The sequence below is a fragment of the Paraplanobispora siamensis genome, assembly GCF_016863175.1.
Taxonomy (GTDB): Bacteria; Actinomycetota; Actinomycetes; order Streptosporangiales; family Streptosporangiaceae; genus Planobispora; species Planobispora siamensis.
On record NZ_BOOJ01000050.1, the window covers coordinates 1 to 46905 of the forward strand.

The following is a 46905-nucleotide window of genomic DNA, read 5'->3' on the forward strand; positions in this document are numbered from 1 at the left end:
GAGCGACTGCAGCTCCTCGTAGGCGTGCTCCAGTTCCCGGTTCGCCTGCTCCAGCTCGTCGCGGAGCCTGCTGTAGCGCGTCACGTCGTTGAAGTTGATGCCGATGCCGAGCATCTCCCCGCCGGGAGCCAGGAGCGGGACGACGGAGATGTCGAAGGCGCTGGTCTCGGCGGAGTTGGGGCGACGCCAGGTGATGTCCTGCAGCTCGGCGGTGCGCAGCTCGGTCTCCACCTGCTCGATCACCGAGCGGAGCTCGACCGGCCGGTAGGAGACCTCCAGGTCCTGGAAGGGGCGCCCGATGTCGCGCGGGTTGAGGCTGAAGAGCATCTCGGCCCGGGAGTTCATCATGGCGAGGCTGCCCGACCGGTCGAGCACGATCTGGGCGACCGGTCCCGAGACCAGCGCGGCGCTCTGCAGCCCGGCGTCGCCGACGTACGGCTCGCTGGTGGGGTTGCCCGTCGGCAGAGGAGCGCGCATGCCGGCCGTGGAGGAGCCGATCTTCCTGAACAGCCGCATGCGCAGGTCCACGGGTTCGAACTTGTCGCCGTGGTTGAGCAGCATCTCGGCCTTGCCCAGGAACAGGTAGCCGGGGTCGGCGAGGGCGAAGTGGAACCTGCGGACGATGTTGAGCTGCGTCTCGGTGTTGAAGTACATCAACGTGTTGCGGGCCAGCAGCAGGTCCACCCGGGAGATGGGGGCGTCGCGGGTGAGGTCGTTGCGACCGAAGATCAGTTGCCGGCGCAGGTCGCGCCGGAAGGCGAAGCCGCCCTCCACCGGCTCGAAGTAGCGTTCCCTCAGCTCGGCCGGCATCTCCGCCAGGTGGCGCTCGGTGTAGACGGCGGTGCGCGCGACCTGCAGGGCCTTCTCGTCCAGGTCGGTGGCGTAGATCTTCACCCGCTCGCGGAACTCGTTCAGGCCGAGCTCCTCGGCCAGCGCGATCGCCAGGCTGTAGGCCTCCTCGCCGGTGGCGCAGCCCGCGCTCCAGACCCGGATCGGCTTGCCCGGCCCCTTGGCGGCCACCAGGGCGGGAAGGATCGTCTCACGGAGAGTCTGCCAGGCCGCGGTGTCCCGGAAGAAGCTGGTGACGTTGATCAGCAGGCTGTCGAACAGCAGGCCGAACTCCTCCGACTCCAGCTCCAGGTAGTCGCGGTACTCTCCGTAGTCGCGCAGCTTGAGCGCCTCCAGCCGGCGGCTGATGCGGCGCATGAGGGTCGTGCGCTTGTATCCCGTGAAGTCAAAACCGCGAGTCTCCTTCAGCATGAGAAGAAGATCGTTGAATTCACGTTCCTCACCAGGTGTCACGGCTCCCAAGGATATTCCGATCCCGGCACCTCATGAAGAAAGACGGTCGTCGCTGTCGCGGCCGATGCGCGATTGCAGCATCCGCATCGTCTCCAGCGCCTCACCGATCTGTTTGGCCTGCTCCCGGAAGTGGCGCTCCGAGTGGTGCTGCTTGCGCCGCTGCGCCCCCTCGATCATGCGGTTCAGCACGCGCAGCCGTTCCTCCAGCCGCAGGATCGCCACCCACAACGCCCGCTCCACGGCCTCGGCCTGGCCGTCGGCCATGCTCTGGGCCGACCACGCGTGTCCGACCACGCACTCGTAGCGCGGAGTCGACCCGTTCTCCGTCTCGTACAGCGGGCCGTTGCACTCCGGGCAGGTGAAGCCGCTCAGGTCCCCGGCCGGGGGACCGGGGCGGGCGGTCCGCAGGAAGAGGGAGACCTCGCGTTCGAGTTGGGGATCCGCCACCTGCTCGCCTCCGTTCACCGGGGTACGGGTCTGCCGGACGATCCACCCGGCGATCTCCCTGACCGGCAGCACCTGCGGATCCTCGGTCGTGCCGATCGCCGCGTTGGGCATCCCGGCGAACATGCTCTCCGTCGGATCCTGGATGGCGACGGTGCCCCCGTGGTTCTCCACGATGGCGGCTCCCGCGGCGCCGTCGTCGAGCATGCCGCTCAGCACCACCGCGATCGTGCGGGGCCCGCCCTCCAGGGCGGCGCTCAGGAACAGCGGGTCGGCCGCGGGACGGTGCCCGTTGTGCCGGGGCCCCCGGGACAGCCTGACCGACGCGTCGTGCACGAGCAGATGGTGATCGGGAGGCGCCACGTAGACCCGCCCGTGCCGCAGGGGCTCGCCGTCGACGGCGGGCGCCGCCTTCAGCGGTCCCGCCCGGTCGAGGATCCCCGCCAGGGCGCTTCCTCCGGTGGGAGGCAGATGCAGGACGACCAGGACGGACGCCGCCAGACCGTCGGGAAACTCCGACAACAGGGCGCGGAGGGCTTCGACGCCTCCCGCGGAGGCGGCGACGACAACGAGATCCCGTCCGGCGAAGCCGTTCACATAACCGTCCTAACCAGATCCGGCCGATTCATGCGGACGATCGCCCGGCATTCGGTAAACGCTGGCACGAATCTCTGTGATGGGGTATGGGATGGGTATGGAGTTGACAGCACGCGTGGTTCACCGCGACATCGCGACGTCCACCGCCGTCGTGATCGTGGCCGGCGAGATGGACGCTTTGAACTGCGGGCACGTGGAATCCATATTGAGGTCCCTGCTCGCCGAGGACATCCTGCACATCCTGGTGGACGCCGGCGGGGTGCGGTTCTGCGACATCAACGCGATGCGGATGCTGAGCCGTGTGCACCGGGACCTGCGCAACCTGGGCGGGGAGATCGTGATCACCGCCCCCGAGGCCGTGCACAAGCTGGCGGAGCTGATGTGGCCGGGCTCCTCGCCGGACCGTCCCGCGGTCTTCCGCTCCCAGGACCGGTGCGAACCGGAGGCCGCCCCCGTGCCGCCTCCGCCGCGCCGACACGTGCCGTCCATGCGGAACCTGCGCCAGTCGTCGCGCGCGCGCAGGGAGTACATACCTGTCACCTCCCCGCGCGACAACCGCCAGATCCTGGAGAGGGCGGCGCGCCTGAAGTTCGAACTGGAGGCGGCGCGGGAGAGGATGCTGGCCCAGGCGCGCACGACCTGCGCCAGCCTGGCCGAGGTGCACGAGCGGCTGGCCGCCCTGCACGCCACTCTGGGTGAGCGCCCGGACCGGACCGGCGCCTTCGCCCTGCTCTGTGACGACCACTCCCACCACGAGACGGCGGACCGGATGCGCGACCGCATCACCGCGTTCGGCGGCCGGACCCGCTGACCTGTCCGACACCGGCCAGCGCCCGATGCCGGTCGGGACGCGCCGTCGCCCTGAGGTACGGTTCAGCCATGGCTGAGATCGTGTATCCCCCCGTCATCGGGGCGGCGCTGACCATGTTCCGCGTCCTGGACATGAAGATCCGCATCGAGGGCGCGGAGAACATCCCCAGGACCGGCGGAGCGGTGCTGGTCAGCAACCACATCAGCTATCTCGACTTCATCTTCGCCGGCCTGGCCGCCCGCCCGGCCGGGCGCCTGGTGCGGTTCATGGCCAAGAAGGAGGTCTTCGACCACAAGATCTCCGGCCCCCTCATGCGCGGCATGCACCACATCCCGGTCGACCGGGCCGCGGGCGCCTCGGCGTTCGGCGCCGCGCTGAAGTCGCTCAAGGCCGGTGAGGTCGTCGGCGTCTTCGCCGAGGCCACGATCAGCCGGTCCTTCACCATCAAGGACATCAAGAACGGCGCCGTCCGGATGGCCGTCGCCGCCGGCGTGCCGATGATCCCGATCGCGCTGTGGGGCACCCAGCGCCTGTGGACCAAGGGCCGCCCGAGGAAGCTGACCCAGCGCCACGTGCCGATCACCATCCTGGTGGGCGAGCCCATGAACCCCAAGCGCGGCGACGACTACGACGCGGCCACCGTCGAGCTCCGGACGCGGATGGCGGAGCTGCTGGACAAGGCCCAGCGCGGCTACCCGCAGATCCCGCAGGGCGTGTGGTGGCAGCCCCGCCACCTGGGCGGCACCGCGCCGACCCCGGAGGAGGCGGCGGAGATGGACGCCGCCGAGGCCGCGGCCCGGCGCAGCTCGTAGTCCATGCGGGCCCGGCGCGGGCCCGCGGCGAGTCGCGTCGGCTCCGGCGCAGGTCACGGACGGCGCGGGCCTGCGGGCCCGGCGCAAGCCGGTGTCAGGTGAGTCGCAAGCGACATAGTGCACCATATGTCCATGAGTGACTCATTCACCGATATCGCGGACGTCTTCCAGCCCGGGGTGAAGCCCCAGCCCGGCCGCCTGCCGGGGCCCTTCGCCCGGGTCGTCCTGGTCCTGTGCTGGCTCGCGGTCTGCCTGATGCCGATCCTCTTCGCGGTGGGCGACCTCCGGCTGGCGGCGGGCCAGGTCGGCACGCCCGGCACCCTGACGGTCGTCTCGTGCGAGGACCTCGGCAAGGGCCGCTACGACTGCAAGGGCAGCTTCGCCCCCGACGGCGGCGGCGCGGCGGTCGCGGTGGCGGCCTCCCCGGACTCCGAGGCTGGCGACGTCACCCGCGCCCAGCTCACCCCCGAGGGCGACCGCGCGGTGAAGGCCGGCACGGCGGGCGTGATCGCCGCTCTCACCCTGCCCTTCCTCGGGATCGGCATGCTGGGCTTCCTGCCGTACGTGATCCTGTACTTCCTCGGCGTACGACGCGGCCGCCGCACCTCCGTGATCGCCGGGATCCTGATCACCGTCGCGGGCCTGGCGGGGACGGTCGTCGGCATGGTCGCCGCCTACTCGTGAGGGCCGGGACCCCGGGGCGGCCGCTCAGGCGCAGCCCTCGAACTGGGGGACGGTGAAGGTGAGCGCCAGCCCCGAGGCGGCGAACCACTTCTTCAGCAGCTTCTCGGCGGTGCCGTCCTGGTACATGGCGGTGAGCGCCCGGTTGACGGCCTCGCAGCCGTCCAGGTCGCCCTTGCGCATGCCGATGCCCAGCCGCTCGTCGGTGAAGGGCGCGTTGACGATCCTGAGCGCGGAGCCGGCCTTCGCCGAGAAACCCGCCAGGATCAGGTCGTCGGTGGAGACGGCGTCCACGGCGCCCTCGCGCAGCTTGGTCAGGCACTCGCCGTAGGACGCCGCGGGGACCAGCTCGACGGCGATCTGCCGCTCCTCCTTGACCCTGCGCCAGGAGTTCGACCCGGCGGCCTGGCACAGTTTCCTGCCCTTCAGGTCGCGCACGTTCTTGATGTCCCGGTCCGAGGCGCGCACGAGGGTGTCCTGGTGGGCGACGTAGTACGGCCCGGCGAAAGTGATCTTCGACCGGTTCACCGGAGTGATCGAGTAGGTCGCCACGACCATGTCGACCTGCCCGTTCTGGATGAACTGCTGGCGGTTGGAGGACAGGACGGTGACGAACCTGACGTCCTCGATCCCGAGCCGGCGCGCCACCTCGGTGGCGATGTCGACGTCGAAGCCCTCGTAGCGGTCCTCGCCGATCCGCATGCCCAGCCCCGGCTGGTCGGGCTTGACGCCGACCACCAGGGTCTCGCGGTCCAGGATCGACGGAGGCCCGGCGGTCCCGCACGCCGGGGCGGCCAGGAGGGCCGCTCCCGCCGCGACGGCGAGCGCCGCTCTGGTCACAGGTCGCATGACCCTCCCCTCAACGGTATTCCGAAAGCCGGGGCCAGACCCCGGCGACGATCAGCACGGCGGTGGAGACCACGGCCAGCGGCAGCAGGAACCACAGCTCCTCGACCTGCTCCTCGCCGCTGCGCACCGCCCGGTCGAACGCGGTGCGGTGCAGCCCGGCGAGCTCGACCAGCGCCGCGTCGTAGTTCCCGAAGCGCTGCTCCAGGGTGTCCACGCGCAGCTCGACGGCCTGGCGGGGACCCAGCCCGCGCATCGTGCGGTCCGCGCGCTGGAACTCCTCATAGCGCCGCAGCACCTCGATGACCGCGGCCTCGTGGCCGGGCAGGCCCGAACGGGCCGACTCCTGGCCGATGAGACCGAGGAAGGGCTGCCGGCCGGGATAGTCGTCGGCCCCCGCGGCCACCGCCTTGTAGTACGCGCCCAGGTTGCCGCTCGGCGCGAAGAGCACCGCCTGGGACTTGTCGAGATAGGTCTGCTCGTAGGTGTCGGCCCGCTCGGGGTCGAGCAGGTAGCGGCTCTGGTCGCCGTGCATGCTGTTGCCGACGGCGCGGGCCCGGGCGAGGGTGAGCACGGAGTCGAAGCCGTCCCGTTTGGCCTCCAGCAGGATGCCGGTCTCGTTGCCCAGGACCGTGAAGCCGGTCAGCGTGTACATCCCGGCGATCACCGTGGCCACCACCAGGGCCGGGTTGAACACCCGGCGGAACCGGCGGGCCAGGAAGACCTGCAGCCACAGCAGGCCGCCGAGCGCCAGGAGCCCCGTCCCGGCCACGAGCACCTGTCCGGTCCGCACGTCCGAGCTCTGCTCCTCGTGGGCGCGGCGGACGACGGTCCCGCTCTCCAGGGTGAGGTTGTAGGCCATGGGCAGCAGTTCCAGCCGCATCAGGTCGGTCGCCTGCCGGTAGACCTCCAGGACCCGCTGCGGCGGCGGGCCCGCCCTGTGGCCCGCCTGCTCGTCCAGGAGCATCGCCCGGGCGGCCAGCCGCTCGTAGCGGCCCAGGCCGTCCAGCACCGCCTGAACGGTCCGCCGCTCGGCGGGGTCGGCGCCGGCCAGCGCCGAGGCCTGCAGCACCGCCCGCCCGGCGTCGCTCCTGCGCTGCTCGTAGACGTCGAGCGCGCGCTGCCGCCCCTTGCCGAGCCCGTGCTCGTCGCCGATCAGCAGGACGTTGGCGACCTGGGTGTCCATGTCGCTGAGCGCGAAGTACAGATCGGCGGTCGCCACGACCTGCGGGCCGGCGTCGTGGCCGATGACGTCCAGGCCGTCCCTGACGCTCTGGAAGGACGACGACAGGGCGCCGAACAGCAGGGCCAGCGCCACGACGGCGGCGGTGGTGATGACCAGGACCCGGCCCGGCACGCTCTGCAGGCGCGAGGAGAGCCGGCCGGTCCGGGGCGGGGGCGCCGGGGGAGCGGCGGGCGAGGCCGCCGGGACGGGGACGCCGCCCGGCGCGGCCGGGGGCGGCGAGGCGGTGACGGCCGGGTCGGGGGCCTGGGCCGCTGCCGCCTGGTGTGTCGGGACGGGTGTCACGTTTCCCTCCTGCGCCGCAGGGTGATGAGGGTCCACGCGCCGAGGTGGATGCGGTCGCCGTCCCCCACCGGCACGGGTTCGTTGACCGCGATCTGCCGGCCGTTGACCACGGTGCCGTTGGCGGATCCGGGGTCGATCAGCGTCCACCCGCCGCCGGGCGCGGGCAGCAGGACCGCGTGCAGGTGCGAGACGCCCGGGTCCTCGGGCGGGCCGCTCAGGTCGATCTCCGGCACCAGGTTCCTCGACCGGCTGACCCGGCCGATCCGGGCCTCCGCACCGGTCAGCGGGACGTCGCGCCGCGGGCAGTACGGCGGGAACAGCACCCGCTCCGCGTCCGGCCCGCCCTGCGCGATCATCCGGTCGTAGTGGGCGCGGTCGGCCTGGATCGTCACCTCCCACTCCCAGGCGGGAACGGCCCCCGAACCCGGCTGCGCCGGCCCGCCGGCGTGCGCCGGTCCGGTGCCGTACGGCGGTCCGCTTCCATGCCCGGACCCGCTCGCGTGTCCGGCTCCGGTGCCGTACGGTGACCCGCTCGCGTGTCCGGCTCCGGTGCCGTACGGCGGCCCGGTCCCATACGCCGGTCCGCTCGCGTGCGCCGGTCCGCTCCCGATCGGGGCCCATCCCGTGGGGCCGGACGCGCCCGGCGAGCCCCGGCCCGCCGGACCAGCCGGACCCGGACCGGCGGTCCGGTCGGGGACGGGCGCCGTCTGGTCGTGGCCGCAGTCCTCGCAGAAGCGCCCGCTGATCGGGGCACCGCAGGCGGCGCACTCCGCGGGGGACGCCGCGGCCCCGGAGGCGGCCGGGTCTCCGGCGGGATGCGCGGAGACGGCCGACGGCGCGGACGCCGCCGCGGCGCCGTTCCCGCCGCCCGCGTGGGCGGAACCGGCGGGCGGGGGCGCCGCCGTCCCGGCCGCGCCGGTCAGGCGGCTGCCGCAGACGTCGCAGTACCCGTCGGCGAGTCCGGCCTCGCCGGGGTCGTGCCCCTGAGGGCAGGTGGCCATCGCGTTCCTCCTCTCAGCCCGCGGCGCTCCGGCCGTCGGAGGAGCCGGGTTCGCCCGGGTCCCTCCGCATGCGCGCCGTACGCACCGATCCGGTGTCCAGCGCGATCTCGTCGGCCTTGTCGACGCTCCGGCGCAACCGGGCGGTGCCGGTTCCCGGGTCGATCTCCACGACCTTGGCCAGCAGCTTGGCGGTGTCGTCGTTGCCGGACTCCTCGGCCAGCTGCCTGGCCCGGCCCAGGCGGGCGGTCGCGGTGTCCAGGTCGCCCGCCGCCCGGGCGCCCAGGCCCTCCTGGATGAGGTCGAACAGCTCGGCCTGCCCGGTGTAGTGGGCCACCCCGGGACTGACGCGGGTGGACAGGGCCAGGTCGTCGGTCCACTGCGCCAGGACGTTGCCGCGGGCGAGGATCTCGCCGGTGTCGGGGCGCACCAGCCGTACCCACGCGCCGCGGACCTCCTGGCCGACCGCGCCGGCGGGGATCTCGACGCACAGGTGGTAGACCCGCGTCTCCGCGCCCCACGCCCCGGTCGGGTAGTCGCCGGTCAGCGGGTCGGCCGCGGCGCGCATGCCCGTCAGGTCCGACAGGGTCGGCGAGACCTGCTTGAGGTACTTCACCTTGCCGTGCTGCGGCGTCCAGACCCGCAGCGCGACCTCGGCGACCGCCTTGCCCATCATGCTCTCGATCATCATCCGGAAGTTGTCCGTCAGGTCCCTGGCGTCGCGGATGAAGCCGGAGGTGCCCAGCAGCGCGTCGGCGACCTTGCGCAGCTCGGCCGGGGCCCAGTCGGTGCCCACGCCCCGGCTGTCGCAGACGAACGTGCCCGCGCAGTGCGCCAGGGCGGCGTCGAACACCTCCGCGCTCTCGTTGTTCTGGCCGTCGGTGAGCAGGATGGCGTGGCGGACCGCCCGGGGATGGTCGGCCAGCAGCTCGGCGGCCAGCCTGAGCCACTTGCCGATCGCGGTGCCGCCGTCGGCGCGCAGCCCGCGCAGGGCCTGGGCGGCCTCCTTGCGCGTGCGCCCGTCGGCCCGGACCAGCCCGGCCCGGTGGGGGTAGACCTTGGTCGCCTCGTGGGTCCCGGCGACGACGGCGAAGTACGTGCCGTCGCGCAGGGTCTCCACCGCGGCCTGGGCGGCCTGGCGAGCCTCGACGATCTTCGAGCCGCCCATCGAGCCGGACGCGTCGACGATGATCACTTCGGCGGCCTCGACGTCCGCGGCCGCCCGTTCCGCCGGGCCGCTGGCCTCGACGGTGAGGATGGCGTGGATCTCCCGGCCGCCCGTGGGCAGGTACTTGTTCTGGTCGATGTCCAGCGTGAACAGGGGCTGGTCGCTCACGCGTTCCTCCTCTGTCGGCGGGTGCCGGTCTACACCGGCGGCGGATGAAACGGGATCACCAGGACGGTGACGTTGTCGCGGCCCCCGGCCGCGAGCGCGTGCCGTACCAGCGCGCGGGCCGCCTCCAGCGGCGTGTCCCGCGCGGTGAAGGGGGCCAGGTCCGCGGCCTCCTCCAGATAGCCCCACAGCCCGTCGCTGCAGACCAGGACCACCCCGGGACCCTCGGGCGCGAACTCGCCGACGTGGGCCGTGATCCGGCCCGCGTCGGCTCCGAGCCAGGCCGACAGCAGGCCGGGCGAGACGACGTCGTCCTCGGTGAGCAACGCGGGACCGCGCAGGGGCGCCGGACCGGCGCCGGAGACGGGGGAGAGCATGGGGCCGGTGTCGGTGTCGGATATGGGAGACGGCATCGGGCCGGTGTCGGAATCGGTGCCGGTGCCGGGCGGCGGCGTGGCGGCGGCGCCGAGCCAGTAGGCGCGGCTGTCACCGGCCCAGCCGATCGTGACGCGGTCCGGTCCCACGACGGCGGAGACGTAGGTGCAGGCGGGCGCGTCGTCCACCGAGGAGCCCAGCGCGGCCACCGCGGTCGCGGCCCCCGCCAGCGCCGTACGGGTGGCCGTCACCGGGTCGGCGCCCGAGCGGAGCGCCTCCAGGAGCGAGGTGGCGCCCGTCCGCGCGGCGGCCGAGGAGGCGGTCTCCGGGCGTGGCGAGGAGGACACCCCGTCGCAGACCACGCCGATGGTCACGCCGTCCGCGGCCACCAGCGCCATCGCGTCCTCGTTGCGGCTGTGCCGCAGCCCGCGGTCGCTCACCCCCGCGGCGCCGCCCGCCTCGGTCTCGGTGTGGTCGCTCTCGGACGGCTGCCGCAGGCCGCACAGCTCGCAGTAGCCCTCCGGATCCACCGGAGCCGGCCCGCACCGCACACAGCCGGCCCCGTCCAGCGGCTGCCCGCAGCCCTCACAGAAGAACTCACCCGGGTGCACGCTCGAACCACACCGGGGACACGCGCCGCCCGCGCCCGCCTCCACACCCGAGGCGCCCGCCGCGTCCGTTGTGTCCGCCGCGTCCGAGGTGTTCTCGGCGCCCGCCGCGTCCGTTGTGCTCGTTGTATCCGCCGTGGTCCCGGCGCCCGCCGGGCTCTCCCCGGCCTCCGGCGCCCCGGTGGTGTTCCCCGGGTCCGAGGCGTCCCCGGTGGCCGTCGTGTCCTCCGCACCCGCCGGGTTTCCCGCCTTCGCCGGGCTTCCCGCACCCGTCGGGCTTCCCGCGTGCGCGGTGTCGCCGGGATCAGCCGGGCTCTTTCCGGTCTCGGGCGTTCCGGCCGGGCGGCGCGCGGCGACCGGGAGCGTCACCGCGTCGTCCGGCTCGCCCACGCCCGCCTCCGGGGTCGCCACGGCGTCGTCGGGGGCCGTCACAGCAGCGTCCTGGGGCGGGCGGCGTTGGCACGGTCGATGAGCGCGTGCCGTTCGGCGACGGTGGCCGCGGAGCGCGCGAGCCCGCGGTAGAGGCGCTCCAGCTCCCGGCGGAGATCGCGCTCGCTGAACGGCGTCCCGAGCAGGGAACCGCTGCCCGAGGTCGCGCCGGAGGCGGAGTCGAGCCATTCGAGGGCCCGCTCCAGGATCTCGGCGGCCATCTGCGCCCGCCGCCGGGGATCGAGGTCGCCGAGATCGTCGAGCCGCTCTCCGGCCGCGCTCAGCGTGGCGGCGTTCAGCGACACGGGGGCGCGTTCCCGTACGGCCGCCGCCACGGCGGCCAGCCGCGCCGCCACGAAGTTGCTGGAGCTCGTGGGCACCTCGTCGAGGACCTCGAGCGCCGCGTCCCGGTGGTTCTGGGCCAGCAGGACCCGGGCCAGGCCGAACGCCGCGCTCACGTAGGACCGGTCGGTGTTCCACACCGACCGGTAGCGCCACTCGGCCATCGCCTGGTCGCCGGCGGCCTCCAGGCTGAAGGCCAGTGCCAGCCGGGAGGCGCACTCCCCGGGCATCAGGTCGTAGCAGCGGTCGAAGATCCGCGCGGCCTCCGCCGGATCGCCGGAGACCAGCTGGTGCACGCCCCGGCACCACAGGACCCGCCAGTCGCCGGCCAGCCTCCCGGCCGCCCTGGCGAGCAGGGCCTCGGTCTCCGGCATGCCGTTCTCGGCGCTGATCCTGAGCCGGGCGAGCAGGGTCTCGGGCGTGTCCGGCGCCGACTCCAGCATGGTGACGAGCTCGCCGGGGGTGCGCGCGGTGAGGCCGGACAGGAACGCGGTGGCCGGATCGGCGGGGTCGGCCAGCGGCACGGGCAGGGCGGCCGCGGCGGCGGCGCGGTCGAGCGGCTCCAGGATCCGCCCGCTGCCCCGTCCCGCCAGGGAGGTCCCGGCGGCGATCCGCTCGGGACCGAACAGCGGGGAGGGCGCGGGGTAGGGGATGCCGTCCTCCACCGCGCGCACCTCCCGCAGCACGCCCAGGAGCTGGTCGGCCATCTCCTCCGCGCCGGCGAACCTGGCGGCCGGGACCGCGGCGGTCGCCCGGCGCAGGAAACGGTGGAAGGACTCGTACCTGGCCTCCGGCGGCAGGTCGTCGAAGTCGGGGAGCGGGGCCTCGGCGTTGTCGCGGACCGGGCTGAACGGGAAGCTCAGCACCGCCAGCGTGCGCCCCACCGTGTAGAGGTCGGAGGCGACCGAGGGCCCCTCGGAGGCGATCTCCGGCGCCTGGTAGCCGACCGTGCCGTAGATGGCGCTGTCCTGGTCGGCGGCCATCCGGACCGCGCCCAGGTCGATGAGCTTCAGCTCGCGGCCGACCTGGATCACGTTGGCGGGCTTGAGGTCGCAGTACAGCATGCCCCGGTCGTGCAGGTATCCCAGGGCGCGCAGGATCTCCAGCGCGTACGGGATCGACTGGCGCAGCGGGAGCGCCCGCGCGCCGCCGCTCTCCCGCAGCTTGCGGCGGAGCTGGTCGTGCAGGGACTCGCCCCCGACGTACTCCATGACGAGGTAGCCGGCCATGTGCCCCGGCTCGCCCCCCGGCTCCCGGTGCCGGACGAAGTTGAAGATCTTGACGATGTTGGCGTGGTCCACGCCCGTCAGGAACCGGCGCTCGGCCTCGGCCACGGCCAGCGCCTCGGCGTCGGCGGTGTTCAGCAGCCCCTTGAGCACCACCCAGCGGCCGTCGAGGTTGCGGTCGGCGGCCAGGTAGATCCAGCCGAGCCCGCCGTGCGCCAGGCAGCCCTTGACCTCGTACTGCCCGGCGACGAGGTCGCCCTCGCGCAGCTTGGGGGTGAAGGAGAAGCGAGTGCCGTCGTGCGGGCAGAACCCCTCGGTACGGCCCGGCCGCCCGTCCCTGCTGCGGCCCACCGGACGGCCGCAGCCCGGCTTGGCGCAGACCCGCTTGTCCTCCGGCACCTGCGGGTCCTTCAGCACCACCTCGACCGGGTCCCGGTAGACCACCGGCGGCACCTCGGCCAGTCCCGAGCCCAGCATCCCGGGACGGCTGCCGCCGGTGCCCCGGGTCCCCCTGCTCGGCGTGGAGCCGCTCCCGCGGGCGCCGGAGGGGATCGTGACGGGAACGGAGAAGGACGTGAAGCCGGGACCAGGTCGGGAGGCCCCGGAGGAGACGGCCCCGGGAGAGGAGACCGGCCCGTGGGAGGCGGGTCCGGGAGAAGAAGGGGCGGGCCCGTAGGAGGCGATCCCGGCAGAGGAGGAGGCGGGCGCGGACGGGGCGGCGCCCGGCGGCCGGGCGGCGTGGCCGCACAGGTCGCAGTAGCCGTCCTCGATGGTCCCGGTGCAGTCGGGCTGGGCGCAGGCGGTCATCCGGCGGCTCCCTCGGTCGCACGTTGGTATCCGGTGACGGCCACCGTGGCCCGGCGCAGGTCGCAGGGGGCCGTCCAGAGCAGGTCGTGTGCCCGGCGGTACAGGGAGACGAGCCCGGCGTCCTCGGCCAGGCCGAGCCGGACCGCCTTGGCCCGCAGGGCCTCCAGTCTGCCGCGCAGCTCGTCGCGGCGCGCGATCAGCTCGCGCAGGGCCGTCCCGGCCCGCTCGGCCTGCCGCAGGGCGTCCTCGGTGGCGCGTTCCAGACCGGCGAGCAGTTCTTCACGTTCCAGCCACCGCCCGTCGTCCGGCGCACCCGTGACCCCGCCGCCCGCCGTCTCCCGGCCGGGCGCAGGCAGGGCCCTGGCGGGAGGGAAGGGATCCAGCGCGGCCAGCCGTCGGCCCAGAAGAGGGGCGCGGTCCGCGAGCGCGGGCAGCGCCGGTGAGGCGATCTTCGCCAGCACCAGGTCGCGGACCCTGCGGGCCTCCTCCTCGGCGGCGGCCACCCGGCCGACGCGCCGGGCCAGGGTCTCACGCCGCTCGCCGTAGGCCCGCCGCAACTCGGCGGCCCGCCGTACCCTCTCGCTCAGGTGTGCGGCCTCGGCGACCACCCGGTCCAGGTCCTCGTCGCCCCCGCCGCCGGATCCCAGAGGATCGTGGCGCAGTTCCTCGCGGATGCGCTCGATCTCCCGCCCGCACGCCTCCAGGCCGGGGTCGGGATCGCCGAGTTCGCGCAGCGTCTCACGGGCGGCGGCGATCGCGGCCGAGGCGGTGTCGAGCCGGGGCAGCGCCGCGTTCCAGACCGCGTCGACGTCGGTGATCACGTCGATGACGTCGCGGAAGGCCTGGTCCATCGTGGCCACCGCCTCGTCGAGGGTGAAGCGCTGCTCCCCGCTGTGCAGCAGCGAGCGCCGCTCCAGCGGCCCGGCGTCGGGCACCAGCCGTACGGCGGGCCCGGTGAGCAGCTCGGTCAGCTCGGCGAGCTCGGCGGGCCCGAGCCGGCGGTTGTCGGCCCGGATCCGGTCGGCCCGGGTGAGCGTGCCGCGGTAGGCGTCCAGCAGGGCCCACAGCAGTGCCGCGCGGGCTTCGGCCGTCGCCCACCGGCGCGCGGTCTCCCCGCGCAGCGGCGAGCTGCGCAGCAGCCGGAAGATGGTGTGGGCGTCCAGATCCAGGACGTCGTCGGAGATGCGGTCCCGCTCCTCGTGGCGGGCCCGGAGGGCGTGCTCGACGCCCTCGGCGCTCATCGGCGGCCCCGCCGCCCCTGTGCTCCCCGTCAACGATCCCCGCGCCTCCCCGTACTCCGCCCCCGTGGAAGTGTGGTCTTTATTCTCGCTTTACCTTTTGACGAAGGGCCGGGAAGGAAAGTTTCCGCCGGATCGATGGGATTCGGTTCCCGGTGGAAACGGGGCGATCCGGTCTTCGCCCGATCGAGGCGTACAGCGTCGACTTCGCTCAAAGTGCTGATTCAGTCACTGAGAGTCGATGTCTCCGCCATCATGTGCCCATGCCAAAGAGTCGTGTGAGAAAGAGCGTCGCCGTCAGGGCCCGGACCGACCGGCGGGTGCGGCGGGCGGGCAGGCCGGCCCACGGGTTCGCGGAGGCGCCCTGGCGCGTGTGGAAGGCGGCCCGTGACGAGTTCGGCGAGGGTGACGTGGCCTGCCGGATCGTCGAGGAGATGCCGTACTTCGTGGACAACGGAGGTCCCCGCCCGCACCGGACCTCCCTGCGGAAGATCGCCGCCCAGGCCCGCATGACGGTGGCCGAGGAGGTGTCGGCCCTGTTCGCCATGGAGGCGGCCGGCGGGCTGCTCTGGGACACCGGGTCGCAGACGGCGACCCTGACCCTCCCCGGAGACGGCGGTCACGGCGGCTGATGATGTAAAGAAAACTAGACACGGTGTCCGCGATGTTTTACATTCCTGGCATGCCGTTCGAAGAGAAGCTCGCGTGGATCATGGCGGCGGTCTCGGCCGTCGCCTACGCGGTCTACCTGACCCTCCTCCTCGGCCAGGCGGGGCCCACCCCGCTGGCCGAGGTGGCCTATGTGCCGATCATGTTGTGGAGCATCGGCGCCGCGGTCGTGGTCGCGATCGTCCTGCGCATCGTGGCCGCGGCCCTGGCGCCCGAGGACGCCGGGCAGAAGGACCAGCGCGACCGGGAGATCAACCGCTTCGGCGACCACACCGGCCAGTCCTTCGTCGTCATCGGCGGCATCGCGGCCTGCGTGCTGGCGATGGCCGAGGCGGACCAGTTCTGGATCGCCAACGTGCTCTACCTGGCGTTCGTGCTGTCGGCGGTCCTCGGGTCCCTCACGAAGATCGCCGCCTACCGCAAGGGCTTCTGACCGTGGTGAAGCCGACCAGGGTCACCAACTCGATCCGGTCCCTGCGCTTCGCCCACGGTGAGATGACCCAGGCGGAGCTGGCCACCCGCATCGGCGTCACGCGCCAGACCGTCATCGCGATCGAGCAGGGCCGCTACTCGCCCTCCCTGGAGATGGCCTTCCAGATCGCGCGGGTGTTCGGCGTCCCGCTCGACGACGTGTTCCAGTACCCCGGCAACGCGGAGGAGACCCCGTGAAAGCAATCGTTCAGGACACCTACGGCCCGGCCGACGTGCTGGAGCTCAGAGACGTCGACCCGCCGGCGCCCGGGGACGACGACGTGCTCGTCCGGGTGCGCGCGGCCGGGGTCGACGCGGGCGTCGTGCACCTCATGACGGGCACGCCGTACCTGGTGCGCCTCGGGTTCGGGCTGCGCGCGCCCAGGGTCCGGGTGCGGGGCATGGACGTGGCCGGGCGGGTGGAGGCGGTCGGGCGCAACGTCACCCGCTTCCGGCCCGGGGACGAGGTGTTCGGCAGCTGCCAGGGCTCCTTCGCCGAGTACGCCTGCGGCCGCCAGGGCAAGTTCGTTCCCAAGCCTGCCGCCCTCACCTTCGAGCAGGCGGCGGCCGTGCCGATCTCGGCGCAGACGGCCCTGCACGGCCTGCGCGACGCGGGGAAGGTCCAGGAGGGGCAGAAGGTGCTGGTCATCGGGGCCGGGGGCGGGGTGGGGACGTTCGCGGTGCAGCTGGCCAAGGTGTTCGGCGCCGAGGTCACCGGCGTGTGCGGCCCGGCCAAGGCGGATCTGGTCCGCTCGATCGGCGCCGACCACGTCCTCGACTACACGCGTGAGGACTTCACCGGGCGGCCCGAACGCTACGACCTCATCCTCGACATCGCGGGCAACCGGCCGCTGTCGCGCATGCGGCGCGCCCTCACCCCCCGCGGCACCCTCGTCGTCATGGGCGGCGAGGAGGGCGGCAAGTGGACGGGCGGGCTCGGCCGCCAGTTCCGGGCGATGCTGCCCTCGCCGTTCAGCGGTCACCGGCTGCGCGCGCTGGTCTCGCTCCACCGCGAGCGGGACCTGCGCTTCCTGGCGGAGCTGCTGGAGGCCGGCCGGTTCGCCCCGGTCGTCAGCAGGACCTACCCGCTGGCCGAGGCCCGCGAGGCCGTCCGCTACGTGAGCGGCGGCCACGCGGAGGGCAAGGTCGTCATCACCGTGTGAACCGGCCCGCCGCGGTGGATCGCCGCGGCGGACCTCAGTGCCGCGGGGTCAGCCCATGTGGGGGTAGCGGTGGTCGGTCGGCGGGACGAAGGTCTCCTTGATCGTGCGGGCGTTCACCCAGCGGATCAGGTTGAAGATCGAGCCGGCCTTGTCGTTGGTGCCCGAGGAGCGGGCGCCGCCGAAGGGCTGCTGGCCGACGACCGCGCCGGTGGGCTTGTCGTTGACGTAGAAGTTGCCCGCCGCGAAGCGCAGCCTCTCCGAGGCCGAGGCGACCGCGTAGCGGTCCCGGGCGATCACCGAGCCGGTCAGCGCGTACGACGAGGCGCTCTCCATCTGCTTCAGCACCGCGTCGAAGTCGCCGTCGTCGTAGACGTGCACGCCGAGGATCGGGCCGAAGTACTCCTTGGTGAAGATCTCGTCGGTCGGGTCGGCCGACTCCAGGATGGCCGGCCTGACGAAGTAACCGGTGGAGTCGTCGTAGGAGCCGGTCAGCACGTCGATCGAGTCGAGCGAGCGGGCCCGGTCGATGGCCGCCTTGTGCTTGGCGAAGGCCCGCCCGTCGATGACCGCGCCCATGAACGCCGACAGGTCGGCGGCCACGTCGCCGACGGTCAGCGACTCGGCGGTGGCCACCAGGTCGTCGCGGATCGCCGTCCAGATCGAGCGCGGGACGTAGGCGCGGGAGGCGGCCGAGCACTTCTGGCCCTGGTACTCGAACGCTCCGCGGATCAGCGCGGTGGACAGCACCGCCGGGTCGGCCGAGGGGTGGGCCAGCACGAAGTCCTTGCCGCCGGTCTCGCCGACCAGGCGCGGGTAGGACCGGTAGGCGGCGATGTTCGCGCCCACGGCCGCCCACAGGTGCTGGAAGGTCGCGGTGGAGCCGGTGAAGTGGATGCCCGCCAGCTCCGGGTGGGGCAGGGCGGCCTCGGAGACGCCCTGGCCGTTGCCGGTCACCATGTTGATCACGCCCGGCGGCAGGCCGGCCTCCTCCAGCAGGCGCATGGTGAAGTGCGCGGCGAACTGCTGGGTGGGGGAGGGCTTCCAGACCACGACGTTGCCCATCAGGGCGGCCGAGGCCGGCAGGTTGCCCGCGATCGCGGTGAAGTTGAACGGGGTGATCGCCAGGACGAAGCCCTCCAGCGGGCGGTACTCCATCCGGTTCCACGCGCCCGGCGAGGACAGCGGCTGCTCGGCGTACAGCTGCCGCGCGTAGGCCACGTTGAAGCGCAGGAAGTCGATCAGCTCGCAGGCGGCGTCGATCTCGGCCTGCTGGACCGACTTGGACTGGCCGAGGATCGTCGCGCCGTTCAGCGTCTGGCGCCACGGCCCGGCCAGCAGGTCGGCGGCGCGCAGGAAGATCGCGGCCCGCTCGTCGAAGGACAGCGCCCGCCAGGCGGGGGCCGCCGCCAGCGCGGCGTCGATCGCGGCCCGCACGTCATCGGCGGTGGCCTCCGCCGTACGGCCCAGCACCGAGGAGTGGTGGTGCGGCTGCACCACGTCGAGGGAGGCGCCGCCCGCCATGCGCTGCTCGCCGCCGACCGTCATGGTCAGGTCGAGCTGGGCTCCGGCCAGCTCCTTGATGCGGTTCTCGAGCGCGGCCCGCTCGGCGCTGCCCGGCGCGTAGCCGAGCACCGGCTCGTTGGCGGGGGTGGGGACGTTGGAGATGGCATCCATGGCTACTTGCCTCCAAGGGCACGGAGAAAGAAGGCGACGTTGGCCGGGCGCTCGGCCAGGCGGCGCATGAAGTAGCCGTACCAGTCGTCGCCGTAGGGGATGTAGACACGCATCGTGTGGCCCGCGCCGGCCAGGGCCTGCTGCTTGTCGGTGCGGATGCCGTACAGCATCTGGTACTCGTAGTCGCCCAGGGCGCGCCCGAAACGGTCGGCGAGGGTCTCGGTGATCGAGATCAGCCGGTCGTCGTGCGTGGCCACCATGGGGTGGCCCTTCCCCGCCATGAGGATCCGCAGGCACCGCACGTAGGCCTTGTCGACCTCGTTCTTGTCGCGGTGCGCGACGGAGGCGGGCTCGGCGTAGGCGCCCTTGACCAGGCGGACCCGCGAGCCCTCGTACGACAGGTCGCGGCAGTCGGCCTCGCTGCGGAACAGGTAGGACTGGATCGCCACGCCGGTGCCCGGGAAGTCGCCGCGCAGCGTGCGCAGGATGCCCAGGGTGGAGTCGACCGTGGTGTGGTCCTCCATGTCGAGGGTGACCCCGGCCCCGGCGTCGTGGGCGGCCTCGCAGATGCGGCGGGCGTTGTCCAGGGCGATCTTGTCGCCGTCGGCGCCGAGCGCCTGGCCCACCGCCGACAGCTTGACCGAGACCTCGGCGCGGTCCCCGAGCTCCAGCTCGCGCAGCGCGGCCAGCATGAGCACGTAGGCGTCGGCGGTCTGGGCGGCGGCCCCGGCGTCCCGGGTCTCCTCGCCCAGATGGTCGATGGTGACGGCCAGGCCCGCACCGGTCAGGCGGCGCACGGCCTCGACGGCGTCCTGAACGGTCTCGCCCGCCACGAAGCGGTCGACGACCTTGCGCGTCAACGGAACGCCGGAGACCGCGCGCCGTACGAGCGGCAGCCGCGACCCGGCGAGGAGAACTGAACCGAACATGCCCCCCAGACTAAAACTCCAGCTCAGCGGAGTCTCATGTGCATCTGCCACGATCACGGGGCGAGGCTTCATACAGATGTATGACAATGGTGGGATGCTCCAGGAGACCGTCGACGAGATCGCCGCCAGGCTGGGCGCCTCCGCGACCCTGGAGGACCGCTCCTTCCAGCTGCTGGCCTACGCCGCGCAGAGCGGCGACATCGACACGGTGCGCCAGGAGTCCATCCTGCGCCGCCGCGCCTCCGACGAGGTCCGGGCCTACTTCGAGGGGTACGGCATCGCCAGCGCCCCCGGCCGGGTCCGCATCCCCGCCGACGCCGAGCTGGGCGTGCTCGCCCGCGTCTGCGTCCCGCTGCGGCACCAGGAGGTGACCTACGGCTACCTGTGGCTGCTGGACGACGGGACCCTCACCGAGGAGCGGCTCGACTCCGTGGCCGGGCCGGTCGCGCGGGCGGCCACGGTCCTGGCCCAGGAGGCCCGCCGCCGCAGGGACCTGGGCGGCCACCTGCGGGAGCTGCTGTCGCCCGACGCCGAGGAGCGGTCGTGGGCGCTGTCCCTGCTCGACCTGAGCGGCCCGGTGACGGCGATCGCCGTGCGCCCCGGCGCCGACCGGGTCGTCCCGCTGTGGACCCTCCCGCGCGAGGTGATCGCCGACCCCGGCCTGCCCGTCCACGGCGAGCCGCTGGTGGCGCTGCTGGCCCCGGCCGCGCAGGCGTGGGAGGTGGCCGTGCGGGTGCGGGCCATGTACGGCACGGCGGCGGGCGTCGGCGATGCCAGGGCGGAGCCGGGGCAGGCCTGGCAGAGCTGGCGGGAGGCGGTGCACGCGCTGCGGGTGGCCGGCCGGGTCCCGCGGCTCGGGCCGGTGGCGGCCTGGGCCGACCTGGGGGCCTACCGGATGCTCACCCGCCTGACCCCGGAGACGCTGCGCGAGCTGGCGGCCGAGGCGGGGGAGCTGGTCGCCGATCCGGAGCTGTCCAGGACCGTGGAGGACTATCTCGACCACGCCGGCCACGTCCAGGAGGCCGCCGCCGCCCTGGGCGTGCACCGCCAGACGCTCTACTACCGGCTGGGCAAGGCCGAGCGCCTGATCGGCCGCGACCTGTCCGACGGCGAGGACCGCCTGGTGGTCCACCTGGCCCTCAAGGCCGCCCGCCTGCTGTGACGCCGGCCCGGGCGCCGGGCCGGTCCAGGCGGGCTCAGGTGAGATCGGCGAAGCACCGGGCCAGCCGCCGCAGGCCCTCGCCGATCGCGGCCGGCCGTACCCCGCCGTAGCCGATCACGAGGCCCGCCTGCGCCGGCGTCTCGCCGCAGTAGGCGGACAGGCTCTCCACGGCGACCCCCGCCCCGCGGGCGCGGGCGATCACTGTCTCCAGATCGACCCGTGCGTCCGGCGCGAGCCGCGCGCACAGGTGCAGGCCCGCGGCCGAGGGCACCGGCCGCAGCCAGTCCGCGAAGCGGTCGCGGAGGGCCCCGGTGATCATCGCGTGGCGCCCGGCGTACTCCCGCGTCGTCCTGCGGACGTGGCGGGCCAGCAGGCCCTCCTCGATGAAGCCCGCCAGCGCCGCCTGCGGCGCCGGGTCGCCGTGCCAGCCGGTGAGCATCCTGGCGGCGTGCAGCGCGGGCCGCAGCGAGGCCGGGGCGACGAGGAAACCGAGCCGCAGCGCGGGCAGCAGCGTCTTGGAGAAGGACCCGACGTAGACGACCCGCCCGCACCGGTCGAGGCCCTGCAACGCCTCCAGCGGGCGGCCGGCGAAGCGGTACTCGCTGTCGTAGTCGTCCTCGATCACCACGGCGTCGTTGCGCTCGGCCCATTCGAGCAGCGCGGCGCGCCGGGACAGGGACATCGGCGTGCCCAGCGGGAACTGGTGGGACGGCGTGACGTAGACCAGCCGGGCGTCCCGGGGCAGGTCCGCCACCCGCAGCCCCCCGGCGTCGACCGGGACGCCGGTCACGCGGGCGCCCAGGGACCGGAACAGCAGTCGGGCCGGGGGGTAGCCCGGCTCCTCGACCGCCACGCGGTCGCCCGGCTCGATCAGCACGCGGCCGACGAGATCGAGCGCCTGCTGCGCCCCCTGGGTGACGATGACGTCGTCCGCGCCCGCCCGCACCGCGCGGGAGGCCCCCGTGTGCCGGGCGATCGCCTCGCGCAGCCCGGCGTGCCCGGCCGGCCCGGCGTACTGGGCGGAGCCGACGGCCGAGCGGCGCAGCTCCCGGGTGACGAGCCGCCGCCACGTCTCCAGCGGGAACAGGCCCGGATCCGGGCTGCCGGCCCGGAAGTCGTACACCACCCCGGCCGCGTCCCCGGGTCCCGTGCCCGCGGCGTCCCCGAGCCGGGCGTCCCCGCCGGTCGGGACGGGCTCGGCCGAGATGGCCTCCCACACCGCCCGCGGCCGCACGCCCGCGCCCGGCGGGGCGTTCCTGGGCCGGGCGCGGGTGAGCGGCTGCGCGCACACGAAGGTGCCCGCGCCGACCCGGCCGGTGAGGAAGCCCTCGGCCGACAGGCGGTCGTAGGCCGCGGCGACGGTGTTGCGCGCCACCCCCAGCCGCCCGGCCAGCTCGCGCGTGGGCGGCAGCCGCTCCCCTGGCCGCAGGCGGCCGTCCAGGACGGCCTCGCGCAGCTCGCGGTAGATGCGCGCGGTCAGGTCGCCCCGTCCGGTGAGCCCGACGTGGAAGTCCATCTGCCTTCTCCATTGGCCCAATCAATATGGCGGATATTGGACCTTACACGCGGCCAATCCTCTTTCTAGTGTCGTCGATGACGGTGGTGGTCCGAGGAAGATGAGGAACGACAGTGGTGACGGCGATGACCGGCGTGCCGTACGGCCCGGCGCATCCGGGGAGCGTGGTCCGGTGAGCAGGCGGGGCTGGATCCTGTTCGCCCTGATGAGCGTCATCTGGGGCGTCCCGTACCTGATGATCAAGGTGGCGGTGGACGGCGTGTCCGTGCCCGTGCTGGTGTTCGCGCGCACCGCGGTGGGCGCCGCCGTACTGCTGCCGCTGGCGCTGCGCGGCGGCCGGCTGCGGGGGATCATGCGGCACTGGCGGCCGATGGCCGCCTTCGCGGCGCTGGAGATCATCGTGCCGTGGTGGCTGCTGTCGGACGCCGAGCGCCACCTGACCAGCTCGATGACCGGCCTGCTCATCGCGGCCTCGCCGATCATCGCGGTGGTGGTGGGCCGGCTGACCGGCGACGCCGAACGGCTCGGCGCCCTCCGCTGGGCGGGCCTGGCCGTGGGGCTGGCCGGGGTGGCCGTGCTGGCCGCGCCCGAGCTGCGCGGCGGCGATCCGTGGTCGATCACCGAGGTGCTGCTGACGGCCGCCTGCTACGCCATCGCCCCGCTCATCGCCGCACGGCGGCTCAAGGACGTCCCGGCCCTGCCCATGACGGCCGTCTGCCTCGGCCTTGCGGCCCTGGTCTACGCGCCGCCGGCGGTGATGACCTGGCCGGACGCCCTGCCCGCCGGGCGGGTGCTGGCCGCGCTGGCGGGACTGGCCCTCATCTGCACGGCGCTGGCGTTCATCGTGTTCTTCGCGCTCATCCGCGAGGTCGGCGCCTCCCGGGCGCTGGTGTTCACCTACGTCAACCCGGTGGTCGCGGTGGCCGCGGGCGTGGTGGTGCTCGGCGAGCCGCTCACCCCCTCGATCCTGGCCTCCTTCGCCCTGATCCTCGGCGGATCCGTGCTGGCCACCGCCTCCAGGGGCGGATCCGGGGAGGCCCCGGCCCCGCCCGCCGGGGAGCGTCTCGCCGAGGAGTCACCCGCGCGGCCCTGAGGCTCCCGCCGGGCGCCTCAGCCCCGGTAGGGATAGACGCGCACCCAGTCGACGTACATGCTCACCGTGGCCGGGGTGGAGGCGTTGCGGCACGGGGACCACTCGTTGCACGTCACGTCGTTCTGCAGGGCCAGGTGCATGGAGTGCCCCCTGGGCACGTTGGAGCCGCGGTAGTCCCAGACCTTCCTGCCGTCCAGCCAGAAGGTCAGCCGGCCGGGCAGCCAGTCGACCGCGACCGTGTGCCAGCGGGTGAAGTCGGCCCTGACCGTGCGCTGGGCCTGACGCCGCTCGCCGCGGTGCACGAAGATGCCGCCGGAGCGGCGGGTCGGGTCGATGATCTCGGCGAAGTCGACCTCGGCGTACTCGGGCCGGCCTTGACTGTGCGGCCACAGCAGGGCCAGCGGGGTGTAGCCGGCCCCGCGCTCGGCCCGCATGCGCACCTCCCAGCGGCCGTAGCGCTGCGCCAGGTGGGTGGCCACGCCGCCGGACAGGTCGGCGCCGCCGTACATCCCGCCCTTGAGCCGCAGCACGCCGCCGCTCACGCTGGTCGCCCTGCGGGTGCGCGGATTGGTCTCGGCGCCGGGGGAGTGGTAGACGACCCACTTGCGGCCGTCGATGCGGGTGCCGTCGAAGTGCTCCTCCAGGACCGGCTTGCCCCAGCCGGGAGCGGCCAGCGCGTTCTGGGCGGGCAGGAGGCAGAGGGACAGGGCCACCGCTGCGGCGCCCGATAACGACCTGCGAATCGACATGCGCCTATAAAAGCAATTATTTCCCTCTGATAACGGGCTTATCGTAATTTCACACCTGTCTCGCGCCCGGCCCCGCCGGGCGGGCCGGGAGCGGGCACGGGCCGGGGACCGGGCTCGCGCGCGGGTCAGGGACCGTACTCGACGTACCCGATCACCGCTCCGTCGCCGTAGACGCCGGGACCCGCACCGCCGGGGCCCATGCCGGGGGACATCGGCGGCGCGTCGTCCGGGTCGTGATCGCCGGAGCCCAGCAGGGCCCGGGTCAGCGACTCGCGCTCGCCGAGCATCTCCTCCAGCGCGGCGCCCAGGTGGGCCTCGGTGAGCGCCGAGACGGTCTGCCCGTCCCCTCCGGCGCCGTCACGCAGGGCGACCAGCACCGCGCGGCGCAGCAGCTCCTTGAAGAACGAGGCGGTCGCCCCCTCGGTCCGGGTGACGATCGGGTCGAGGTCGGCCTCCAGCCGCAGGTCGCGGGAGTACAGGCGCAGCAGCGCGGCCCGGCCGGCGGCGTCCGGCTTGGGGATCTCCACCGCCAGGTCCACCCGCCCCGGCCGGTCGGCCAGCGCCCGCTCCAGGACCCCCGCCCGGTTCGTGGTCAGCACGAACGCCACGTCGGAGTCGGCGCCCACCCCGTCCATGGCGTCGAGCAGCGCGAACAGCAGGGGGTTGCCCTCCTGGGTGAACGAGCGGTCCATGGCGACCAGGTCCACGTCCTCCAGGACGATCACCGCGGGCTGGAGCCGCCGGGCGAGCCCGGCCGCCTGGCTGACGAACCGGATCGCCGACCCGGTCATCACGATCACCGTGCACCCGCTCATCCGGCCCATCAGATAGCGGACCGTGTGGGTCTTGCCGGTGCCGGGCGGGCCGTGCAGCAGCAGGCCCCGCTTGAGGTGCTGGCCGTGCTCGCGCAGCCGTACGGCCAGCTCGCCGATGCCCACGACGTGCCGCTCGATCGTCTCCAGCACGCCCTCGGGCAGCACCACCTGGTCGGCGGCCATGTCCGGGCGGGGCAGGAAGGTCACCAGGTCGTTGCCCCGGTGCTCGCTCCAGGCGAACGACAGCACCTGGCCCCGGTAGACGTCGTGCTCGCGCATGAGCGCGCCGATCTCGTCGCGTACGGCCACCGCCTCGCGCCGGTCGGCGGCCAGCACGGTGACCTGCGACTGCCGCGGTCCGTGCTCCTGCGGGCCGCGCAGGCCGACCACGACGGGGGAGCCGCCGGGGGAGCGGGTCAGCACCAGGCCGAGCGTGACGACCTCGGTGGTGGCGTCGGGGCCGATCGGCGCCGTGCCGTAGTCGACCGCGCCGATCTCGTAGCGCTCGTAGCCGCGTGCCGCGCCGGCCAGCATGTTCACGTAGTCGTCGTGCTCGCGCCCCTGCCCGGCGATGCCGAACCACTCGGCCGGCGGGCTGTGCCGGGCGAGGTAGGCGTCCGCGCCGCGCTGCAGGTTGGCGTGCTCCCAGTTGGGGAAGGTCTCGGTGACCGAGACCACGTGCCTGAAGTCGCAGCCCAGATGGCCGGTGACCCTGACCACCAGTTCGGCGGGCTCCCTGCCCTCCTCCAGGACGTGGTGGGCGTCACGCATGAGCTCGCTCAGCGCCCTGGACAGATCCTTCGCATCACCGAGATCCATGTGTCCTCGCCTCCCGTGCCTCAACGATGGCAGAGAGATCCGGCAAACGTGCGGCATTTATCGGCTTATAGCTGGTTTTAGCGGCGGCTAGCGAGTTTTAGTGGCGACGCGCGGTCCATCGGGGGGGCGCGTCTCCGGCCTACCGGGCGGCGGGTTCTCCCGCCACCTCCCGCTCCAGGCCCCGCAGCAGGTGCGCGCGGGCGGCTGCGTCACCGGGCCCGCCGCGCTCGGCGAGCCGCTCGGCGACGTGCCGCCGGTGCGCCTCGTCGACGTTGCCGCCGTACTTGAACTTGCCGTCCACCTTGCGGATCGTCAGCCGCAGACCCCGGATCCCGGCGAAGCGCCGCTCGTGCTCGGCGGGGTCCACCAGGGCGCCCCCGCCCTCCAGCTGCGCGATCTGCGCCCTGAGGATCTCGGCCTTGCCCGCGGCGTCGGTGACGATCTCGGCGTGGCACAGCAGCTGGACCGCCGCGTAGTAGGTGGTCGGGATGCCGCGCCGCGGGTCGTCCTCGCCGGGCAGGACCTTCCAGCCGCCCTCCACGTAGGCCCAGTCGCCCGCGACGGACAGGACCACGGCAGGGTTCTCCTCGACGGCGGCCCAGACGGGGTTGGGCCGGGCCAGGTGGAGCAGGACCGTGCGGTCGTCGGCGAGCAGGAACTGGGTGGGGACCACGACCGGGACCTCGCGGTCCCGGCCGCCCGCGACCAGATGACCGAACCCGCTGGACCGGACGAAGGCCAGGGCCTCGTCCTCGGGTGCGGCATCCCAAGGGTGGATCAACATACGGTCAACCGTATATCCACCGGCCGTATGATCAACGAGGTCCCCGGCGCCGGGGCGCGGGCGCGGGGACCTCGGGAAATCAGGGGAACCCAGCACTGGGCCGGGAGACCCGGTACTCAGTGCTGGGCGGCCAAAGCTTCCTCGTAGACGCGGACGAGCTCCTGGCTGATCCGCTCCCAGGAGTAGCGGGACCGGACCCGGTCGGCGGCCGCGAAGCCCAGGGCCGTACGGCGGGTCGGGTCGGCCAGCAGCTCACGGGTGAGCCTGGCGGTCTGCGCGGGGCGGTCCGGGGCGACCAGCAGGCCGGTCACCCCGTCGACGACGGAGTCCATGTGCGCGCCCACCGCCGAGGCGACGACCGGCACGCCGCAGGCCATGGCCTCCAGCGTCACGACGCCCGCCGCGACCTCGCGCGGCAGCGAGACGACGACGTCGGCGCTGCGCATCAGCTTGGGGACCGAGGCGTGCGGGATCTGCCCCAGGAAGGTGACCCGGTCGTCCACGCCGAGCTCCTTGGCCAGCAGCCGGGCCTGGTAGGCGTCGGCGTCGTGCTCGAGATCGGCCGCGACCGGGCCGCCGGCGATGAGCAGCTCCGCGTCCGGGATGCCGCTCAGCGCCCGGATCGCGGTCTGCGCGCCCGCGTTCTCGGCCAGCGAGCCCACGTGCAGCAGCCGGGGCCGGGTGCCGCGCGGGGCCGCCGGTCCCTGGCGCCGGAAGCGCTCGATGTCGACGCCGCAGGGCACCACCGCGATGTTGCGGCGCGGCACGCCCATGCGGATCATCTCGGACTCCTCGTCCCCGCACCCGACGATCACCGCGTCGGCCCGGCGGCCGATCGCGCGCTGCAGCCGGGCCTTCTTGGCGTCGGCGGAGGCGGAACGGGTGAAGGTCTGGGTGACCGGGACGCGCAGGTTGCTCGCACCGGCGATGGCGGCCAGGCCGCCGGTCCAGGAGTGGGCGTGGATGACGTCCGGCCGGTCCTGGCCCCAGCGGTCCATCAGCTGGCCGCTCAGGTCGGACAGGTAGGGCAGCACGCCGTCCTCGGGCAGGTCACGGGCGGGACCCGCGGAAAGGTGTTCCATGGTGACGCCGTGGGCCACGCGGACACGCGCCTTGCCGGAGTCGGAGCCCCTGCGCGTGTAGATGGTGACCTTGTGATCCCTGCCGAGCTCTCGGGCGACGGCCAGCATCTGCGCGCGGTGAGCGGACTGGTCGTTGGCGGCGGACGGAGCATCGGAAGCGACAAATGCAATATTCACGGCACACCTCTGGGGGAGATAGGCATGGAAAGCCTGGACTTCCAGGGGGTGCCTGCGTCTTAGGCACTCGTCTGTATGCACCAAACAATACCCGGATCCTTCCGGGTGGCAAACCTCAGTATTTCCGGCTCTGTCGTAGTTCTTCGGCCCGAGAACTCGGCACGTGCACCTGGACCGTGCACCCGTCCGCGTCGTGGTGGATGTCCAGCCGGTCGCAGAGCTGACGGGCGATCCACAGCCCGTCACCCGGCCCGGCGGTGGGGCTCGGCGGCACGAAGCCGGCCAACGGATCGGTCAGGCCCCCTCCGGCCCGGTGGACCTGGCAGACGATCGCCCCGAACCTCTCCCACAGGTGGACGGTGACCGGCGGGTCCAGATGCCCGGCCACCTCGTTGACCGCCACCGCGAGCAGAGTGGAGCGATCCCTGCTCAGCCCGAAGAAGGTCGCCTGGTCGGAGACGAAGGAGCGCAACGTCGGCAGCGTCTCCACGTACCGGGTGACCGCCTCCTCGGGAGGGGACGGCAGCGGTACGGCGTCGCACTCGCGGACGAAGTCCGCCGGGTCGGTGTACTCCGGGCAGAAGACTGAGGTCCGGCCGTCCTCCGACAGCGAGGGATGGGTGCGCCTGGCGGTCGCGATCAGCCCGGCGTCCAGGACGCGGGTGTCGTAGGGACAGATCATCCAGACGTTGGTGCCCTCGAGCAGCAGGTTCTGGATCGACTCCATGCGCTGCCAGACGCGCACGTCACCGGGCGCCCGGCCGGTCCACACCGGTTCGGAGATCACCCGCACGTGCCCCCCGTAGGGGGCCTCCGGGCCCCGCCGGCGCCAGTAGCGGTGGAAGGCGGTGGTGCGCTGGACCGGCCGGCGGCCGAGGAAGGCGGCCTCGGCGTAGTCGACCCGGCGGCCGTCCCGGCCCAGGGCGTCACCGAGGAGTTCCAGGTTGGCCGGGGTGGTGGAGACCAGGACGGGCTCGCCCTTGGCGAGCCCGTCGTAGACGAACGGCAGCGCCACGGCGAGGAACCGCTCGTCTGAGTCGTAGAGCGCCGCTTGGTGAATGGAAGTCATGGGAGGTCGTCTCTGTCCGGACACCGGCCGGGCGCCGCGTCCCGGCCGTGGTCAATGCCGACTCGCCTGTACACCTCGTCTCCGTGGCCTGGCGCTGGTGCGCGACCCGGTATGCGCCGGGCCATGGAACGTTAAGTTATACGATCCTCACACAACGCGCAGGGCAAGTATCACGATCTCGTCCCAGACCCGTCCGCCGGAGAACGCGTGCCTGTCCTCCTCCACCGCCTTGACCACGGTGGCCGGGGACTGCGAGACGCACCGGGCCAGGACGTCGGCCAGGCGGCTCTCGCCGTAGGCCTCCCCGTGCTCGTTGCGGGAGGCGATCAGCCCGTCCGAATAGAACAGCAGGGTCTGGCCCGCCGCCAGTGTGATCTCCTCGTCGAAGGTCTCGGCCTCGGGGGAGATGCCCAGCGGCACGCCGCCCCCGGCGGTGAAGCGCACCGCCCCGTCGGGCTGCAACAGCGCGGCGGGGTGGTGCCCGGCGCTGGAGAGCCTGATCCGCCGTCCCTTGACGAACCCGGCCACGGCCATCACGAACATGCCGTTGTTCTGGGCGGCCAGCGCCTGGTTGAGCTTGCGCAGGGTCTCGCCCGGATCGCTCTCCCACACGCTGAGCACGCGCAGCCCGTTGCGCACCATGGCGCTGACCGAGGCGGCCTCCTCGCCCTTGCCCGCCGCCCCGCCCAGCGCGAAGCCCCAGCCGCCGGCGAAGGGGAAGACGTCGTAGAACTCGGCCCCGACCAGGCTGGAGCCCGCGTGGTAGATCGCGGCGGCCTCGAAGCCGGGGATGTCCGGCAGGGTGCGGGGCACCACGCTGGTGCGCAGCGCCTCGGCCGCCTGCGACCGGTTCTGGAAGCTGCGCCGGGCCCGCAGGGCCAGCCCGAGGTGGACGCCGATCTCCTCGATCAGGCCCAGGTCGGCCAGGGTGAACGGCTCGCGGTCGCGCAGCCGTACGAGGGTGAGGGCGCCCACCGCGCCGTCCTGGTCCTGGATCGGCGCGCACAGCACGGAGGCGGCGCCCATCACCCGCAGCAGCGGCGGCCCGTCGGGGACGCCGCCCAGCAGCGTCTCCTCCTCCAGCATCTCGTGCACCACGCCGCCGGAGCCGCTGGTGAGCACGTGGGCGATGAGCGGCGCGCTGAGCGGGTTGAGGTTCTCGACCACGCGGACCAGCTCGGCCACCGGCTTGTCGACCGGGCCGAGCACGCAGGCCCGGCGGGGCGAGCCGTCGCGGACCACGTCGGCGATCACCCAGTCGGCCGCCTCGGAGGCCAGCAGCCGCGAGGCCCGGGTCACCGTCACCGGCTGGCGGAGGCTGTCCTCGTCCAGCAGCAGGCGCGTCATCCGCGACAGCAGCTCCTGGCGGCGCGCGGAGGCCATGACCAGGTCGGAGTCCGACCGCTCGGCCGGTCCCGGCCGCGTCTCGGAGACCTGGGTCTCCAGCGGCAGGACCAGGATCGCGGTCATCTCGTGCGGCTCGCCCGGCATGGTCAGCCGGGTCAGGGCCAGCTGCACGGTGTGCGCGCGGCCCTGGTGGGTCAGCCGGGTCTGGAAGGTCACCGTCTGGCCGCTCTGCCGTACCGCGGTCAGGTGCGAGCGGAAGGCCGCGCGGCGGGAGACGTCGACGAACAACGCGAACGAGCGGCCGATCACGTAACCGGCCGGGCTGCCCAGCATCCGGGAGGTCTCCGAGCTGATGCGCCGCACCGTCCCCGAGTCGTCCAGCACCACCAGCGGGACCGGCAGCGTCTTGAACACCTGGCGCAGCAGCTTGAGCTCCCGCTGCGAGCCGCTCTCCCGCTCGCCCGACCGCTTGGGCGCCCTGCGCAACTCGCGCAGGGCGGAGTCGAGCAGGTCGCGGGCCGTGTCCAGCTCGGCGAGCGCGGCGTCGAGTGTGGAGCGCGGGTCGCCGGGGTAGGCGGACCGGGTCTCACGTAGGGAGGACACCCTGGTGGTGAGCGCGTCCAGCGCCTGCTCAAGTGCGGGAAGGCCAAAGGCTTCGGTCAATGCTCGTCCTCGTCTCCGGCCGGGATGAGGCGGGTCCCGCCTAGACGGTACGCCACCCGGTGAGGCTTATCGATGAGATGTCAGATAGTGATTAAGTTATCCGTACCGGGAAGGGATCTCACGACATGGACATGGTGACCCCGGTTCTCGCCCGGGACCTCGCCGCCCTCGGCAGGGTCAGCGAGGAGACGTCCAGCGAGAGCGTGCTGCGCGGGCTCACCACCACTCTGGCGGGCGGCGTCCCCGGCTGCGCGGGCGGAACCGCCGAGCTGTGGCGCGGGGAACGCCTGGTGGTCTCGGCCTCGCACAGCGAGCTGGTCGTCCTGGTCGACAGCGAGAGCGATCTGGGGGAGGGACCCTCGGCCGAGGCGCGCGCCAGCGGCGGGCACGTGATCGTTCCGGACGTGCTCAGGGACTCCCGCTGGCCGTCCTACGCGGCGATGGCGGTGCGCTGCGGGGTCCGTTCGGTCCTGGCGATGCCGATCACCGTCGAGCGCGCCGTGCTTGTGCTGGGTCTGTACGGTGTGCGCCCCGGCGTCTTCGTCGCGCGCGGCGTGCCGTCCCTGGCCGACATGCTCGCCGAGCAGGTGACCGTGGCGCTGGCGAACATGTGGGACTACGACGAGGTGCGGACCGACGCGGCCCAGATGCAGGAGGCCCTGGCCGGACGGGCCATCATCGACCAGGCCAAGGGCATCATCATGAAGTCCAGCGGATGCTCGGCCGAGGCGGCCTTCGACGAGCTGCGCCGCATCTCCCAGCACCACCAGGTCAAGGTGGTCGACCTGGCCAGGCTCCTGGTCGACGAGCACCAGCGCAACCGGGGCAGGAAGCGGGGCTGAGCCCGCCGGCGCGGTTTTCGGGCCGGGTTCGGGTTTCGGGCCGGGTTCGGGCGGGGCGGTCCTGCGGCCGGGTTCAGGCGGGGCGGCCGAAGGCGGCCAGCGCCTCGTCGACCGTGTCGTACAGCGGCAGCCGCTGCGCCAGCCCGGTGATCCACATCACCTTGGTCTTGGAGTACTCCACTCCGGTAAGGGCGAACCTGCCGCCCCGGCCGGTGCTGACCTGCCACTGGTGCACGATGAGCCCGAGGGCTCGCGAGTCCATGAAACTCACGCCGCTGAGGTCGATGACCATGTCGGGACCGTGCTCGGCCGTCTCCGCCGCGAGATAGTCAGCGAACTGATCGCGTGTGGTGGCGTCGAGCAGACCCATCACCCGGATCACGCTGACCTCGCCGACCGTCGCCGACGTCAACGTCAGGGCAGTCGACCCATCACCGTTCTCCGACACCGTCACCCAGATCCTCCTAGCGGTTCGCATAGCAACCTTACTGTTACCTGGCGGAGAGTAATACTCCCGGAATCCGGGTAATACTCGAACCGAGGTCCAGCAGAGGGCCTCGCCTCGAAAAGTGGTCGAGGCGATGCCGTCTGCCCGGAAACTCCTGTTGCTTCCGTTGGCTCCGGCGCCGCCCGACAGTCATATCAGGGAGCAGCAATGTCTGTTCAGGCGATCGAACTCACCGACATGACCGCCGAGGAACTCCTCGCCGAGATGGTCCAGCCTGAGATCTCCGAATACCGCGCCGAGCGCCTGCGCGAGCGCATCGTCGAGATGCACCGTCCACTGGCCATGGAGATCGCCCGCCGTTACCGCTACCGGGGCGAACCGCTGGAGGACCTTCTCCAGGCCGCGTACGTCGGACTGATGAAGGCCATCAACGGCTACGACCCGACTCTCGGCCACGCCTTCCGCGGCTACGCCGTCGTCACCATGACCGGTGAGGTCAAGCGCCACTTCCGCGATCGTACCTGGGCCATCCGGGTGCCTCGCGTCTACCAGGAGCGCAGGGCCGAGCTGAACCGCCTGGTAGCCGATCTCAGCCAGGACCTCGGCCGCTCGCCGACAGTCGCGGAGCTCGCCGCGAAGATGAATATCTCCGAAGAGGACGTCCTGCTCACCCTGGACGCCTCGGCCGCCTACAGCGCGCTGTCGCTCGACGCGCCGCTCGGCACCGACGACGACGCCGCCGCGCTGGGCGACGTCATCCCCGACGAGGACGACACGCTGTCGGTCCTCGTGGACAGGGAGGCCGTCAAGCCGCTCATCGACAAGCTGCCGCCGCGGGAGAAGAACATCCTGCTGCTGCGCTTCTTCGGGAACATGACCCAGGCGGAGATCGCCGCCGAGTTCGGCATCTCCCAGATGCACGTCTCGCGGATCCTGCGTAAGGTGCTTGACCAGCTTCGTGAGGAGCTCGTCGCCGAATGCTGAATACGCCGCCCGTTACGGGGCAACGAAGTCGGCGGAGCCGTAGGTGGCATAGAGTGCGTTCCGGTGAGCCGCGGGGACTCAGGATAATGGCGTTCCGGGACAGAGGAGGCGGATCGCGGGTGAACGAAGACGGTGTTCGTCCGGCTCGCTTCACGGCGGACGGCGGCCGGCTCTCACCTCCCGCTGTCCGCAACGCCGCCGCCGAGATCGCCTTCTGCCTTCCCGACCTGCCCGACGTGCGCGACTTCGCCGCGGCCCAGGCCCAGCGAGGGGGCATGGCCGCCGAGGCCCTGCCCGACTTCCTCGTCGCGGTGAACGAGGTGGCGACCAACGCCGTCACCCACGGGCATCCCAGCGCCAAGGCGGTGCTGCGGATGTGGACCGTCGATGGCCACCTCGTCGTCCAGATCAGGGATGAGGGACGGTGGGCCCCCACCGTCCCCCCCGGGGAGACGGCGCCCGGCCCCTACGCCACCAGCGGCATGGGGCTGTGGGTCGCCCGGCTGGTCAGCTCCCGGATCGACTTCGAGACCGGGCCGGAGGGGACGGTCGTCACCATGGCGTTCGCGATCTGAAGCCGTTTTTCGGGGTAGGGACCCGTCCATGACCAGACCTCCCCGCATTCTGATCGTCGGCGGCGGTTACGTCGGCATGTACACCGCCCTGCGGTTACAGCGCAGGCTCCGGCGCGGAGAAGCCCGCGTCACCGTCATCGACGCCGACTCGTACATGACCTACCAGCCCTTCCTGCCCGAGGCGGCGGCGGGCAACATCGAGCCCCGGCACGTCGTCGTCCCGCTCCGGCGGGTCCTGAACAGGTGCGAGATCCTCAACGGCTGGGTGGTCGGCATCGACCCGGACGCCCGCACCGTCGAGATGCGCCCGCACAGCGGCCCGCCCCGCATGATCGACTATGACCTGCTCGTCTTCGCTCCCGGCTCCGTCTCGCGCCTGCTGCCCATCCCGGGCCTGGCCGAGTGCGGCATCGGTTTCAAGAGCGTCGAGGAGGCCATCCACCTGCGCAACCACGTGCTGGCCCAGCTCGACCTGGCCGCCTCCACCACCGACGAGGAGATCCGCAGCCGGGCCCTCAGCTTCGTCTTCGTCGGCGGCGGCTACGCCGGGGTCGAGGCCCTGGCCGAACTGGAGGACATGGCGCGCGACGCCTGCCGCTTCTTCCCCTCGCTGCACCCCGGCGACATGCGCTGGGTGCTGGTCGAGGCCACCGAGCGGATCCTGCCGGAGGTCGGTCCCGAGATGGGACGCTGGACGCTGGAGCAGCTCCGCAGCCGGGGGATCGAGGTGCGCCTGGGCACCCGCCTGGAGTCCGCGGAGAAGGGCCACATCGTCCTGGACGACGGCACCGAGTTCGACTCCTCCACCCTGGTGTGGACCGCCGGCGTCAAGCCGCACCCCCTGGTGAAGGCCAGCGGGCTGCCGCTGGACGACAGGGGCAGGATCAAGGCGACCGCCGCGCTGACCGTCGACGGCTCCTCGACCGTGTTCACGGCCGGAGACTGCGCAGCCGTACCCGACCTGACCAAGCCCGGCCAGATGTGCGCGCCCAACGCCCAGCACGCCGTACGGCAGGCCCGCACGCTGGCCGACAACGTGGTGGCCACGCTCAGGGGCGGGGAGCTGACGAAGTACCGGCACGCCTACGCCGGCTCCGTCGCGAGCCTGGGCCTGCACAAAGGCGTCGCGCAGATCTACGGCGTAAAGCTGCGCGGTTTTCCCGCCTGGTTCATGCACCGGACCTATCACCTGTCGCGGGTGCCGACGTTCAACCGGAAGGTACGGGTCCTGATCGACTGGACCCTCGCCCTGTTCTTCCGCAGGGAGATCACCTCGCTCGGCCAGCTGGCCCACCCGCGCCAGGAGTTCGAGTTCGCGGCGCGCCCGGAGAAGGCGGCGGAGGCCCGCCCGGCGGGCTGATCAGGGAACCAGGGAACGCACGGAGAAGGGGCGCCGCCCGAGGGCGGCGCCCCTTCGCTTTGGGGCTTCTTCTCTTTGGGGCTTCTTCTCTTTGGGGCTTCGCTTCTTCGGTTGTTCTTCTCGTTGTCGTCCGGCTTCGGTGGCCCGGCCTTCGGTCTCCCGGCCTAATCCGGAATCCCGGCATCCGGGATCCCGGCATCCGGGATCCCGGGGGAGGTCACCTCCTGCGGCGCCAGTTCCCTCCGCGCCACCCGGCCGTGCCCACCCCGGCCTGGTGCAGCGCGAGGAGGAGCAGTCCGAGGAGCATGAAGGTGGTCCCGCTGATGCCTCCTCCGAGGCTGGCGTCGATGAGGTCGAGCAGCAGCCCGAGGCCGAAGACGATGGCGGCGGCGATCGCGAGCATCGGTCACCTCGTCCCGGCCGACGTGACGGGCAGGCCCAGCAGCTCCTCAAGCGTCGACCGGTAGTCGCGCAGAGCCGTACGGAGCTGCTCGGTGTCGTTCTGCTCGACGTCCTTCCAGTGACCCTGCAGTTCGGTGGCCCGGGCCTCCAGCGCCCTGCGGACCGAGGAGGTCACCTCCTCCAGGAGGGAGTCGGCGCGTTCCACCGCGTCGCGCGGGTCGTCCACGAAGCCGGCCTGGACCTCCTGCCAGCGCCGCCGTAGATCCTCGGGATCGTGGTCGAACAGGGAGGAGGTACGGGCGGCGTGGTGGGCCGGCTGCCCGGCCGGGGCGACCACGGCGCCGGAGTGCGCCGGGTCCAGGTGGGCCGGATCCGGGTGGGCGGGGTCGGGCTGGACCGCGGTGGCCCGGTCGGCGTCGGTCAGCGGCGTCTCCCGCTCCAGCACGTCACCGGCCGGACCGGCCTCGTGCCGCCTGTCGTTGGGAGGAACGGTGTCGTGCGCCGGGTGATCGTTCGCTGAGTCATCGTGCGCGGGGTGACCGGCCGGGGCGTCACCGTACGGTGCGGTCGTCGGGCGCGCCGAGGGATCCGCGGCCGCGTCCTCGCCGCGCTGCGGCGGGATGTTCGGCTGCGTGTCCTCGTTGGTGTGGACCGGCTGGCCGTAGACCAGCCGGTCGGGTCGGTCATTCATTCGAGTCACCGTCCTCGGGTGTCGCGGGGGGCGTTCCGCTCGTTCTCGCTGATCCGCTCGTCATGGCCGTCATGCCCGGGACGCACGGCGTCGTTCCGGGTCTCCTCGCGGTGCGGATCGGCATGCCGCAGGGAGTGGCCGTCATCGGCCGCGTCGGTGTGCGAGGCCTCGAGAAGCTCCTCGAACAGCGCGCGGTAGTGCACCATGGCCTGCCGGAGATCCTCGGTGGAGGACTCGTTGCGAGCGGCACGGCCGCTGATCTCGTGGGCCTTGCGATAGTGGTCGAGCGTGCGGCCGTGGGCGACCGACAGGTCGGCGATCCGCTGCTCGAAGTCCTCGGTCGGGTAACCCCGGTCGGCCATGACGGAGGTCACCAGATGGTCGGCCTCGGTCACCGCGAACCCGGGGGCGTCCACGAACCGCTCCTGGACCTCGATCCACTTCTTGGCATAGGCGTTGCGTGTCTCGGCGTCGAGCGGCCGGATGTCGAGGGAGCTGAAGCGCTGCTCGCGGGCGAGAAGCTCCTGCTCGGCCTCCTTGCGGCTGTCACGCTCCTGCAGGGTGCGTTCGTACTCGGGGCCGAATTTCTCGCGAAGCCGGTGCCGGCGTTGCTGCTGTACGACGAGATAGCCGATTGCGATGATCGCCACCACCGCGACCACGACGACGGCCACCCAGATCACGGTGGACATGTGCGCCTCCGGTTGTGTTAGCGGTTGTCCCGCCAGCTGCCCCGGAGGACCATCTCAAAACCGTCCGCTTACCGTCGTATTACCCGCCCTTCGGCTCTCGTCCCTGCTCTCAGCTCCCGTCGACGGCCTTCCTGGCCTCCGAGAGCACCCCCTCGATCAGCGACCCGCCGCTCGCGGCCGGTACCTCGTGGAACCCCTGCTCGGGGTCGTAGGAGATGTCCGCTCCCGAGGCGACCAGCCGTTCGGCCCAGCGCAGTGCGGTGTTGAGCTTCTCGGAGGGAATCGTCCGCCCCTGGGCGACGGCCGAAAGATTGCGCAGGTTCGTGGCCGGACCCGACTGGTTGTGGGCGCGGTCGAGCTTCCACGGGATCGCCCGCGAATGGTCGAGCATCGGCTTCGACAACCCGGCCGCCCGCTTGGCCTGCAAGATCCCCGACTCGCTCACCCCGAACCGCGCGGCCAGCTCCGCATTGGACAACCCCTGCCCGGCCAGCCGCCGCAACTCCTCTTGATCGATCAGCGCCTTGCGCCCCACGTTCCCCTCACCCTTCACCCGCTCACGACCACCCGGCGAACACCTCGGCGTGCACAATCCCGCCGGATCTGCGCTAAGGTTATGACGTCCGCCCGCAAGGGAGGGCCCGCAAGGGCCACAAGGACAAACCGGGACGTAGCGCAGCTTGGTAGCGCACTTGACTGGGGGTCAAGGGGTCGCAGGTTCAAATCCTGTCGTCCCGACCAGGTAATCACTGGTCGAAGGGGTTTCGGAGGTTCTCCGGAGCCCCTTTTCCGATCTCCGGGAGCCAAACGGGGAGCCACCCGGTTACGCGGACCGGTTCGCTTCTTGAGGATCTTGTCCATGGCGTAGGTCCTGAGCTTGTTTGTGCTTTTCGGCACGATGTCGGGATCAGAAGGTTCCCCGACACTCCGCCGGCCCCGCCTCGGGCGGCCGGACAACGACCCGGAAACCCGGGCACCGGGTGACGGAACACCGCTGCGGGCAGTCGATTTCGGGCTCGGATTGACGACAGGTGGAAGGGCTCTCCGTCCCTTCTTCTAGGAGTCCTCGGTGTGGATCGTCTACTTGCGGGTGTCCACCGCGACTCAGTCGCTGCTGCGGCGGCGCCGCATCCTCACCGAGGCCGGCCTGCCGGTGCGGACCGAGGGCGTCGCCGAAGGGTTTCGCCCGGCCGGCGGCGTGCTGCTGTTCGAGGATCCGGCGACCACCTCGAAGGTCCCCGCGCTGGAACGGCCCGCGTTCGGACAAGTCGCCGCCGCCGCGCACCCCGGCGACGTGCTGACGGTCTCGGAGCTGTTCCGGCTGTGCCGCGACCTCGTCGACATCCACAACGTCCGCAACTGGTGCACCGCGCGCGGCGTCGCCCTGCGCGTCCTATCCGGGCCCCTGTCGAACTGCCGCGACCTCGCCGCGAACGACGCCACCACCGCGCTGGTCATGAACGTGATCACCTCCGTCGGTCAGTTCCTGAGGCACTTCCAGCGAGACCTGCAGAACGAACTCACCGCCGAAGGGATCGCCGCGGCCGAAGCTCAAGGCCGCTACCGCGGCCGCCCGCCCGCGCCGGCAGGTGCCCGCCGCGAGGACGTGCGGACGGCGTTCCGCGACGAGGGAACCTCTAGCGCTGCCCTCGCGCGCGTCCACGGAGTCAGCCGCGCCGCTGTGCGAACTGCGCTGGCCGACCTGCTGCCCGGCGAGCCTGCCTGAGCACACCGATCGCCCGAGTGGCGGCTCGTCGTAGCTATGGAGTTCCGGGCCGTTACGGCCGCCTCAGCGTCGTGCCGGCTTGCGTCGAGGGTAGGCCTCGGCCCGCGGCACAGGCCCGGCATCGGCCTGCCGGCCCGGGCGCATCGCCGCATGCCGCTGCCCGGGGCCGGGCCCGGAGCGGGCGGCCAGCGCATCGGCCACCACGCCGGTGGCGAAGGCGTAGATCGCTTTGTGCAGCAGATCGACCGCCAGCTCGCGGCGGGGCCACGACTCAGGAGGCGCGCCGACCCCGGTGGCGTTCTCCAGGATCTGGTCGTTGGTGAGCCGGACCACCGCGAACTTGGCCGAGGACCAGGGCCCGCGTAACCCGGCGTGGGCCATCACCGAACGCAGCACGCCCAGCACGGCTGCCTGCCCGAAGTGCATGGCCCAGTTCACCGGCAGGCTCTGCCGTCCGGGCCGCTCGGCCATCCCGGTCAGCCGCTGCAGGACCCGCGCCGGGACATGGGAGTCCGGCCGGCCGGTCAGGCGCTGCTCGGCTTTTTCCGCCAGTGTCATCACCGTGGCCCCGGCCGTCCCGGCGATCAGCCCCTGCCACAGCGCGCGTTTCAGCATGAGGTCCCCGTACCCGGAAGCGGCCCCCTGTCACTGGTCTCATGTCGCCGGCCGGATGCGGTGGCATCACCCGGCGACGCTCGTCGCAGGGCCGGGCCGGCAGCGTGCATGGCTCGACGCACGGGGGGTGAGGCGCCGCTTGTGCAGGCGGGGCCCGGCTGTGAATGCCCCGGCAGGAGCCCAACACCCGCAGCTGGGCGCTGAGCATGCTGCGGCCCGGTGCGGCGCATTGGGTGTCTGGAGCCCGGGGACCGGCTGTTGTTGTACACCGACGGCATCATCGAGGCCAAAAGCCCCGACGGCCAGGAGTTCGGCCTGAAGCGCTTTGCCGACTTCATCATCGGCCGCGAGGCCGACGGCACCCCGGCTCCTGAGAGGCTGCGCCGGTTGATCCAGACCTTGCTGGAGCATCAGCACGACCACCTCGACGATGATGCCACCGTGCTGCTGGTGGAATGGCAGAGCCAGCATCACCGCCAGCTCCTGCCCTGAGCCCCGCTGAGACCCTTCACGGAGCTCGGCTGAGACCCGCGGCCGCCTCGGTGGCGTCGGCGATGGGCCGGCGGCGCAGGCGTTCTGCGTAGCATCCCGATCATGATGATCGAGCTGCGCGCCGTCGCGGAGGACGACCTGCCCTTCCTCGGCCGGCTGACCAACGACCCCGACGGGGCGGGCCTCCACCAGTGGTACGGCTGGCACGACCCCCACCGGCATCGCAGGCGCTGGGAGGAGGACGGGCTGCTGGGGGCGGACGGCGGGATTCTCCTGGTCGTCAGGGGAGAGGAGCGGGCCGGCTTCGTCTCGTGGAGCAAGGCGATCGTCACGAGAGCCGGTCACTGCTGGGAGATCGGGCTGATCCTGGCACCGGAGTTTCGGGGCCGGGGTCACGGGACGCAAGCGCAGAGGCTCCTGGTGCGGTACCTGTTCGACCATTCGACGGTCCACCGGATCCAGGCCGGGACCGAGATCACCAACGTGGCCGAACAGCGGGCGCTGGAGAAGGCGGGATTCACCCGCGAGGGCGTTCTGCGTGGCGCTGGCTTCCGTGCGGGGAAATGGCACGACGGCGTGCTGTACAGCTTCCTGCGCTCCGATCTCCCTGATCCGGAACGCCCCTGATAAGGAGGGCCGGACCAAGTAAGCGTCAAAGACGCAACCCGCAGGCCGGAGGGCCTAATGATCTCATCGGAAGGCCCTCGTGACGCGGCTGGTCAGAAGTCCTCGACGTCATCTCGCCATGGTGAATCGTTCACCCGCCATACATCGAGTCGCATTCTGGTGGCGATTGTATGCGCGATTAGAAGAGACGCCATATGAGCGTCCCGGCTTGGAGCGAGGAAGAATGCCTTCTACCGGCAGCAACCGTAACGGCGCCGCTTACGCGCATCGTGGAACAGCGGCCGCTACCAGCCGGTGGACCTTCGACGCGTAGGCACATACCGCCGGCGCTCTCGCGTGAGGCGAGCTGAATCGCGCGGCAGGAAGACCTGATGACTACGGCCTCGTCGGCCAGTGGATCGCACCTGCATCTCTCCAAACGCCCACGACAACCAACCGGCGGAACCGGCCGCGTGATCGCAGTTGGTCCTCACCCCATCCGGCATCATCCTCCGCCGGGTCGGACAGCCGATGTCCCGACCCCGTCGGTGACCGCAACCCGCCGATCCCCGCACAGGCTTCCCCATCGCCGGTAGCCGCCGACCCTGTGTGTTCCGGCGACGCGCGGCCCATCCGGCGCATCGCACCCCAGCATCTTCGCCCGGTCCTATCCGCGAATCACGGAGCTCCGATTCTCGTGACAACTTCCCATTCCCGCGGCCCGCTGGGTCGCCTTGCCTCCTGTTGCCCTTCACCCCCCCGGTGGCGGCAGCCCGATGTGACCGATACGGCTTCCGGCAGGCCGCCAGCGGGCCGCCCGCTCGTACACGTGGAGGGACAGTGCCGGTGATCGGCAGGAAGATCCGAAGAAGGGGCAGGGCCGTGACGTCCCTGCTCGTCACCCTGTGCCTGCTTCTTCAGGTCGGCTTTCAGCCGGCGGCGAGCGCCGCGACGAGCGCCGCGACCACGGTCACGCTGAACTTCGCGATGCCCGAGGGATTCGACCGGGCCGAGCTGACCGCGTGGGCGAACGAATTCAACAACCGCAACGACCTCCTCAGCGAGACCATCCAGGAGGAGATCGCGGCGCATCCCGCGGACTTCCCTGGGGCGCGTGACCTGGAACCGCGCGAGTTCGACGGCGCCTTCACCGTGACGTCCACCGGCGTGTCGGTCACGGTGGAATCGGACGTGCACACCAGCAACCTGTCCTGGTGGGAGGAGGCGCTGATGTGGGTCAGCGTCACCGCCGGTGGACTCGTGTTCCGGGTGGTGTGCGTCATCGGCCTGGTCCCCGCGATGCCGGCGACTCCGAGCCTCGCCAAGGGGATTTGCGCCAGCCTGCAGGTGATCATCAGCAAGGGCATCGTCCTGTTGATCACGGCTCTCGAAGACGGGCCGGCAAAGGACTGGGCCTTCTGGGAGAGGGCGCTGGGATCCCTCATCGTCGACGCCGTCTCCGCGTTCGTCTGGGAGGTCTGGCTCGGCCCGTTCACCATGGGCAGGGTCGAGAGCGGCTACACGTTAAGCTCCGCTTTCGGGAAGATCCGCGACGGGTTCCTGTCGGTCGCGAACACGATCGAACGCTGGTGGGGCTCATCGGCCGGCTTCTTCAGGACGCTGGCCACTGTGGTGGGCGGACGCGGCCCCGGGACCGCGGGAAGGCTGCTCGAACTGGCCAACGCACGGGGTTGGATGCCCCGCCCGGCCAATCTGCGGGTGATGCCGATGGGCGACTCGATCACCGTGGGCTACGGAGGGATCGGCGACAGCACCGAGAAATACGTCGGTTACCGGCGCGAACTGCTGAGCGGGTTGCAGACGGCCGGCCACTCGGTGGACTTCGTGGGTTCCCAGGACTCGGGCGCGGGCTCCATCTCCGACTCCGACCACGAAGGCCATGGCGGCTGGCGGATCGACCAGATCGACGACATCGCCGAATGCACCGTACGCCGCAACCGGCCCAACGTCGTCCTACTGCACATCGGGACCAACGACATGAACCGGAACTTCGACGTCGGGAACGCCCACCATCGGCTCGCCGCCCTGATCCGCAAGATCACCAGTGCCGCTCCGGAGACCACGGTGCTGGTCAGCGGGCTCGTACCGTCGCAGGACGACGCGATCAACGCGCGGATCGCCGCGTATAATTCCCGGATCCCGGACATGGCCAGGACCCTCGCCGCCGAGGGCCGGCGCGTGCGGGCCCTGAGCATGGGCGCCGTCACCGAGGCCGACCTTAGGGACAAGCTCCACCCCGGCCAGCGCGGCTACGACAAGATGGGCAGAGTCTTCCACAGCGCGATCAGCGCGGCGCTCCGCGAGGGCGTCATCGCCGGCCCGGTCGCCGGCAACCCGTCGGCGTGCCAGATGCCCCAGCCCGCCAACCCCGCCGAAGGCTGGAACGCCGTCGAGCAGATCTCCGCGGGATACGGCTACCCCCGTGACTGGGTGCGCTTCGCCGACATGGACGGCGACAACCGCGACGACTATCTGATCGTCCAGGACCTGGGGCAGGTCCGGGGCTGGCTGAACGGCGGCGACGGCCGGAGCTGGAATTGGAGGGGCGAGCTCAACGCCGGCTACGGCTACCCCCGCGACTGGGTGCGCTTCGCCGACATGGACGGCGACAACCGCGACGACTACGTCATCCTCCAAGACCAGGGGCAGGTCCGAGCCTGGCTGAACAACGGCGTCGGTCAGAGCTGGACGTGGAAGGGCGAACTCGCGGGCTACGGCTACCCGCGTGACTGGGTGCGCCTGGAGGACGTCAACGGCGACGGCCTCGACGACTACGTGGTCATCCAGGACCGCGGCGAGCTCCGGGCCTGGATCAACAACGGCCCCGGCAAGGACTTCACGTGGAAGGGCGAGATCAACCCGGGCTACGGCTACCCGCGCGACTGGGTGCGCCTGGAGGACATCAACGCCGACAAGAAGGTCGACTACCTCGTCGTCCAGGACAACGGCCAGGTCCGCGCCTGGCTCAACGACCTCGGCGGCAAGGGATGGATCTGGCAGGGCGCCGTCATCGGCGACGTCGGAGTCGACCGGAACAACGTGAGACTCGCCGACGTCAACGGCGACCGGAAGGCCGACTACCTCGGGATCGGCCCCCTGGGCCAGATCGGCGCCTGGTTCAACGACCGCTACCCCGGTGGCCCCACCCCCGGCAACCCGGCGCCGGTCGACCCCGGCCCCCCGCCCGCCAGTCCCGGGGAGGGATGGAACCACCTCGTCCAGATCTCCGCGGGCTACAGCTATCCGCGTGACTGGGTGCGCTTCGCCGACATGGACGGCGACAACCGCGACGACTATCTGATCGTCCAGGACCTGGGGCAGCTCCGGGGCTGGCTGAACGGCGGCGTCGGTCAGGGCTGGACGTGGAAGGGCGAACTCAACCCCGGCTACGGCTATCCGCGTGACTGGGTCCGCCTGGCCGACATGAACGGCGACAACCGCGACGACTACGTCATCCTCCAGGACTTGGGCCAGCTCCGGGCCTGGCAGAACGACGGCGACGGTCAGGGCTGGACGTGGAAGGGCGAACTCAACCCCGGCTACGGCTACCCGCGTGACTGGGTCCGCCTGGCCGACGTCAACGGCGACGGCCTCGACGACTACCTGGTCCTCCAGGACGAGGGCGAGCTCCGCGCCTGGATCAACAACGGCCCGGGCCAGGGCTGGACGTGGAAGGGTGAGATCAACCCCGGCTACGGCTATCCCCGCGACTGGGTGCGCCTGGCCGACGTCAACGGCGACCGGAAGGTCGACTATCTCGTCGTCCAGGACGACGGACAGGTCCGTGCCTGGCTCAACGACCTCGGCGGCAGAGGGTGGATCTGGCAGGGCCAGATCATCGGCGACGTCGGAGTCGACCGGGACAATGTACGGCTCCATGACGTCAACGGCGACCGGAAGGCCGACTACCTCGGGATCGGTCCCCTGGGCCAGATCGGCGCCTGGTTCAACGACCGCTACCCCGGCACCCCGGACAATCCACCGCCCGCGGCCCCCATCCCGCCCGACGGGTGGCCTCCGCTCTGCGTCGCCAACCGCTGCCCGTGACGCCTGCCTGAACGACCGCCAACCGGCCCGTGAGGAGGTCGACCACCTCCTCACGGGCCTGTCCGCAGTACGAAGAACGGCAAGAGGCCGCGGTCCTTCCGCCCTCGCCGTCACGTCACCCGATCGCGGCCCGCAATAGCGCATCTTGGATGAGGCGCATCGTCAGCGCTTGATTTTCACGCGTGGAAAACGTCAATTGCAACCAAATCGGCTCATATAGTCACGATTCACGCGCCAGCACACCCTCTGACCTGCAGATTGTGCCTTTGATGCTTACTTGGTCCGGCCCCACTCAGCGACAGGCCCCTGCAGAGGGGCAGATCAAGCACACCGGAAAGGGTCAGCTGGCCTGTACGTGGGATGACTCGCTTGCCACCCTCGGGTCGCGCATGGCACCGTAAAAGTCGTTCCGATCGCGACCATGTCCTGCATGCCGGGAGTGGTGCACGGAATCACAGGCGGTCCCTGGATCGGCCGACTGCTGGCCCCGCAGGGGCGGAGATGCTCCCCACCGTGGCCCGGTGGGACATCGTCGGCTGCTGACCTTGCGGGTTCACCTCCGATCGTGCGGCCCTGCCTTGGAAGGGCAAGGCCGCCGGGGTGTCTGGCCACTTGCGGCCAGGCCCTGCGTGCGATCACCCGCACGGGCACGATGGCCTTCGTGAGGATCCCTGAGCCCGATCCGGATGATGCGCCATCGGCCTGGTTGCACAAGCACATCATGAACGCCGTACGGCCGGCCCTGGAGCGGCTGCGCGAGATCAACGAGCTGGAGCGCATGTACGCCGCCGGCGATGCCGCTGCACATCCCCCACCCCAGCTCGGCGGCCCGCTCATGCATCCGGGCGGCCCGGCGCACCGCCCAGGCGGCCCGCCGGTATCCGGCCCGCGCCTCGATCTCCGCCTGATCGGCCGCCTGGATCGCCTCCTCAGTTCGCGCGAACGCATCCCGCGCCCGGTGACGTCGCAAGGGGGCGGCCCTTCGGCACCTGGCGGCCATCGGACAGGCGCCCTTTTGCGGATTGATCACCGGCGGCCAGCCGGCCCCGCTGCCCCCAGGCAGGATGCGCCGGCGGCAGAGTGCGGCGATCGCCCGCGCACCCTCCCCTTGACCCAGGCGCGCCCAGGCCACAAGCTCTGGCGCAAGATAGACGGGCCGGCCACGGTTGTGCCCCAGGCGCGCCAGGGACCTTGTCATGCACCCTTCTTCCGGAGAGGCCGCAGCTGAGCGTGCAATTGCACGAGCACGCCGGCGGGGTCCTCATCGCCCGGGTGCGCGGGGCGCTGGCGGTCGGCCTGGCGTCGCTGTTGGGCCGGCAACTGGCCGCCCGATGGACACAGCCGGGTCTGCGCGCCCTGGTGGTGGATGTGAGCGCGGTGGCCTTTGCCGATCCGATCGGCGTGCGCGAGCTGATCGAGGCCTACAACCGCTGTCAGGCCCACGAGCTGGCCTGTGCCCTGGTCGGCGAGGTCAGGCTGGCCCGGTTGCTGCGTGCCACGGCCCCCTCACCACCTTTGCGACTTTCCCCGATGCCGGTGCGGCCGCGGCGTTCCTGGCGGGCCGGCCTGATGCGGTGTGAGTGGTTGTTCGTCATCCCTTGATCGATCATGCGGCGGATGGGTAGGAGATCGCGATGGTCGAGCATGTGCCAGAGCGCAATGAGGAGGCGCGGGCTCGCGCGCAGCGGGCTCGTGAGCGGGCGCAGCGTGCCGATGAGCGGGCTGCGCAGGTGCGGGAGCGGATCGAAGAACTGGCGCACTCCCCGCAGGAGGTGACCTCCGGTTCCAGCTCCCAGCAGGCGCAGCAGGCCGCTGAGCGGGCCGAGCAGTCCGCCCAGGAGGCGGCGCAGGCCCAAACCGAGGCCAGCGCCGGTCACCGGCGTGCCGCCCAAGCCCATCGCCAGAACGCCGCGGTGCATGAGCAGGCCGCCCAGCAGCAGGTCGGGGATGTGCCGTGGCATCGGCAGCGGGCGGCGCACGAGCGTCAGGAAGCACGTGAAAACGAGCAGGAGGCTGACGATGACGCCGCACAGTAAGTGGGCGTTTGATCCCGTGATTTCCGTCTGATCCGTACTCAGGTTCCACGCCAGGTAGGGGTGGCTTCGCCGGTGAGGCGACGGCTGATGACGTCGATCATGGCGATATGGATCATGGCTTCGGAGCGGTCCGGCCGGGCTTCATAGTCACGCGCCAGGCGGCGATGCAGCATCAGCCAGCCCAGGGTGCGCTCGGCTGCCCAGCGCCGGGGCGGGACGATGAAGCCTTTGCTGGCCGGATCGCGGCGGCATCGGACAGGCCGGCGGTAGTGACCAGGGCGGCGAGTGGCAGGGGCAAGGGTGTCGATGACGATGCTGCGCTTGCGGCCGGCGATTTTCTTGCCGGGGTCGTAGCCCTGGCCGGTGGCGGGCACGTTGGCGGAGGTTTTGATGGTTTGGGCGTCGATGACGCAGGCGCTGGGGTCGGGAGTGTGGCCTTCGGCGATCCGGGCTGATCGCCGCAGTAGGCTGGTGAGTTGGGTGAAGATGCCGTCGTGTTGCCAGTGGGCGAAGGAGTGCGTAGACGCCTTTGCCAGGGCGGGTATTCGTGCGGCAGGTAGCGCCCGGGGATGGCTGGTGCGGTCGACGTAGAGGATGGCGTTCATGATGGCGCGCAGGTCGTGCTCGCAGGGGCGGCCGATGTCCAGGCCGTGGCTCCAGGCCGTGGCGGCGGCGTTCGGTGCGCCAGGCGGTCAGGGTGGGTTCGAGGAGTGCCCAGCGGGCGTCGGATAGGTCGCTGGGGTAGGGGTGGGTTGTGGCCATGTCTCGGGCGTATCGCAGTCGGCGTGTCTTGCCCGGGCCTGTGCGTT

Annotated in this window: 43 protein-coding genes, 1 tRNA gene and 1 pseudogene; 20 read left to right on the forward strand and 25 right to left on the reverse strand. The window is 71.9% G+C overall.

Translation table 11 applies throughout. The annotated features are described in order from the left end of the window. Positions 1–1260, reverse strand: a 1260-nt coding sequence (locus Psi01_RS28305; RefSeq protein WP_239128092.1) for a CheR family methyltransferase, incomplete at its 3' end; no start/stop codon positions are given. 72 nt (positions 1261–1332) lie between these two features. Next, positions 1333–2343, reverse strand: a complete 1011-nt coding sequence (locus tag Psi01_RS28310; protein ID WP_204067176.1) for a chemotaxis protein CheB — start codon at positions 2341–2343, stop codon at positions 1333–1335. A 97-nt stretch (positions 2344–2440) separates the two neighbouring features. Between Psi01_RS28310 and Psi01_RS28315 the strand changes: the two genes are divergently transcribed. From Psi01_RS28315 to Psi01_RS28325, 3 genes are all read left to right on the forward strand, one after another. Continuing rightward, entirely contained in the window at positions 2441–3154 is a 714-nt protein-coding gene (locus tag Psi01_RS28315) for an STAS domain-containing protein (RefSeq protein WP_204067177.1), read from the forward strand. 68 nt (positions 3155–3222) lie between these two features. Further along, positions 3223–3966 carry a lysophospholipid acyltransferase family protein gene (locus tag Psi01_RS28320; protein ID WP_204067178.1) on the forward strand — a complete coding sequence of 248 codons (744 nt, stop codon included), beginning with the start codon at positions 3223–3225 and terminating at the stop codon, positions 3964–3966. Positions 3967–4098: 132 nt separating this feature from the next. After that, complete coding sequence (locus tag Psi01_RS28325; RefSeq protein ID WP_204067179.1) at positions 4099–4650, forward strand: hypothetical protein; 552 nt, start codon at positions 4099–4101, stop codon at positions 4648–4650. Positions 4651–4674: 24 nt separating this feature from the next. Here Psi01_RS28325 and Psi01_RS28330 read toward each other — a convergent pair whose 3' ends face one another. Genes Psi01_RS28330 through Psi01_RS28360 form a run of 7 tightly spaced genes read right to left on the reverse strand, consistent with a single transcriptional unit; the run spans position 4675 to position 14413 of the window. Continuing rightward, the gene (locus Psi01_RS28330) at positions 4675–5496 is read right to left on the reverse strand and encodes a glutamate ABC transporter substrate-binding protein (RefSeq protein ID WP_204067180.1); all 822 of its coding nucleotides are present in this window, start codon (positions 5494–5496) and stop codon (positions 4675–4677) included. 10 nt (positions 5497–5506) lie between these two features. After that, positions 5507–7021 (reverse strand): GlnX family signal transduction membrane protein, encoded by a 1515-nt coding sequence (locus Psi01_RS28335; protein ID WP_239128093.1) that lies wholly within the window; start codon positions 7019–7021, stop codon positions 5507–5509. Next, a complete protein-coding gene (locus tag Psi01_RS43555) occupies positions 7018–8022 on the reverse strand; it encodes an FHA domain-containing protein (RefSeq protein ID WP_239128094.1) in 1005 nt (334 codons plus the stop codon). The genes Psi01_RS28335 and Psi01_RS43555 overlap by 4 nt, the downstream gene beginning before the upstream one ends. Before the next feature lie 13 nt (positions 8023–8035). After that, entirely contained in the window at positions 8036–9355 is a 1320-nt protein-coding gene (locus tag Psi01_RS28345; RefSeq protein WP_204067181.1) for a vWA domain-containing protein, read from the reverse strand. A 29-nt stretch (positions 9356–9384) separates the two neighbouring features. Beyond that, positions 9385–10767, reverse strand: coding sequence for a PP2C family protein-serine/threonine phosphatase (locus Psi01_RS28350; protein WP_239128095.1), 1383 nt, complete (start codon positions 10765–10767; stop codon positions 9385–9387). Further along, positions 10764–13139 (reverse strand): serine/threonine-protein kinase, encoded by a 2376-nt coding sequence (locus tag Psi01_RS28355; protein WP_204067182.1) that lies wholly within the window; start codon positions 13137–13139, stop codon positions 10764–10766. The genes Psi01_RS28350 and Psi01_RS28355 overlap by 4 nt, the downstream gene beginning before the upstream one ends. Continuing rightward, positions 13136–14413 (reverse strand): hypothetical protein, encoded by a 1278-nt coding sequence (locus Psi01_RS28360; protein ID WP_204067183.1) that lies wholly within the window; start codon positions 14411–14413, stop codon positions 13136–13138. Before Psi01_RS28360 ends, Psi01_RS28355 begins: the two co-directional genes overlap by 4 nt. A 227-nt stretch (positions 14414–14640) precedes the next feature. On the opposite strand from Psi01_RS28360, the gene Psi01_RS28365 reads away from it, so the two are divergent. Genes Psi01_RS28365 through Psi01_RS28380 form a run of 4 tightly spaced genes read left to right on the forward strand, consistent with a single transcriptional unit; the run spans position 14641 to position 16680 of the window. Next, positions 14641–15009, forward strand: coding sequence for a hypothetical protein (locus tag Psi01_RS28365; RefSeq protein WP_204067184.1), 369 nt, complete (start codon positions 14641–14643; stop codon positions 15007–15009). Positions 15010–15059: 50 nt separating this feature from the next. Beyond that, positions 15060–15479: a hypothetical protein gene (locus Psi01_RS28370; protein ID WP_239128096.1), complete on the forward strand. Its 420-nt coding sequence runs from the start codon at positions 15060–15062 to the stop codon at positions 15477–15479. A gap of 2 nt (positions 15480–15481) precedes the next feature. Next, positions 15482–15715, forward strand: coding sequence for a helix-turn-helix transcriptional regulator (locus Psi01_RS28375; RefSeq protein WP_204067185.1), 234 nt, complete (start codon positions 15482–15484; stop codon positions 15713–15715). After that, positions 15712–16680 carry an NAD(P)-dependent alcohol dehydrogenase gene (locus Psi01_RS28380; RefSeq protein WP_204067186.1) on the forward strand — a complete coding sequence of 323 codons (969 nt, stop codon included), beginning with the start codon at positions 15712–15714 and terminating at the stop codon, positions 16678–16680. Before Psi01_RS28375 ends, Psi01_RS28380 begins: the two co-directional genes overlap by 4 nt. 48 nt (positions 16681–16728) lie before the next feature. Here the strand turns inward: Psi01_RS28380 and pruA are convergent, their stop codons facing one another. Together pruA and Psi01_RS28390 are read right to left on the reverse strand one after the other, a co-directional pair. Continuing rightward, positions 16729–18354, reverse strand: coding sequence for an L-glutamate gamma-semialdehyde dehydrogenase (gene pruA, locus Psi01_RS28385; RefSeq protein WP_204067187.1), 1626 nt, complete (start codon positions 18352–18354; stop codon positions 16729–16731). Positions 18355–18356: 2 nt separating this feature from the next. Then, positions 18357–19283: a proline dehydrogenase family protein gene (locus Psi01_RS28390; protein WP_204067188.1), complete on the reverse strand. Its 927-nt coding sequence runs from the start codon at positions 19281–19283 to the stop codon at positions 18357–18359. Between the two features lie 94 nt (positions 19284–19377). Here Psi01_RS28390 and Psi01_RS28395 point away from each other — a divergent pair, with 94 nt between their 5' ends. Then, the gene (locus tag Psi01_RS28395; RefSeq protein WP_239128097.1) at positions 19378–20445 is read left to right on the forward strand and encodes a PucR family transcriptional regulator; all 1068 of its coding nucleotides are present in this window, start codon (positions 19378–19380) and stop codon (positions 20443–20445) included. A 34-nt stretch (positions 20446–20479) separates the two neighbouring features. Here Psi01_RS28395 and pdxR read toward each other — a convergent pair whose 3' ends face one another. Next, entirely contained in the window at positions 20480–21961 is a 1482-nt protein-coding gene (pdxR, locus tag Psi01_RS28400) for a MocR-like pyridoxine biosynthesis transcription factor PdxR (RefSeq protein ID WP_204067190.1), read from the reverse strand. A 100-nt stretch (positions 21962–22061) separates the two neighbouring features. Between pdxR and Psi01_RS28405 the strand changes: the two genes are divergently transcribed. Then, entirely contained in the window at positions 22062–23054 is a 993-nt protein-coding gene (locus Psi01_RS28405; RefSeq protein WP_239128098.1) for a DMT family transporter, read from the forward strand. Positions 23055–23071: 17 nt separating this feature from the next. Here the strand turns inward: Psi01_RS28405 and Psi01_RS28410 are convergent, their stop codons facing one another. From Psi01_RS28410 to Psi01_RS28435, 6 genes are all read right to left on the reverse strand, one after another. After that, positions 23072–23803: a glycoside hydrolase family 16 protein gene (locus tag Psi01_RS28410; protein ID WP_204067191.1), complete on the reverse strand. Its 732-nt coding sequence runs from the start codon at positions 23801–23803 to the stop codon at positions 23072–23074. A gap of 125 nt (positions 23804–23928) precedes the next feature. Next, the gene (locus Psi01_RS28415; protein ID WP_204067192.1) at positions 23929–25437 is read right to left on the reverse strand and encodes an AAA family ATPase; all 1509 of its coding nucleotides are present in this window, start codon (positions 25435–25437) and stop codon (positions 23929–23931) included. Positions 25438–25576: 139 nt separating this feature from the next. Then, positions 25577–26221 (reverse strand): FMN-binding negative transcriptional regulator, encoded by a 645-nt coding sequence (locus tag Psi01_RS28420; RefSeq protein WP_204067193.1) that lies wholly within the window; start codon positions 26219–26221, stop codon positions 25577–25579. A gap of 116 nt (positions 26222–26337) precedes the next feature. After that, the gene (locus Psi01_RS28425; protein WP_239128099.1) at positions 26338–27480 is read right to left on the reverse strand and encodes a glycosyltransferase; all 1143 of its coding nucleotides are present in this window, start codon (positions 27478–27480) and stop codon (positions 26338–26340) included. Between the two features lie 115 nt (positions 27481–27595). After that, positions 27596–28549 (reverse strand): anti-sigma factor RsbA family regulatory protein, encoded by a 954-nt coding sequence (locus Psi01_RS28430; RefSeq protein WP_204067194.1) that lies wholly within the window; start codon positions 28547–28549, stop codon positions 27596–27598. Positions 28550–28696: 147 nt separating this feature from the next. Further along, positions 28697–30559: a SpoIIE family protein phosphatase gene (locus Psi01_RS28435; protein WP_204067195.1), complete on the reverse strand. Its 1863-nt coding sequence runs from the start codon at positions 30557–30559 to the stop codon at positions 28697–28699. Positions 30560–30684: 125 nt separating this feature from the next. Between Psi01_RS28435 and Psi01_RS28440 the strand changes: the two genes are divergently transcribed. After that, positions 30685–31401, forward strand: a complete 717-nt coding sequence (locus Psi01_RS28440) for an ANTAR domain-containing response regulator (protein WP_204067196.1) — start codon at positions 30685–30687, stop codon at positions 31399–31401. A 73-nt stretch (positions 31402–31474) separates the two neighbouring features. Here Psi01_RS28440 and Psi01_RS28445 read toward each other — a convergent pair whose 3' ends face one another. Further along, positions 31475–31855, reverse strand: a complete 381-nt coding sequence (locus Psi01_RS28445) for an STAS domain-containing protein (protein WP_239128100.1) — start codon at positions 31853–31855, stop codon at positions 31475–31477. A gap of 201 nt (positions 31856–32056) precedes the next feature. Between Psi01_RS28445 and Psi01_RS28450 the strand changes: the two genes are divergently transcribed. The 3 genes from Psi01_RS28450 (at position 32057) to Psi01_RS28460 (ending at position 34768) form a co-directional block, all read left to right on the forward strand. Then, a complete protein-coding gene (locus Psi01_RS28450) occupies positions 32057–32833 on the forward strand; it encodes a SigB/SigF/SigG family RNA polymerase sigma factor (RefSeq protein WP_204067198.1) in 777 nt (258 codons plus the stop codon). Positions 32834–32952: 119 nt separating this feature from the next. Then, on the forward strand, positions 32953–33408 hold the full coding sequence (locus tag Psi01_RS28455; RefSeq protein ID WP_204067199.1) for an ATP-binding protein: 456 nt from the start codon (positions 32953–32955) through the stop codon (positions 33406–33408). A 28-nt stretch (positions 33409–33436) separates the two neighbouring features. Continuing rightward, complete coding sequence (locus Psi01_RS28460; protein WP_204067200.1) at positions 33437–34768, forward strand: NAD(P)/FAD-dependent oxidoreductase; 1332 nt, start codon at positions 33437–33439, stop codon at positions 34766–34768. Positions 34769–34985: 217 nt separating this feature from the next. Here Psi01_RS28460 and Psi01_RS28465 read toward each other — a convergent pair whose 3' ends face one another. The 4 genes from Psi01_RS28465 to Psi01_RS28480 all read right to left on the reverse strand — a co-directional run bounded on the left by Psi01_RS28465 (position 34986) and on the right by Psi01_RS28480 (position 37106). Further along, positions 34986–35171 carry a hypothetical protein gene (locus Psi01_RS28465; protein WP_203879613.1) on the reverse strand — a complete coding sequence of 62 codons (186 nt, stop codon included), beginning with the start codon at positions 35169–35171 and terminating at the stop codon, positions 34986–34988. A gap of 3 nt (positions 35172–35174) precedes the next feature. Then, positions 35175–35861 carry a hypothetical protein gene (locus tag Psi01_RS28470; RefSeq protein WP_204067201.1) on the reverse strand — a complete coding sequence of 229 codons (687 nt, stop codon included), beginning with the start codon at positions 35859–35861 and terminating at the stop codon, positions 35175–35177. A gap of 5 nt (positions 35862–35866) precedes the next feature. Then, complete coding sequence (locus Psi01_RS28475) at positions 35867–36553, reverse strand: hypothetical protein (protein WP_239128101.1); 687 nt, start codon at positions 36551–36553, stop codon at positions 35867–35869. A gap of 109 nt (positions 36554–36662) precedes the next feature. After that, positions 36663–37106: a helix-turn-helix domain-containing protein gene (locus tag Psi01_RS28480; RefSeq protein WP_239128102.1), complete on the reverse strand. Its 444-nt coding sequence runs from the start codon at positions 37104–37106 to the stop codon at positions 36663–36665. Between the two features lie 111 nt (positions 37107–37217). Here Psi01_RS28480 and Psi01_RS28485 point away from each other — a divergent pair. Then, positions 37218–37294: transfer RNA gene (locus Psi01_RS28485), tRNA-Pro, on the forward strand. A 328-nt stretch (positions 37295–37622) separates the two neighbouring features. Next, on the forward strand, positions 37623–38279 hold the full coding sequence (locus tag Psi01_RS28490) for a recombinase family protein (RefSeq protein WP_204067202.1): 657 nt from the start codon (positions 37623–37625) through the stop codon (positions 38277–38279). Between the two features lie 63 nt (positions 38280–38342). On the opposite strand, the gene Psi01_RS28495 is transcribed toward Psi01_RS28490, so the two are convergent. Then, positions 38343–38894 carry a hypothetical protein gene (locus Psi01_RS28495; RefSeq protein ID WP_204067203.1) on the reverse strand — a complete coding sequence of 184 codons (552 nt, stop codon included), beginning with the start codon at positions 38892–38894 and terminating at the stop codon, positions 38343–38345. 219 nt (positions 38895–39113) lie between these two features. Here Psi01_RS28495 and Psi01_RS28500 point away from each other — a divergent pair, with 219 nt between their 5' ends. The 5 genes from Psi01_RS28500 (at position 39114) to Psi01_RS28520 (ending at position 46096) form a co-directional block, all read left to right on the forward strand. Next, the gene (locus tag Psi01_RS28500; RefSeq protein ID WP_204067204.1) at positions 39114–39386 is read left to right on the forward strand and encodes a PP2C family protein-serine/threonine phosphatase; all 273 of its coding nucleotides are present in this window, start codon (positions 39114–39116) and stop codon (positions 39384–39386) included. A 102-nt stretch (positions 39387–39488) separates the two neighbouring features. Then, complete coding sequence (locus tag Psi01_RS28505) at positions 39489–40013, forward strand: GNAT family N-acetyltransferase (RefSeq protein ID WP_204067205.1); 525 nt, start codon at positions 39489–39491, stop codon at positions 40011–40013. 861 nt (positions 40014–40874) lie between these two features. Then, complete coding sequence (locus Psi01_RS28510; protein ID WP_204067206.1) at positions 40875–44060, forward strand: FG-GAP-like repeat-containing protein; 3186 nt, start codon at positions 40875–40877, stop codon at positions 44058–44060. Between the two features lie 1230 nt (positions 44061–45290). Next, positions 45291–45662: an STAS domain-containing protein gene (locus tag Psi01_RS28515; protein WP_204067207.1), complete on the forward strand. Its 372-nt coding sequence runs from the start codon at positions 45291–45293 to the stop codon at positions 45660–45662. Positions 45663–45694: 32 nt separating this feature from the next. Next, the gene (locus tag Psi01_RS28520; RefSeq protein WP_204067208.1) at positions 45695–46096 is read left to right on the forward strand and encodes a hypothetical protein; all 402 of its coding nucleotides are present in this window, start codon (positions 45695–45697) and stop codon (positions 46094–46096) included. 38 nt (positions 46097–46134) lie between these two features. Here the strand turns inward: Psi01_RS28520 and Psi01_RS28525 are convergent. Further along, a pseudogene (locus Psi01_RS28525) lies at positions 46135–46858 on the reverse strand (transposase). Positions 46859–46905: the final 47 nt, after the last annotated feature.

Excerpts from the sequence above, each read along its gene's own strand:
- Psi01_RS28315 (WP_204067177.1), top strand. The coding sequence starts at position 2,441 with ATGGAGTTGACAGCACGCGTGGTTCACCGCGACATCGCGACGTCCACC.
- Psi01_RS28320 (WP_204067178.1), top strand. The coding sequence starts at position 3,223 with ATGGCTGAGATCGTGTATCCCCCCGTCATCGGGGCGGCGCTGACCATG.
- Psi01_RS28325 (WP_204067179.1), top strand. The coding sequence starts at position 4,099 with ATGAGTGACTCATTCACCGATATCGCGGACGTCTTCCAGCCCGGGGTG.
- Psi01_RS28330 (WP_204067180.1), bottom strand. The coding sequence starts at position 5,496 with ATGCGACCTGTGACCAGAGCGGCGCTCGCCGTCGCGGCGGGAGCGGCC.
- Psi01_RS43555 (WP_239128094.1), bottom strand. The coding sequence starts at position 8,022 with ATGGCCACCTGCCCTCAGGGGCACGACCCCGGCGAGGCCGGACTCGCC.
- Psi01_RS28355 (WP_204067182.1), bottom strand. The coding sequence starts at position 13,139 with ATGACCGCCTGCGCCCAGCCCGACTGCACCGGGACCATCGAGGACGGC.
- Psi01_RS28365 (WP_204067184.1), top strand. The coding sequence starts at position 14,641 with ATGCCAAAGAGTCGTGTGAGAAAGAGCGTCGCCGTCAGGGCCCGGACC.
- Psi01_RS28370 (WP_239128096.1), top strand. The coding sequence starts at position 15,060 with ATGCCGTTCGAAGAGAAGCTCGCGTGGATCATGGCGGCGGTCTCGGCC.
- pruA (WP_204067187.1), bottom strand. The coding sequence starts at position 18,354 with ATGGATGCCATCTCCAACGTCCCCACCCCCGCCAACGAGCCGGTGCTC.
- Psi01_RS28390 (WP_204067188.1), bottom strand. The coding sequence starts at position 19,283 with ATGTTCGGTTCAGTTCTCCTCGCCGGGTCGCGGCTGCCGCTCGTACGG.
- Psi01_RS28395 (WP_239128097.1), top strand. The coding sequence starts at position 19,378 with ATGCTCCAGGAGACCGTCGACGAGATCGCCGCCAGGCTGGGCGCCTCC.
- pdxR (WP_204067190.1), bottom strand. The coding sequence starts at position 21,961 with ATGGACTTCCACGTCGGGCTCACCGGACGGGGCGACCTGACCGCGCGC.
- Psi01_RS28405 (WP_239128098.1), top strand. The coding sequence starts at position 22,062 with ATGAGGAACGACAGTGGTGACGGCGATGACCGGCGTGCCGTACGGCCC.
- Psi01_RS28410 (WP_204067191.1), bottom strand. The coding sequence starts at position 23,803 with ATGTCGATTCGCAGGTCGTTATCGGGCGCCGCAGCGGTGGCCCTGTCC.
- Psi01_RS28415 (WP_204067192.1), bottom strand. The coding sequence starts at position 25,437 with ATGGATCTCGGTGATGCGAAGGATCTGTCCAGGGCGCTGAGCGAGCTC.
- Psi01_RS28420 (WP_204067193.1), bottom strand. The coding sequence starts at position 26,221 with ATGTTGATCCACCCTTGGGATGCCGCACCCGAGGACGAGGCCCTGGCC.
- Psi01_RS28430 (WP_204067194.1), bottom strand. The coding sequence starts at position 28,549 with ATGACTTCCATTCACCAAGCGGCGCTCTACGACTCAGACGAGCGGTTC.
- Psi01_RS28440 (WP_204067196.1), top strand. The coding sequence starts at position 30,685 with ATGGACATGGTGACCCCGGTTCTCGCCCGGGACCTCGCCGCCCTCGGC.
- Psi01_RS28450 (WP_204067198.1), top strand. The coding sequence starts at position 32,057 with ATGTCTGTTCAGGCGATCGAACTCACCGACATGACCGCCGAGGAACTC.
- Psi01_RS28460 (WP_204067200.1), top strand. The coding sequence starts at position 33,437 with ATGACCAGACCTCCCCGCATTCTGATCGTCGGCGGCGGTTACGTCGGC.
- Psi01_RS28465 (WP_203879613.1), bottom strand. The coding sequence starts at position 35,171 with ATGCTCGCGATCGCCGCCGCCATCGTCTTCGGCCTCGGGCTGCTGCTC.
- Psi01_RS28470 (WP_204067201.1), bottom strand. The coding sequence starts at position 35,861 with ATGAATGACCGACCCGACCGGCTGGTCTACGGCCAGCCGGTCCACACC.
- Psi01_RS28475 (WP_239128101.1), bottom strand. The coding sequence starts at position 36,553 with ATGTCCACCGTGATCTGGGTGGCCGTCGTCGTGGTCGCGGTGGTGGCG.
- Psi01_RS28495 (WP_204067203.1), bottom strand. The coding sequence starts at position 38,894 with ATGCTGAAACGCGCGCTGTGGCAGGGGCTGATCGCCGGGACGGCCGGG.
- Psi01_RS28505 (WP_204067205.1), top strand. The coding sequence starts at position 39,489 with ATGATGATCGAGCTGCGCGCCGTCGCGGAGGACGACCTGCCCTTCCTC.
- Psi01_RS28520 (WP_204067208.1), top strand. The coding sequence starts at position 45,695 with ATGGTCGAGCATGTGCCAGAGCGCAATGAGGAGGCGCGGGCTCGCGCG.